General features: G+C 56.9%; 58 protein-coding genes (1 of these 58 running past the window's edge). 41 read left to right on the top strand and 17 right to left on the bottom strand.

What is annotated here, in order from left to right:
- Positions 1 to 526: 526 nt before the first annotated feature.
- The 3 genes from PG871_RS15625 to PG871_RS15615 all read right to left on the bottom strand — a co-directional run bounded on the left by PG871_RS15625 (position 527) and on the right by PG871_RS15615 (position 3904).
- The gene (locus PG871_RS15625) at positions 527 to 1843 is read right to left on the bottom strand and encodes a metal-dependent hydrolase family protein (RefSeq protein ID WP_270730842.1); all 1317 of its coding nucleotides are present in this window, start codon (positions 1841 to 1843) and stop codon (positions 527 to 529) included.
- Between the two features lie 646 nt (positions 1844 to 2489).
- On the bottom strand, positions 2490 to 2855 hold the full coding sequence (locus PG871_RS15620) for a DoxX family protein (protein WP_270730841.1): 366 nt from the start codon (positions 2853 to 2855) through the stop codon (positions 2490 to 2492).
- Positions 2852 to 3904, bottom strand: a complete 1053-nt coding sequence (locus PG871_RS15615) for an AraC family transcriptional regulator (protein WP_270730839.1) — start codon at positions 3902 to 3904, stop codon at positions 2852 to 2854. The genes PG871_RS15620 and PG871_RS15615 overlap by 4 nt, the downstream gene beginning before the upstream one ends.
- A 178-nt stretch (positions 3905 to 4082) precedes the next feature.
- Between PG871_RS15615 and PG871_RS15610 the strand changes: the two genes are divergently transcribed.
- The 3 genes from PG871_RS15610 to PG871_RS15600 all read left to right on the top strand — a co-directional run bounded on the left by PG871_RS15610 (position 4083) and on the right by PG871_RS15600 (position 6627).
- On the top strand, positions 4083 to 5504 hold the full coding sequence (locus PG871_RS15610) for an amidohydrolase family protein (RefSeq protein ID WP_270730837.1): 1422 nt from the start codon (positions 4083 to 4085) through the stop codon (positions 5502 to 5504).
- A gap of 317 nt (positions 5505 to 5821) precedes the next feature.
- Positions 5822 to 6454, top strand: coding sequence for a tyrosine-type recombinase/integrase (locus tag PG871_RS15605; protein ID WP_108889310.1), 633 nt, complete (start codon positions 5822 to 5824; stop codon positions 6452 to 6454).
- Between the two features lie 44 nt (positions 6455 to 6498).
- Entirely contained in the window at positions 6499 to 6627 is a 129-nt protein-coding gene (locus PG871_RS15600; RefSeq protein WP_270730834.1) for a hypothetical protein, read from the top strand.
- 101 nt (positions 6628 to 6728) lie between these two features.
- On the opposite strand, the gene PG871_RS15595 is transcribed toward PG871_RS15600, so the two are convergent.
- From PG871_RS15595 to PG871_RS15575, 5 genes are all read right to left on the bottom strand, one after another.
- Positions 6729 to 7406, bottom strand: coding sequence for a hypothetical protein (locus PG871_RS15595; RefSeq protein WP_270730833.1), 678 nt, complete (start codon positions 7404 to 7406; stop codon positions 6729 to 6731).
- Positions 7385 to 8062, bottom strand: coding sequence for a hypothetical protein (locus tag PG871_RS15590; protein ID WP_270730832.1), 678 nt, complete (start codon positions 8060 to 8062; stop codon positions 7385 to 7387). The genes PG871_RS15595 and PG871_RS15590 overlap by 22 nt, the downstream gene beginning before the upstream one ends.
- Positions 8063 to 8755: 693 nt before the next feature.
- Positions 8756 to 9811, bottom strand: a complete 1056-nt coding sequence (locus PG871_RS15585; protein ID WP_270730830.1) for a YeeE/YedE family protein — start codon at positions 9809 to 9811, stop codon at positions 8756 to 8758.
- Positions 9812 to 9852: 41 nt separating this feature from the next.
- Complete coding sequence (locus tag PG871_RS15580; RefSeq protein WP_270730929.1) at positions 9853 to 10146, bottom strand: ArsR/SmtB family transcription factor; 294 nt, start codon at positions 10144 to 10146, stop codon at positions 9853 to 9855.
- Between the two features lie 87 nt (positions 10147 to 10233).
- Complete coding sequence (locus tag PG871_RS15575) at positions 10234 to 10620, bottom strand: hypothetical protein (RefSeq protein ID WP_443020501.1); 387 nt, start codon at positions 10618 to 10620, stop codon at positions 10234 to 10236.
- Between the two features lie 74 nt (positions 10621 to 10694).
- Between PG871_RS15575 and PG871_RS15570 the strand changes: the two genes are divergently transcribed.
- The 12 genes from PG871_RS15570 (at position 10695) to PG871_RS15515 (ending at position 20953) form a co-directional block, all read left to right on the top strand.
- Positions 10695 to 11435: a cytochrome c biogenesis CcdA family protein gene (locus PG871_RS15570; protein ID WP_270730829.1), complete on the top strand. Its 741-nt coding sequence runs from the start codon at positions 10695 to 10697 to the stop codon at positions 11433 to 11435.
- 25 nt (positions 11436 to 11460) lie between these two features.
- Positions 11461 to 12021: a thioredoxin family protein gene (locus PG871_RS15565; RefSeq protein ID WP_270730927.1), complete on the top strand. Its 561-nt coding sequence runs from the start codon at positions 11461 to 11463 to the stop codon at positions 12019 to 12021.
- 169 nt (positions 12022 to 12190) lie between these two features.
- Positions 12191 to 12664: a sulfur oxidation c-type cytochrome SoxX gene (gene soxX / locus PG871_RS15560; protein ID WP_270730828.1), complete on the top strand. Its 474-nt coding sequence runs from the start codon at positions 12191 to 12193 to the stop codon at positions 12662 to 12664.
- A 24-nt stretch (positions 12665 to 12688) separates the two neighbouring features.
- On the top strand, positions 12689 to 13111 hold the full coding sequence (gene soxY / locus PG871_RS15555) for a thiosulfate oxidation carrier protein SoxY (protein ID WP_270730826.1): 423 nt from the start codon (positions 12689 to 12691) through the stop codon (positions 13109 to 13111).
- Between the two features lie 22 nt (positions 13112 to 13133).
- Positions 13134 to 13463, top strand: coding sequence for a thiosulfate oxidation carrier complex protein SoxZ (gene soxZ, locus PG871_RS15550; protein ID WP_054001584.1), 330 nt, complete (start codon positions 13134 to 13136; stop codon positions 13461 to 13463).
- Between the two features lie 74 nt (positions 13464 to 13537).
- A complete protein-coding gene (gene soxA, locus PG871_RS15545; protein WP_270730926.1) occupies positions 13538 to 14344 on the top strand; it encodes a sulfur oxidation c-type cytochrome SoxA in 807 nt (268 codons plus the stop codon).
- A gap of 80 nt (positions 14345 to 14424) precedes the next feature.
- Positions 14425 to 16122, top strand: a complete 1698-nt coding sequence (gene soxB, locus PG871_RS15540; protein WP_270730824.1) for a thiosulfohydrolase SoxB — start codon at positions 14425 to 14427, stop codon at positions 16120 to 16122.
- A 20-nt stretch (positions 16123 to 16142) separates the two neighbouring features.
- Positions 16143 to 17420 (top strand): sulfite dehydrogenase, encoded by a 1278-nt coding sequence (gene soxC, locus PG871_RS15535; RefSeq protein ID WP_270730823.1) that lies wholly within the window; start codon positions 16143 to 16145, stop codon positions 17418 to 17420.
- A complete protein-coding gene (locus PG871_RS15530; protein ID WP_270730821.1) occupies positions 17404 to 18438 on the top strand; it encodes a c-type cytochrome in 1035 nt (344 codons plus the stop codon). The genes soxC and PG871_RS15530 overlap by 17 nt, the downstream gene beginning before the upstream one ends.
- Position 18439: 1 nt before the next feature.
- Positions 18440 to 19153: a c-type cytochrome gene (locus tag PG871_RS15525; RefSeq protein ID WP_270730820.1), complete on the top strand. Its 714-nt coding sequence runs from the start codon at positions 18440 to 18442 to the stop codon at positions 19151 to 19153.
- A gap of 29 nt (positions 19154 to 19182) precedes the next feature.
- Positions 19183 to 20439, top strand: a complete 1257-nt coding sequence (locus tag PG871_RS15520) for an NAD(P)/FAD-dependent oxidoreductase (protein ID WP_270730818.1) — start codon at positions 19183 to 19185, stop codon at positions 20437 to 20439.
- Positions 20440 to 20521: 82 nt separating this feature from the next.
- A complete protein-coding gene (locus PG871_RS15515) occupies positions 20522 to 20953 on the top strand; it encodes a DUF302 domain-containing protein (protein ID WP_270730817.1) in 432 nt (143 codons plus the stop codon).
- 78 nt (positions 20954 to 21031) lie between these two features.
- On the opposite strand, the gene PG871_RS15510 is transcribed toward PG871_RS15515, so the two are convergent.
- Genes PG871_RS15510 through PG871_RS15500 form a run of 3 tightly spaced genes read right to left on the bottom strand, consistent with a single transcriptional unit; the run spans position 21032 to position 23970 of the window.
- A complete protein-coding gene (locus PG871_RS15510) occupies positions 21032 to 22072 on the bottom strand; it encodes a YeeE/YedE family protein (protein ID WP_270730816.1) in 1041 nt (346 codons plus the stop codon).
- A 24-nt stretch (positions 22073 to 22096) separates the two neighbouring features.
- Entirely contained in the window at positions 22097 to 23056 is a 960-nt protein-coding gene (locus PG871_RS15505) for an MBL fold metallo-hydrolase (RefSeq protein ID WP_270730815.1), read from the bottom strand.
- The gene (locus PG871_RS15500) at positions 23053 to 23970 is read right to left on the bottom strand and encodes an MBL fold metallo-hydrolase (RefSeq protein ID WP_270730814.1); all 918 of its coding nucleotides are present in this window, start codon (positions 23968 to 23970) and stop codon (positions 23053 to 23055) included. The genes PG871_RS15505 and PG871_RS15500 overlap by 4 nt, the downstream gene beginning before the upstream one ends.
- A 305-nt stretch (positions 23971 to 24275) precedes the next feature.
- Between PG871_RS15500 and tig the strand changes: the two genes are divergently transcribed.
- Both tig and PG871_RS15490 read left to right on the top strand, forming a co-directional pair.
- Positions 24276 to 25610 carry a trigger factor gene (gene tig, locus PG871_RS15495; RefSeq protein ID WP_270730813.1) on the top strand — a complete coding sequence of 445 codons (1335 nt, stop codon included), beginning with the start codon at positions 24276 to 24278 and terminating at the stop codon, positions 25608 to 25610.
- 153 nt (positions 25611 to 25763) lie between these two features.
- Entirely contained in the window at positions 25764 to 26180 is a 417-nt protein-coding gene (locus PG871_RS15490) for a DUF1330 domain-containing protein (RefSeq protein WP_270730812.1), read from the top strand.
- Between the two features lie 39 nt (positions 26181 to 26219).
- On the opposite strand, the gene PG871_RS15485 is transcribed toward PG871_RS15490, so the two are convergent.
- From PG871_RS15485 to rpsF, 6 genes are all read right to left on the bottom strand, one after another.
- Positions 26220 to 27452, bottom strand: a complete 1233-nt coding sequence (locus tag PG871_RS15485) for an HlyD family secretion protein (protein ID WP_270730810.1) — start codon at positions 27450 to 27452, stop codon at positions 26220 to 26222.
- A gap of 3 nt (positions 27453 to 27455) precedes the next feature.
- Positions 27456 to 27935 carry a hypothetical protein gene (locus PG871_RS15480; protein WP_270730808.1) on the bottom strand — a complete coding sequence of 160 codons (480 nt, stop codon included), beginning with the start codon at positions 27933 to 27935 and terminating at the stop codon, positions 27456 to 27458.
- A gap of 108 nt (positions 27936 to 28043) precedes the next feature.
- Entirely contained in the window at positions 28044 to 28508 is a 465-nt protein-coding gene (locus PG871_RS15475) for a lytic transglycosylase domain-containing protein (RefSeq protein WP_270730806.1), read from the bottom strand.
- Between the two features lie 114 nt (positions 28509 to 28622).
- Positions 28623 to 29249 carry a 50S ribosomal protein L9 gene (gene rplI / locus PG871_RS15470; RefSeq protein ID WP_270730805.1) on the bottom strand — a complete coding sequence of 209 codons (627 nt, stop codon included), beginning with the start codon at positions 29247 to 29249 and terminating at the stop codon, positions 28623 to 28625.
- 13 nt (positions 29250 to 29262) lie between these two features.
- Complete coding sequence (gene rpsR / locus PG871_RS15465; protein ID WP_008328567.1) at positions 29263 to 29490, bottom strand: 30S ribosomal protein S18; 228 nt, start codon at positions 29488 to 29490, stop codon at positions 29263 to 29265.
- Between the two features lie 25 nt (positions 29491 to 29515).
- Positions 29516 to 29872, bottom strand: a complete 357-nt coding sequence (gene rpsF, locus PG871_RS15460; protein WP_270730925.1) for a 30S ribosomal protein S6 — start codon at positions 29870 to 29872, stop codon at positions 29516 to 29518.
- 282 nt (positions 29873 to 30154) lie between these two features.
- Here rpsF and PG871_RS15455 point away from each other — a divergent pair, with 282 nt between their 5' ends.
- The 24 genes from PG871_RS15455 to PG871_RS15340 all read left to right on the top strand — a co-directional run.
- Complete coding sequence (locus PG871_RS15455) at positions 30155 to 30649, top strand: hypothetical protein (RefSeq protein ID WP_270730792.1); 495 nt, start codon at positions 30155 to 30157, stop codon at positions 30647 to 30649.
- A gap of 172 nt (positions 30650 to 30821) precedes the next feature.
- On the top strand, positions 30822 to 31763 hold the full coding sequence (gene fabD, locus PG871_RS15450; RefSeq protein ID WP_270730790.1) for an ACP S-malonyltransferase: 942 nt from the start codon (positions 30822 to 30824) through the stop codon (positions 31761 to 31763).
- Positions 31764 to 31780: 17 nt separating this feature from the next.
- Positions 31781 to 32518, top strand: a complete 738-nt coding sequence (gene fabG, locus PG871_RS15445) for a 3-oxoacyl-[acyl-carrier-protein] reductase (RefSeq protein WP_270730788.1) — start codon at positions 31781 to 31783, stop codon at positions 32516 to 32518.
- Between the two features lie 225 nt (positions 32519 to 32743).
- Positions 32744 to 32977, top strand: coding sequence for an acyl carrier protein (locus tag PG871_RS15440; protein WP_054001569.1), 234 nt, complete (start codon positions 32744 to 32746; stop codon positions 32975 to 32977).
- A 214-nt stretch (positions 32978 to 33191) separates the two neighbouring features.
- Positions 33192 to 33503 carry a hypothetical protein gene (locus tag PG871_RS15435; RefSeq protein ID WP_270730786.1) on the top strand — a complete coding sequence of 104 codons (312 nt, stop codon included), beginning with the start codon at positions 33192 to 33194 and terminating at the stop codon, positions 33501 to 33503.
- A gap of 188 nt (positions 33504 to 33691) precedes the next feature.
- On the top strand, positions 33692 to 34183 hold the full coding sequence (locus PG871_RS15430; protein ID WP_270730784.1) for a hypothetical protein: 492 nt from the start codon (positions 33692 to 33694) through the stop codon (positions 34181 to 34183).
- A gap of 418 nt (positions 34184 to 34601) precedes the next feature.
- Positions 34602 to 35861 (top strand): beta-ketoacyl-ACP synthase II, encoded by a 1260-nt coding sequence (gene fabF / locus PG871_RS15425; RefSeq protein WP_270730783.1) that lies wholly within the window; start codon positions 34602 to 34604, stop codon positions 35859 to 35861.
- Entirely contained in the window at positions 35861 to 37012 is a 1152-nt protein-coding gene (gene mltG, locus PG871_RS15420) for an endolytic transglycosylase MltG (protein ID WP_270730782.1), read from the top strand. The genes fabF and mltG overlap by 1 nt, the downstream gene beginning before the upstream one ends.
- Positions 37013 to 37496: 484 nt before the next feature.
- Positions 37497 to 38819 (top strand): DNA-packaging protein, encoded by a 1323-nt coding sequence (locus PG871_RS15415; protein ID WP_443020506.1) that lies wholly within the window; start codon positions 37497 to 37499, stop codon positions 38817 to 38819.
- Between the two features lie 154 nt (positions 38820 to 38973).
- The gene (locus tag PG871_RS15410; protein ID WP_270730780.1) at positions 38974 to 40152 is read left to right on the top strand and encodes a phage portal protein; all 1179 of its coding nucleotides are present in this window, start codon (positions 38974 to 38976) and stop codon (positions 40150 to 40152) included.
- Positions 40145 to 40372: a GTA head formation protein, RCAP_rcc01685 family gene (locus PG871_RS15405; RefSeq protein WP_270730778.1), complete on the top strand. Its 228-nt coding sequence runs from the start codon at positions 40145 to 40147 to the stop codon at positions 40370 to 40372. Before PG871_RS15410 ends, PG871_RS15405 begins: the two co-directional genes overlap by 8 nt.
- Before the next feature lie 22 nt (positions 40373 to 40394).
- The gene (locus PG871_RS15400) at positions 40395 to 40946 is read left to right on the top strand and encodes an HK97 family phage prohead protease (RefSeq protein WP_270730777.1); all 552 of its coding nucleotides are present in this window, start codon (positions 40395 to 40397) and stop codon (positions 40944 to 40946) included.
- A gap of 31 nt (positions 40947 to 40977) precedes the next feature.
- Positions 40978 to 42159, top strand: coding sequence for a phage major capsid protein (locus PG871_RS15395; RefSeq protein ID WP_270730776.1), 1182 nt, complete (start codon positions 40978 to 40980; stop codon positions 42157 to 42159).
- Positions 42160 to 42297: 138 nt separating this feature from the next.
- Entirely contained in the window at positions 42298 to 42897 is a 600-nt protein-coding gene (locus tag PG871_RS15390) for a head-tail connector protein (protein WP_270730775.1), read from the top strand.
- Positions 42894 to 43238 carry a head-tail adaptor protein gene (locus PG871_RS15385; protein WP_270730774.1) on the top strand — a complete coding sequence of 115 codons (345 nt, stop codon included), beginning with the start codon at positions 42894 to 42896 and terminating at the stop codon, positions 43236 to 43238. The genes PG871_RS15390 and PG871_RS15385 overlap by 4 nt, the downstream gene beginning before the upstream one ends.
- Positions 43235 to 43651 carry a DUF3168 domain-containing protein gene (locus PG871_RS15380; RefSeq protein ID WP_270730773.1) on the top strand — a complete coding sequence of 139 codons (417 nt, stop codon included), beginning with the start codon at positions 43235 to 43237 and terminating at the stop codon, positions 43649 to 43651. The genes PG871_RS15385 and PG871_RS15380 overlap by 4 nt, the downstream gene beginning before the upstream one ends.
- A gap of 16 nt (positions 43652 to 43667) precedes the next feature.
- Entirely contained in the window at positions 43668 to 44081 is a 414-nt protein-coding gene (locus tag PG871_RS15375; RefSeq protein ID WP_270730772.1) for a phage major tail protein, TP901-1 family, read from the top strand.
- Position 44082: 1 nt separating this feature from the next.
- Positions 44083 to 44409: a gene transfer agent family protein gene (locus tag PG871_RS15370; protein WP_270730771.1), complete on the top strand. Its 327-nt coding sequence runs from the start codon at positions 44083 to 44085 to the stop codon at positions 44407 to 44409.
- Positions 44406 to 44615, top strand: a complete 210-nt coding sequence (locus tag PG871_RS15365) for a phage tail assembly chaperone (RefSeq protein WP_270730769.1) — start codon at positions 44406 to 44408, stop codon at positions 44613 to 44615. The genes PG871_RS15370 and PG871_RS15365 overlap by 4 nt, the downstream gene beginning before the upstream one ends.
- Positions 44608 to 45261, top strand: a complete 654-nt coding sequence (locus PG871_RS15360) for a phage tail tape measure protein (RefSeq protein ID WP_270730768.1) — start codon at positions 44608 to 44610, stop codon at positions 45259 to 45261. The genes PG871_RS15365 and PG871_RS15360 overlap by 8 nt, the downstream gene beginning before the upstream one ends.
- Positions 45262 to 45272: 11 nt before the next feature.
- On the top strand, positions 45273 to 45905 hold the full coding sequence (locus PG871_RS15355; RefSeq protein WP_270730766.1) for a DUF2460 domain-containing protein: 633 nt from the start codon (positions 45273 to 45275) through the stop codon (positions 45903 to 45905).
- Complete coding sequence (locus tag PG871_RS15350; RefSeq protein ID WP_270730764.1) at positions 45905 to 46792, top strand: DUF2163 domain-containing protein; 888 nt, start codon at positions 45905 to 45907, stop codon at positions 46790 to 46792. Before PG871_RS15355 ends, PG871_RS15350 begins: the two co-directional genes overlap by 1 nt.
- On the top strand, positions 46792 to 47241 hold the full coding sequence (locus PG871_RS15345; RefSeq protein ID WP_270730922.1) for an NlpC/P60 family protein: 450 nt from the start codon (positions 46792 to 46794) through the stop codon (positions 47239 to 47241). Before PG871_RS15350 ends, PG871_RS15345 begins: the two co-directional genes overlap by 1 nt.
- Positions 47241 to 47811, top strand: partial view of a baseplate multidomain protein megatron gene (locus tag PG871_RS15340; protein WP_270730763.1) — the 5' portion only. Its footprint extends 3359 nt past the window's final position; the window shows 571 of its 3930 coding nt (coding positions 1–571); the start codon lies at positions 47241 to 47243; the stop codon falls past the right edge of the window. Before PG871_RS15345 ends, PG871_RS15340 begins: the two co-directional genes overlap by 1 nt.

Genomic DNA, 47811 nt, shown 5'->3' with positions numbered 1-47811 from the left:
GTGCAAAGCCTGTGACCGGATCGTCCGGTCGCGAAGAGCGGCCTCCTCGCGGAGCAGTTCGTAAAAATCCGGGCGGAGAGTGACGTATCGCGGCATGGAAAACCTTTCCGTTCAAATGCGCTGCAATGTAGAGCGCATAAGAAGGGAAGGGGATAAAGCGCAAAGAGGACCGCGAAGGAAATCACGCACAATGGCCGCTCGTAGCCCGAAGTGACGGATGCGAAGGGAGGCTGGCTCTAGTTGCCGCACATGCACAAATCGCGTCTCGACTTCCCGGATGCGGACATTCAAGCTGTCAAATGCGGCTTTTGCCCTCAATGTCGGCAAAGAGTCCGGAACAAAAACTGCACACATGGACGGCAACCACTTTTTTATAACGCGAACGCAACAGATCCAAGCACCACGAAACACAATCAACTCAAAATGAACGAAACTAAGTTGAGAACTACCCGTCGGCGCAAGCTGGTCCAAATCCGATCTTGCGCACTTTAGTGATTTGGGAGGTTGGTTGCAGCGGGTTTTCGGCCTAGTTCAACACGTCTTTGTAAACTACCCCGTTTTTCATAATCAGCATGATGTTGCTTGCGTCAGTTACCGCTGACAGATCTGCTAGCGGGTTGCCTTCTACGATCAACAGGTCCGCATACGCACCCTCCACGATCCGGCCAATCGGTCCCTCTGGGTAGGGGTTCTTGTCTCCGCTCATCGCCAAAAGGCTTGTTGCGTTGCCGGTTGCCTGTTTGAGAATTTCGACTGGCTCAAACCATTCCAGTAGCCGTTCTAGCTGTTCGACTTGATCGGATGCGTCCGGGACGTTGAAAAGATCCGTACCCCAGGTCACGTTCAGGTCCGGCATCTCGCTCACCATCTTATACATGTTTGCGGTGCCTTGGCACACGACGTTCAGTTTCGCGTTCGAGAAAGCGTCAAGTTGCGGTTCGTTACACACGGTGAATGGCTGTGTGCTCAGGTGCACGCCTTCTGCGGCCATGCGTTCGAGAGTTTCCCGGTCAAGCAACTGACCGTGACCAACGTCTTTTATTCCCGCGTCGATCGCCCGATTGATTGCGGTCGGGGTGTAGGCGTGCATCGTCACATAGGTGCCAAAATCCGTAGCCGCATCCGCCGCTGCCTTCATCTCTTCAAAGGTGAACTGAGTAGACAGAAGTGGATCAGTCGGCGATGCGTAGCCGCCGCCCGCGGCGATTTTGATTTGCGATGCGCCCAACCGCAGGTTTTCGCGTGCCGCGGCAAGAACTTGCGGCACACCATCGACTGTGTAAACCCACCCCAGTCGATCTGGTGTCGGTTCAATATTGCTGAATGCGCGATGGGTTTCGGCCTTCGTGCGGAAATCAAAATGACCAGACGTTTGAGACAGGAAGCGCCCTGATGGATAAATCCTTGGACCTGGGACGATGTCCTCGTCGATCGCCTTTTTCAGGCCGAAGATGTTTCCCCCCATGTCACGGCCGGTTGTGACGCCACGCATAAGCATCTCTTCGGCATCGCGTACAGCACGGACGAGAGGATACGTGGGCTCACCAAACAATAGATCAGGAATAGAGACAGTGACCATCGACAAGTGAACATGATTATCGACCAACCCCGGCATAAGGGTACCGCCCTGGCCATCGATTACCGTCGCGCCATCCGCCTGAATTTCATCGGTCGAAACCCGAGAAATAATATGGCCATCAATCAGCACGTTTGCGTTTTCAAGCCTTGCAGCACTGACACCATCGAACAGATGAATATTGGTTATCAGGATTGCTTGGGTGTCGTTCTGAGCTGCCGCCGCAGAACCAATAAGGCAAAAAGCAGTCGTCCATAGAAATTTCATCTAATATTCCTCCAGCAATACTGTCTTAAAAAGAGTGTGAACGCCCTTATGGCCGTTTTCAACCTATTTGCGTTGGCAGCGGATCAGCAACATTGACAGCTGTCGACACCGCGACCCCAGTGAGCGGGCAATGCGGTTCTCTCAGTGGGGTTGATCTCGATACGACGCATTTGTCTGGCGGTCGATGGTGTCGGCCAACGACCGGTTGGCCATCTCGTCCAGAAAGTCGGCGGGTTTCAGGAGGCCGCTGAGTTTGGAAGCCAGTGCATCTTGCCGGTTTGCGCAATACCATCAGATTTATCGCTTGGGTCGTAATGTGTCCCGGCAATGGCTGCATAGTCCCGCTTTGCTGCCCTCCAACCCCAAGATTTCACCGCACCTGTCATCAATGACCGCTTCTCACGTGGCATCGCAGCAATCGTGGGCTGTGTTCCCAGGCCGGAAGACGGACTTTGCAAAGCTCACTATCTGCGCAGAGCCGCCGTTGGCTCGGCCTTCGGAGATTTTCATGCGCACTTTGGAGAGCGCATTTGTTCCCGGAGGTCAGCTCCCAGCCCAAAGCTGACATGGCCGATCTGCACGCCGGTCGGACGCCCGCCATTCGCCGCACGTGAAACAAATGGCGGCTTGCGGTTTGGAGTACCAGTTAGAGCAGCGCCAAGATTAGTCCTTTACTGCTCCACAAAATGATAGCGGAGAGCGTACCGGTTACCATTGCTGGCACACCCTGTTTCCAGGTGTCGAAAATCAAATGGCACCCGACGGCGCCCACCGAAGTCGCCAGCAGCGCCATTGCCCCAAGTGGAGCGAGGAGTGTCCCCGAAAGCCAGATTGCAAGTGCGCCAAATAACTCAACAATGCCGACCAATCGCATAATGGTTCGGTTCAGGCCGTAGCTTTTGAACATCTCGAGCTGGATCTGGAAAATCTTGTCCTGCCAGCCGAATATCTTGATCGAACTTGCAAACAGAAAGAATGCGGTCAGCAAGATCTTGATGATCACAATCATCATAAATTTTCCTTTGATTTGGTCGATAGCTTGTAAGCACGGGGAGATCGCCCGGTACGTTTGCGGAACGCCCTGCTGAACGCGGTTGCGTCAGAATAGCCTAGGCTTAGCGCAATGTTCTGGACTGTAGCGTTGGAGTTGGCCAAGGCGTCCTTGGCTGCCTCCATTTTCAAGTCTGTAAGAATGTCGACAATGGTCGTATCAAATTTGGCTAACCTGCGGGTCAGTGCAGATCTTGAAAACCCGCACAGCTCAGCCGCTTTATCCACATTCAGGTCGGCTTCACAAATATGCTTCCTGAGAATTACCTGAATGGCCTCGACAAATCCTCGTGGTGCCAGCATATCAAGTTGCGCGCCGACCAAATCATCCGTGGGTTCGGATGAAACCTCTTCATTCAGCGGCATCGTGAGCCACGCAGAAGGAAACCGGATGGAAAAGCCGCGGTCGTTGCTCCTTATCGCCCGGATCCCGTGAAACTCATGCGGTAGAACAATCGGATCGCACATTCTGACCAATACAGAAGACGGATCCCAACGGAAATCCAGCGCTGCATGGAGGAATGTGATCCAAATCCCTATCATAAATCCATCGCAGTGGGCCGGTGACGCTGATGGGGCAAACCTACGTTTAGCGCTGAAATAGGCTGTGGAATCTTCAATGAACAGGCTTTGCGACACTGAGGTCGTCTCGTTGGACACGGCTTGCGTGAAGCGAGAGAAAAACCCACCAATTGTCGTTGCTTCTTTGAGGGGGCCGCCGAACGGCAGGAATTCAGTCAGGTTTATGTTACGTCCAACTGACGCGCAAAAACTCTGGTCTTTTCGCAGCTTGGCCGCCGCCGCGAACGCGCGATAAACAACATCATTTCGAATATAGAATGTTGGATCCTTGACCAGTGCTTGGGAAAGATCAAAAACCGACAAAAAAGCGTCAGTGTCTTCGCCACGGGCCTTCAGTGCTTGAACGACCGGACCCAATACAGTTGCCCGAACCATCGCCACGTCCTTATGAACATGATCTGTTGCCAATGGAATGCCCTCTTTTATCATGTACGAGTCACTATAGGCGACCCGACAGAATAGTGATGAAGTTAGTTTGCCAAACCTGACATTTTGGCGCGCTATTCGTGACCTGCTGCGATGAAATGTCAGGTAATTCAGTCAAACTTCAGGCATCCTGCACAGGCTAGTGTATCAATTTCGGTTTCGGCCTTTTTAGGGGAATACAATGAAAATCCTGTCAAAAAACATGTTTAGGATCGCAGCATTTACGACTGCTGTGGCTCTTTCGTCCAGTGCGGCATTCGCTCAAGACGCGCCAGCGCAGACGCTATTCACAAATGTAAATGTCTTTGATGGGGTGAATGAAACGCTGATTGACGACGCAAATATTCTGGTCGAAGGCAACCTGATCAAGACCGTGTCAACGGACGCCATTGATGCACCGGATGCCACGGTTATCGACGGTGGTGGTCGCACATTGATGCCGGGACTTATAGAGAGTCACGTGCATCTGAATATGCAACATATGGTGGGTGGTTACGATACATTTGAGGACCGTGACTGGCAAGAAGTCGGGGCAATGGCAGCATTTACGGCTCAAAGCATCTTGATGGATGGCTTCACAACCGTGCGGGACGTCGGTGCATTGCAGGTTGGAATTCGCCGTGCGATTGACGGCGGTTTTGCAATTGGCCCTCGGATTTACCACGCTGGCGCGGTGATCAGCCAAACTTCCGGACATGGTGACTGGAGACTGAAGGGGCAAAACACGCTCGAAAGCCGAAACACCGGCAAAGTCGCGCAGCTTGGTCTGGCATATGTCGTTGATGGATACGATGCGTCGTTGAGCGCGGCAAGACAGAACCTTGCGAACGGGGCAGTGTTGAACAAGATGATGATGAGCGGCGGCGTCTTCTCGTCCAAGGACGGCTTGCATACGATTCAGGGCACTGACGAGGAGGTAACAGCGGTCGTCCGCGCCTCAAACGATTGGGGCACCTACGCGACGGCGCATGTGAACAACCCACTCGATATTCAACGCGGCTTGCGCCTCGGCCTGGGTGAGATAATGCATGGCCAGTTTCTCGATGAGGAAACAGCAGCTATGATGGTCGAAGCAGGCGTGTTCTATAATCCGCAACTCTCGGTTTCTTCTCCAGAAGCAATCGAGCGCACGTTTGGTCCAGAGCCTTCCGTGAACAAAGCCAAGTCAATGCTTGTTGCTCAGGGTATGGCTCGGATACCAGATATTCTTTTGAAGTTTCCCAAACTTTTGGAAAAGACCACCTTTGGCGTAGATACCGTCACGGTTACGCCAGCGAACGCGATCCGCAACCGCGATCACGAGATTTGGTTTTGGGCCGACAAGTTTGGTACTTTGCAGACGCTGAAATCCATGACCTCCATCGGCGGCGATCTCGCCGCTCTCACGGGCGGCCAGAATCCATATCCGGCCGGCTCCCTCGGTGTGATCGCGGAAGGCGCATATGCTGACATCTTGTTGATCGATGGTAATCCGCTGGAAGACATCACTTTGATTGGTGGCAGCAAAGAATTGTTTGAAGCACCGGACCGCAAACCCGGAGAGATCCCGGCGATGGATCTGATCATGAAGAACGGCGTGATCTATAAGAACACGCTGAATTAGTTGGTAAGGTGCTGGGCCAGCCGTCCTGCATCTGTATAGGCAAAGAGCAGCAGCCGCGTCTTTTAAATCTTAATGATGCGGCTGCTTTAGAAACCAACCAGCCATTCGCCGCAAGAATCTTGAGGGTCCCGTATGGGCCTTTCGCCAGACTTTGCAAACTCCGCTTCCTGCGCTTTGCTGTCATTGGGGCATCATGCAGCATCGGTAAGTGTGGGCTCGGAGCGGATCTCGGAGGCCGTACAGCATCCTGTGATATGGTGGCCAGGTCAACGTCGGGTTGTCGCCGTGGGAGGGAGTGGCGGATCGGAGGATCCACCATGCAAACACCAAACTTACCCGCCATTCGAGCATGTCGCCCTGCCTGGAACAAAGGCCGCATTGTCGGGCAGAAACGCCCACTTTTGCCCAAGCATGTCTGGGCAATCCGTGTGCGCTTGGAAATCGCTGAAAATCACCGCGACCTCGCTTTGTTCAATCTTGCCATCGACAGCAAACTTAGGGGGTGCGATCTGGTCAAACTGATGGTGGCGGACGTTTACGCCGCAGGTCAGGTCAAGGAGCGGGCTTCAATCATTCAAAGCAAGACACGGAAACCTGTCCGGTTCGAGATTACCGAGGGGACGCGGAAATCGCTTTTGAGATGGATGGAGGAACCACTAATGGTCGGCTCCGAATTCCTTTGGCCAGGGCGCTTCCATGAACGGCTACACATTTCGACACGGCAATATGCGCGGCTGGTGCGAGATTGGGTGAAATCAATCGGGCTGGAGCCGAGTGCGTACGGAACCCATTCGATGCGGCGGACGAAAGTTGCTCAGATCTACAGGAAGACCGGCAATCTGCGTGCTGTTCAGCTCCTGCTTGGACACACCAAGATGGACAGTACAGTCAGATACCTCGGTGTTGAACTGGAAGACGCTTTGGCGATTGCCGAGGCGATAGAAATCTAAATCTAAGGGCCGTCTTCACAGACGGCCCTGAGCGTACTTCCACCATGTCGTCAATCGCTGCGGCGCAGCTTTCGCATTGCGGCCATTCGTCGGTGGCGCACCATTTCCATCAGGGCAATGACGGCAGCGCGGACAAACTAGGCATTCGCTGCGGCGTAGTGCTCGAAGGCTGATTGAACGGTTGCTCTGAGGAGCTGGTGGTTATCGTCTTGGCCCAGATCGGTGGCGACAAAGTACTCTGGTTGGGAGACGTTTCAATGTCTGCGCTGACTAGTCAGCGGGTCAATTTGCGCTGAGCTGTCTTCGCGATTTCGGTCAGCAGTTGTTTGTACGCACGAGGGATCGTTGCAGAGCGAACTACATTGCTAACAACACTTACCTTTTTCATGAGTTCTCCAGTTTCGGAGTCCATGAGATAAACTCGACACGCAATTGATGAGGGTTCCAGGTACTCGTCGCACTCGTCACTTACTAGTCGGCAGTGCCTGACAATTTCATCTCCGAGCGAGAATGTAGTTATTACAACTTTTGCATCGACAGAAACACGTCGGTCCTTGGTTGCATCAATCAAAACAGATGACAGGATGCCCTCCAATTCGCGGATGACGCGTCTTTCCGTAAGCCCGAACTTGGCGGGATCGACGATGTGGATGTACTCATTTCCCGTAAAACTGTCTTTGATTACCCATTCGTCCTTTGCGGCAAACTCGACTTTAATAGATCGAATTGCGTAACTCTTTGCGGAAGCCGGTTGAGCGGCGAGAGTTAGACTGACGCAGAACAATGTGGAAGCGACAAGTTGCAGAGCGCTTTGAAGCACTGCCCGCATTTTCCACCGAGGTCGGTTGCCTCCTTCAGAAATTCTCAGGTGTTCCACATGATCTCCCTCCTCTCCACGTCGCTGCAGTTCTCTGTGAACAGCAACGCGCTTCAGGTAGCGGGTGGTATCCAAAGCGTGACTTGTGACGAACCGGATGAAGTGTTCTGAACCACGGCGGCACCACCCTTAACCTGAATTGCCACCCAAACTTTGTCTGTCTTTGTGAAGTCGGCCCATTCATGAAGCCGGTAAGTACAATCGACTCCAAAAGGACCTGCAGATGCGTCAGTGGAGTAAAAGTCCCCTGTACACTGCACTGTGTCGCTGGCACTTAACTTCAGGTCCGCGGAAAATAGGCTCGAACCTAGCTGCGCAGCAGAGACGATGGAAACTGCGCCTGTTTGACCTGTATTGCATTTGATGCGAGTGCTTCCAACGCAAGTCAGTGCTGAAGAGGAAATACGTACGGTTTTGCGTGGTTTGGTCGACGGATCAAAAGGTTCAGCCAAAGTGTTTCCCGAAGGCCCTATAACCTTCAAGGGTTGATCGACTTTTGGAAGGGATTTTGAAAGATAGTCGACGGCAATTATTGCTCCAACAACTGGCGCGGCTGGAATTGCCGCCAACTCACAAGCCGAAAGCAGAGTGACGCCAAGAAGAGCAATTGCCCCTGATTTCATTAGTTTCTCCTGAACCCAAGCTCGAAAAACGACGTGGTCGCTTATTTCGTCCGGCTTGGTAGAATGCGATACATAGCCTTGATTATAAGATTGACTGACCTGTGTCATTTGAAAAGTCAGGTATACCTTGCCGCGTTTCCGGGATTTGTTTCAGTTAAATAAGGGCTTCATGATACGTCCTCTTCGGGCTCGATGCCGACTTGCGGCGGTGCAGAGCCGAGCCCGGAAATTGCACCGATTGAATGGCGGCTTTGATGATTGCGGCCAGGTTGGCTCGCGGCTGCGGCGAATGACCGGTTACCGCCCATACTGGCGGATGACCGGTGGTTAACTTTCGGTGGTATCAAGCTCCCGCAACCATTGCAGTCGAACAGGCCAATTTCGGGTGCCTTTGGTTTTAGAGCTGCCAAGTCACCAAACCTGCCAACTCTCCGTCATGACTGATATCGATGCACCCAAGTTTATCAGGGACAAGACGGAACGTTTCCGCGAGTGAGCGGATAACGTTACAGGACGGGCGAAGCCTATAACCATGCTCGGTCTATAGGCCCATTGATCCAAGTCACGATAACCGAACTGCGATCCCTGATCCAAGCCAAGGGGGCTGGGATAAGTGTTTCACACTTTCACTCTTTGTTTCCTTTATGTCCTGTGAACTCAGGAAGCTAAGTGATTGTTTTCATGTCTTCATCATGTGATTTAGGTTCTGGCGCCGCGAGGCGTGGGGGTTCGAGTCCCTTCACCCGCACCATTTTCTCACAAAAAAGAAAACGCCGCGGCCGCACGAGTTGACCAGTTGGTCTATTCCGCGAAATGCAGGCCGGCGATCAGATGGCGCAGGCCTAGTGCGGCGCCGGCCATGATAGCGATGAAGGTGACTGGGGCGCTGAAAGAAAGCACCGAGAAGGCAGACAGACCCTGACCGACGCTGCACCCCATGGTGAGAATAGCGCCGGGACCCATCAAGGCTGCGCCGAACATTTGGCGTTTGAGCTCGCGGGGATCATCGCAGGCTTCCCAGCGGAAGTGACCTTTGCGGATGGAGCCGAGGAAAGCGCCAAGCACCACGCCAACCACCGAGCCGACGCTGAAGGAGAGCATGTTTCCGGAGGCGGTCATGGCGTAGTAGATGGTGTCGCCAATCGGGGCGGCAAAAGAGTGCGATTCCACCGGCTCATTGCCAAATCCGACGTTGGCCACCCAATAGGTCCCGACCCAACCGGACACGATCACAGTGCCAACGGCGACGCCCCATAGGATCATCATCGGCGAGGTCAGCATGCGTTTTGACGCAAGCGAGACTGCAAGAATGCCACCGCCTGCCAAAAGGCCGGTGAGCAAAGGCGAGACGCCAAGTTTTGTTTTGAGGAGATAGGCAAAGCCTTGCGGAGTTGCTGCGCCTTCCTCAACCGGGAAAAGCCAGATGCGGGCATGGGCCAGAGGGCCGGACATTACCACATAGGCCGACAGACCCAGCACAATCACGATAACAAAGGCGCGGATGTCGCCGCCGCCCAAACGGGCCAACGCGCCGTAGCCGCAGTTGCCCGACAACGCCATGCCATAGCCAAACATCAGCCCGCCGACGATGGTGGCAAAAGGGTTCCAGACACGATCCAGATATGCGGCCTCACTGGAGGCCATAGCGCCAGAGTGCATCGCAATATGCGTGCCAATGATGGCGACGCCAATAGCGACGCCCCACATGCGCATGCGTCTGTCATCTGAGGAATAGAGCAGATCTTCGATGGCGCCGAGTGTGCAGAAACGACCAATGCGGGCCGCCAATCCAAGCAGCATGCCTCCGAGCAATCCAAGCAGCGCGACCGCGTTGGCCTCGCCCAAAATATCCAGCATGCGGGCTCCTCCCCAGGTCCGGATGCAAAAGGGAGCGGACCTCAGTCGTCTTTGCAGAAGAGGTCGTAGACAACCTCTATGATTTGCCGAGGACGGTCATCGGTCAAGCTATAGTAGATGGTTTTGCCGTCCCGACGGGGTTTTACCAGCCCTTCAAGACGCAGGCGCGAAAGTTGCTGGGACACGGCCGCTTGTCGTGCGGCCAGCAAATCCTCGAGTTCGGTGACCGATTTTTCTCCCGACGCCAGCTGGCACAGGATCATCAAACGGCCCTCGTGGCTGATTGCCTTGAGGAAGTTGGACGCCAGCTGTGCGTTAGACATCATTTTGGCCATGTCCTCGGGGCAGGTGTTTTCGTCAAACACCGGCAGGCGCGAGGGCGTGGGGTCTTGGATGGAGGTCTGTAGCGGTTCAGTCATCTGTCATGTCCCGGAGTGGCGGGGTTGCGAATTTGAATCAATGTCGGCGCGTTCCAGCAATTTAGCAAGCAATCCCCAAAAAAAATCCTCTCCGGGGTAGCCCTCGATGCGACCAACTTCCTGATCGTCGACGATCAGAATGAAGGTTGGCGTATAGTGTACGCGTCCGGAGAACTCCACCTTGGGTTTGTCGGTGTGTAGGTCATAGCGCACCAACGGTGCAGCGCGGCCTTCGTCGGTTTTGGGATAAATAGGACCGATCTCGGCGTTCCACTGCGCGCAATACATACAGCCTTTCTCCTCGGCCATGAGAAGATAGGTGTCGGCAAACGCCGCAGACGGCAAGAGAAGCACCACGCCTATAAGCAGTGCTTTTATGGAACGCAGCACGCAACTCTCCCTGTTGACCTGAATTCACGAACAATCATAATCTAATATTTGAATTTATCAAGATTGGGCCTGCGATGTTCGACGTCACGTTTTTGGGAGCGCTTGTGGCAGGGCTGTTGTCCTTTGCGTCGCCCTGCATTCTGCCAATTGTGCCGTTCTACCTGAGTTATCTGGCCGGAGTGAGCATGTCGGAGATCTCGGGCAGCGCGCAAATCACGCCGCAGGTGCGGCGGCGCGCGGTGCTGACAGCGATCTGTTTTGCGTTGGGCGTGATCACTGTGTTTATGGGATTGGGCGCGACGGCGACAGTGTTTGGCCAGATGGTGCGCGAATATTTTGATGTGCTGCGCTGGCTGGCGGCGGCCTTGATCATCGTGATGGGGCTGCATTTTCTGGGCGTGGTGCGGATCGGCTTTCTGTACCGGCAGTTTCGCATGGAGGCCGGCAACACCTCGAACGTGAGTTATCTGGGGGGCTATGTGATTGGGCTAGCCTTTGCCTTTGGGTGGACACCCTGTGTGGGGCCGGTATTGGCGGCGATCCTGTTCACGGCGGCGGGGCAGGACAGTGCTGCGCAGGGCGCGGGTTTGTTGTTTGCCTATGGCGTCGGCATGACGTTGCCGTTTGTGGTGGCCGCGCTGTTTGTCGGGCCCTTCATGCGCTGGATGGCGCGGTTCCGGCGGCATTTGGGCACGGTTGAAAAGATTATGGGCGTGTTTTTGATTCTGTTTGGCGTGTTGATTGCCACCAATTCGGTGAACGTTATCGCGCAATGGATGCTGGAAACCGTGCCTTGGTTTGGTGGACTTGGGTGAGGGAGATTTTGACATGACACGTTTGATGAAACGGATTGCGACCGCTGTGGTAGCGGTGGTGCTGGCAGTGCCGGTTTTGGCGGCTGAATTGGGTGACGATGGTTTGCACAAGGCGGATTGGATGCGCGACACATTCAAGGATCTGCGCGAAGACCTTGAAGAGGCCAACGCAGAGGGCAAACGTATGTTGTTGGTGATCGAGCAGCGCGGCTGCGTCTATTGCAAGAAGATGCACGAAGAGGTGTTTGTGGTGCCAAAGGTCGCAGACCTTTTGCGCGAAAAGTATTTTGTGGTTCAGATCAACATGTTTGGCGATGTGGAGGTTACGGATTTTGACGGCGTTACCATGCCGGAAAAGGACATGGTCAAACGCTGGGGGGCCTTGTTCACGCCCAACATGATTTTCTTGCCGGAAGAGGTGGCCGAAGATGTCACGGCACCACAGGCTGCTGTAGCCAATATGCCCGGGGCCTTTGGCAAGTGGACAACGCTGAACCTGCTGAGTTGGGTGGTGGAAAGGGGCTATGACAGCGAGGAGCCGTTTCAGAAGTACCACGCCCGCAAATTTGCCGAACAGGGCGGTTAAGTTTCTGCGGGGCAGAAAAAGGTTGCGCTTGCAGCAATAATCTTGCGCTGAATTCGCTTCATGTGAACAAATATAAAAATTCACGTAATTGAATTTGTTGTTGCGTTCTTGCGATTGTGTGCCGTAGTCTACTGAGTGACACCGGAAGGAATCGTCTTGAGGAGGGCGCATGAAACGTGCATTTGGAGGAGCTGCGGTATTGGCTGTCTGTGCGGCAATGACGCAGGCAAGCGAGACCAAACCGACAGAAGTTGTGTTTGAGGATGGCGCAGTCGCGCAGTCTCTGACTGGCGTGGCTGGCGACGTGGCCAGCGGCGAAAAGATCATGAACAAAGGCGCCGGCAACTGCATCGCCTGTCACGAGGTGTCGGCGTTGAATATGTTGCCGTTCCACGGCGAGGTTGGCCCGATGCTGGATGGCGTCGCGGATCGCTGGACAGAGGCGGAGCTGCGCGGGATCGTGGCAAACGCCAAGATGATGTTTGACGAAACCGTCATGCCATCTTTTTACAAGACCGAAGGCTTTATTCGGCTGGGCAACGCATATAGCGGCAAAGCCCACGAGGGAGACGTAGAACCACTCTTGTCTGCACAGCAGATCGAGGATGTGGTCGCTTACCTGATGACGCTCAAAGAAGAGTGATTTCTAAGACTTGAGGAGAGAACAATGCAACTGACACGGCGAGACTTGCTTGTCATGGGATCGGTCGGCATGGGCTTGACCGCACTGGGTGTTAGCCCGGCGATGGCGTCCCTGACCGATGATGAAATTGCCAAGATCACTGAAGGTGCAGAAGTCGGCACGGGTGATCTGGTGGTGACAGCCCCTGAAATTGCGGAGAACGGCAACACTGTTCCGATCGAAGTCAGCGCGCCGGGTGCTGCGATGGTTGTGATTTTTGCTGATGGCAACCCGACGCCTGCGGTGGCGACCGTGAATTTCGGTCCGCTGAACCCGACGCGGGCGGCATCGACCCGTATCCGGCTGGCGAAAACCCAGAATGTTGTAGCGCTTGCCCAGATGGAAGACGGCTCCTTCCAGAAAGCAATGGCCAACGTAAAAGTGACCATCGGCGGCTGCGGCGGCTGATCCAGAGACAAGGAGAGATATCATGGCATCTGGAGTAAAACCCCGCGTTAAGGTCCCGAAAACAGCAGCAGCTGGCGACGAGATCACCATCAAGACGCTTATCAGCCACAAAATGGAAAGCGGCCAGCGCAAAGACGGCGACGGCAATCTGATCCCGCGGTCGATCATCAACCGTTTCGTGGTCGATTTTAACGGTCAGAACGTAATCGACGTTACGCTGGAACCGGCGATTTCGACAAACCCCTATTTCCAGTTTGACGCGACTGTGCCGGAAAGCGGCGAGTTCAAGTTCACTTGGTATGACGATGACGGCGACGTCTACGAAACCGCCAAACAGATCGCTGTCAGCTGATCTTGGGGAAAAAGGGAGGAGATCACGTGAAGCGAGCAAAAACATATGCCGGCACATTGACGGTTGTGGCTGCGATGGCTGCCACGACTGCATTCGCGGACGCCGATGACGACCAGCTGGTTGTGAACGGCGAAATCGAGATGGTAACTGAGGCGGCGGCGCCAGAGCATCTGGAATACGTCGACACTGTGTATTCCGGCTGGCGGTTCCGGTCCGATGAAACCCAAGCGTTTCAGATGGATGACTTTGACAACCCGGCAATGATCTTTGTCGAGAAGGCAAGTGAAGACTGGAACAAGCCGGAAGGCACCGAAGGCAAGGCTTGTGCGAGCTGCCATGAGGACGTGGAAAACCTCAAGGGCGTGCGCGCGGTCTATCCCAAGTGGAACGAAAGCGCAGGCGAAGTGCGTACGTTGGAGATGCAAATCAACGACTGCCGCGAAAACCAGATGGGTGCTGAGCCTTTGAAATACACCGGAGGCGACATGGCCGCGATGGTGGGTTTGCTGTCTTCGGTCAGCCGGGGCATGCCGATCAGTGTGGCGATCGACGGTCCGGCCCAAGAGACATGGGAGCAGGGTAAAGAGATCTACTATACCCGCTATGGTCAGCTGGAATTGTCCTGCGCGAATTGCCACGAGGACAACTATGGCAACATGATCCGAGCCGATCACTTGAGCCAAGGCCAGATCAACGGTTTCCCGACTTACCGTCTGAAAAACACCAAGCTGAATTCTGTACATGCCCGTTTTAAGGGATGCGTGCGGGACACACGGGCGCATACATTCAAGCCCGGTTCGCCAGAATTCATCGCGCTGGAACTCTATGTTGCCTCCCGCGGCAACGGGTTGAGCGTTGAGGGCCCGTCGGTCCGCAACTAAGATTTGAGAGGCCCGGAGCGTCGGGCCTCTTTTTTACGATCCACACATTCACATATTCGAATATAAGGAAAATCAGTCTGATGATCTCGCGTCGTGACTTTCTGCAAGTAGGGATGGCGGCTTCGGCTTTGGTCGGCGCATCCGGTTTTGGCAATTGGGCCCGTTTGGCGGCACAGCAGGCGTTGACGCAAGATCAGCTGTTGGAGTTTCAGACCTACGGCAATGTCTCATTGATCCACATCACCGACATTCACGCGCAGATGAAGCCGATCTATTTCCGCGAACCTTCGGTCAATATCGGGGTGGGCGGCAACAAAGGCGCGGTTCCGCACATCACCGGCGCTGACTTCCGCAAAGCTTATGGCATTGAGGAAAACTCCCCCTCGCATTACGCGCTCAGCGCTGGTGATTTCTCTTCTCTTGCGCAGGGTTATGGCCGTGTCGGCGGGTTGGACCGCGTTGCGACGGTGATCAACGCCATTCGGGCCGACCGTCCTGATGCGCTACTGCTAGACGGCGGTGACACGTGGCATGGCAGCTATACTTGTTATCAGACGCAGGGCCAGGACATGGTCAATGTGATGAACGCGCTGAAGCCTGATGCGATGACGTTTCACTGGGAGTTCACGCTGGGCAGCGACCGCGTCAACGAAATTGTGGAAAACCTGCCGTTCGCGGCCCTGGGTCAGAACATTTTTGACAGCGAGTGGGATGAGCCTGCTGAGCTGTTCCCGCCCTACACATTCTTTGAGCGCGGTGGCGCCAAGATCGCGGTGATCGGGCAGGCCTTCCCGTATATGCCGATAGCCAACCCCGGCTGGATGTTCCCCGAATACAGCTTCGGTATTCGCGATGAGCACATGCAGAAGATGGTTGATGAGGTGAAAGCCAAGGGCGCGGATTGCGTTGTCGTGCTGTCTCACAACGGTTTCGATGTGGACAAGAAAATGGCCACGGTGGTGAAAGGGATCGACGTAATCCTGTCGGGTCACACCCATGATGCGCTGCCGGAACCGGTGGTGTCGGGCTCGACCATTGTTGTGCCGTCGGGATCCAACGGCAAATTCGTGAGCCGCATCGATCTGGATGTGCGCGACGGCCGGATGATGGGTTATCGCCACAAGTTGATCCCGATTTTCTCGGATGTGATCACGCCGGATGCCGAGGTGTCCAAGCTGATTGACGTGCAGCGCGCACCTTATGAGGCGGAGATGGCCGAGGTGATCGGCAAGACGGACTCGCTTTTGTATCGTCGCGGAAATTTCAATGGCAGCTGGGATGATCTGATCTGTGATGCGCTGATTTCGGAGCGCGATGCAGAGATCGCAATGAGCCCCGGCGTGCGGTGGGGGCCAAGCCTGATCCCGGGTCAGGACATCACCCGCGAGGACATCTGGAACGTCACCTCGATGACGTATGGTGAGGCCTATCGCTCGGAAATGACTGGTGAATTCATCAAGGTCATTTTGGAGGACGTTGCCGACAACATCTTTAATCCGGACCCTTATTACCAGCAGGGTGGCGACATGGTGCGCACCGGTGGTCTGGGCTATCGCATCGACATCAACAAGCCGCAGGGCGAGCGGATCAGCAATATGACCTTGCTGAAAACCGGTGAGCTGATTGATCCCGCGAAGTCTTACGTCGTGGCTGGGTGGGCCAGTGTCAACGAAGGCACCGAGGGTCCGCAGATCTGGGATGTCGTGGAAAATCACATTCGCAAACAGGGCACCGTCACGGTGCAGGAGAACAACAGCGTCGACGTGGTCGGTGTTTAAGGCAAGAGGGTAAAGTCACGATGGCTGATGAGTTGAATAACACGTCGCGCCGCGCCTTCCTGAAAGGGGGCGCCGCCGCGGTGGTAGGAACGGCAGCGGGAGCTGCAAGTGCGGGCACACCAGACCCGCTGATCACGGAAGTGCAGGATTGGGCGTCGTTCACCGGCGAGGGCGTCGATGAAACGCCTTATGGCCTGCCGATTGAGTTTGAGAGTGACGTGGTGCGGCGCAATGTGCCGTGGCTGACGGCGGATCCGATTTCGTCGATCAACTTTACGCCCATTCACGCGCTGGATGGTACGATCACGCCGCAGGGCTGTGCGTTTGAGCGCCATCACTCCGGCGCAATCGAGCTGAAGAAAGACGATTACCGTTTGATGATCAACGGTTTGGTCGATCAGCCGCTGGTGTTCACCTATGAGGATCTTGAGCGGTTCCCGCGCGAGAACCACGTCTATTTTTGCGAATGTGCAGCGAACACCGGCATGGAATGGGCGGGTGCCCAGTTGAATGGTGTGCAGTTCACGCATGGCATGATCCACAACATGGAATATTCCGGCATCTCGCTGCGGGCGCTGCTGAACGAGGCGGGTCTGGGCGCTGCTGGCGATCTGGCGGACAAGTGGGTCTATGTCGAGGGCGCGGATGCAAGTTCCAACGGGCGTTCTATTCCGATGGAAAAGGCGCTGGACGATGTGCTTGTGGCGTTCAAGGCAAACGGCGAGGCCTTGCGTAAAGAGCACGGCTATCCGGTGCGCCTGGTTGTTCCTGGTTGGGAAGGCAACATGTGGATCAAGTGGCTGCGTCGCATCGAGGTGACGGACGCTGCCGTAGAAAGCCGCGAAGAGACCAGCAAATACACAGATGTCATGGAAGACGGCACCGCACGCAAATGGACGTGGGAGATGGACGCCAAGTCGGTCATCACCTCACCAAGCCCTCAAATGCCGATCAAGCACGGCCACGGGCCGCTGGTGATTTCGGGTCTGGCATGGTCCGGCCATGGGCGCATCACACGTGTGGATGTCTCCAAGGATGGCGGCAAATCTTGGGAAACCGCGCGATTGGGCACCACCCAAGGCGACAGCAAGGCGCTGACGCGGTTCTATCTCGACACTGATTGGCAGGGCGAGGACTGGTTGTTGCAGGCGCGCGCCATGGACGAGACGGGCTATGTGCAGCCGACCAAAGACCAGCTGCGCGAAGTGCGAGGCGAGAACTCGATCTATCACAACAACTGTATTCAGACTTGGTACCTGAACGCCAAAGGGGAGGCGGAAAATGTCGAAGTTTCTTAAGGTTTCTGCCGCTGTTTTGATGATGGCAAGCCCGGCTGTTGCGGGCGATTCACTGGGTCTTGGGCGGCCTGCGTTGCCCGAAGAGATCGCGGCGTGGGACATTGATGTGCTGCCCGATGGTCGGGGATTGCCAGAAGGCCGTGGGGATGCATTCACTGGTGAGGAAGTCTTTGCCGAGAAATGCGCATCCTGCCACGGTGATTTTGCCGAAGGTGTAGATAACTGGCCGGTTCTGGCCGGTGGGTTTGATACCTTGGCGGACAAAGATCCGGTCAAGACGGTCGGCAGTTACTGGCCGTATCTGTCGACAGTTTGGGACTATGTGAACCGCTCTATGCCATTTGGCGCGGCACAGACGCTGACGGAGGATGAGGTATACGCCATTGTGGCCTATATCCTGTATTCCAACGATCTGGTGGATGACGATTTCGAGCTGAGCCACGAGAATTTCGCGGAGTTTGAAATGCACAATCAAGGTGGTTTCATTCAGGATGACCGCGCAGCTTTGGAGTATCCGATGTGGCGGGTTGAGCCGTGCATGACGGATTGTAAGGAAAGCGTCGAGATCACCATGCGCGCGTCCATTCTGGATGTAACTCCTGATGAAGGCGCGGCAGAAGGCGAAGAGCAAACTGCAGCAGTTGTGGAAGAGGTGGTTGAAGAAGAAGCTCCTGTTGAGGCCGTGACGGCGCTGGATCCCGAGTTGGTCAAGAAAGGCGAGAAGGTCTTTAAGAAGTGCAAGGCCTGCCATCAGGTGGGCGCGAAGGCCAAGAACAAGACTGGTCCGGTACTCAATGGCATCATGGGGCGTGGCTTTGCGTCGATTGACGGCTTCAAATACTCCAAGGTGTTTAAAGCTGCCGCGGATGAAGGCCGTATGTGGGACGAAGCCGAGATGGCCGCGTTCCTGACCAAGCCCAAGGCCTATCTGAAAGGCACCAAGATGAGCTTTGCCGGTCTCAAGAAAGAGGCCGACGTGGCCGCGATCATCGAATACCTCAAGAGCGTAGACGACTGATATGGTCCGCGTGACACAGATCCTCGGGGCCGCCCTCGTTGCCGGTTTGGCGACGCTGGGCGGTGCCGCGTTTGCGCAGGGCGGCAACGTCGACGCGGGTGCCAAGGTGTTCAAAAAATGCAAGGGCTGTCATCAGGTTGGCAAGGGGGCAGAGCATCGGATTGGGCCGCATTTGAACGGTTTGTTCGGGCGCAAGGCCGCCACCTATGAGGAGTTCAACTATTCCAAAGGTTTCCAGCGCATCGGCGGCGGCGGGCTTGTATGGCACGCGGAGTCACTGGATGCGTTTCTGGAAAATCCGCGAGCGATGGTCAGTCGCACACGCATGAGTTTTCCTGGGCTGAAAAAGGCCGAGGATCGTGCAAATTTGATCGCCTACCTGCGTCAGTTTTCAGACAATCCGGCGGATATTCCGGAAGCTGACCCAACGGCGCAAGGGGTCGATCATGACCTCGATCCGGCCATTCTGGCGCTTAAGGGCGATCCTGAATACGGCCAATACCTGAGCGGCGAATGTACCACCTGCCACCAGTCCGCGGGCGGGGACGACGGCATTCCGTCCATCGTGCTCTGGCCGGAAGAAGACTTCGTGCTGGCGATGCATGCCTACAAATCCAAACACCGCATTCACCCTGTGATGCAGATGATTGCGGGACGGCTTGGCGATGAGGAGATCGCCGCACTGGCCGCGTATTTCGCGACCTTGGAAGAATGAACATTAGGACCAAAACGGGAGGAAACAAAATGACTTTGAACAGACGGACTTTTCTGGGGGCTGCCGCTGCGGCTGCGTCCCTGTCGGCGCCGATGGTTCGCGCGATGGGCAAACCGCGGGTTGTGGTTGTCGGCGGTGGTGCCGGCGGTGCAACAGCGGCGCGCTATATTGCCAAAGACAGCAAAGGCGCGATTGACGTCACTCTGATCGAGCCGACGCGCAAATATTACACCTGCTTCTTTTCCAACCTCTATCTGGGTGGCTTTAAAAACATCGAAGACATCGGCCACACATACGGCGGGCTTGCCGCTGGTGGCGTGAATGTCGTGCATGATTGGGCAGTTGGCGTGGACCGCGACGCCAAGACGGTGTCGCTGGCTGGTGGCGCGACGTTGCCTTACGACAAGCTGATCCTGAGCCCCGGTATCGACTTTGTCGAAGGCGCGGTGGAAGGCTGGGATCTGTCGGCACAGAACGCGATGCCACATGCCTATAAGGCGGGGTCGCAGTCCGAGTTGCTTAAAGCACAGCTGATGGCGATGCCTGAAGGCGGCGTGTTTGCCATGGTGGCACCGCCCAACCCGTTCCGTTGCCCTCCGGGGCCATATGAACGGGTGTCGATGGTTGCGCACTTCCTGAAGCAGAACAATCCAACCGCGAAAATCATCGTGGCGGATCCGAAGCCGAAGTTTTCCAAAATGGCGCTGTTCCAGGAAGGTTGGGCCAACCACTATGAGGGTATGGTCGACTGGATTGGTGACGACTTTGGCGGCGGCAACGTGTCGGTTGATCCGAACGCGATGACCGTGACCATTGATGGCGAGGAAACAAAGGTAGACGTCTGTAACGTGATCCCGGCCATGAAAGCAGGCCGTATCGCGGAGCTGGCGGGTGTGACCGATGGCAACTGGGCTCCGGTGAATGCGGCGGATATGTCGACCAAGGCGGACGGCGACGTCTATGTGCTTGGTGATGCGAGCGCGCAGGGTGACATGCCCAAATCCGGTTTCTCGGCCAACAGCCAAGCAAAGGTTTGTGCCAATGCGGTGCGCGGTGCATTGACCGGATCCAAAGTGTTCCCGGCCAAGTTCTCCAACACCTGCTGGTCGCTGATTGCGCCGGATGATGGTGTGAAAGTCGGGGCAACATACGAGGCGACCGCCGACAAAATCGCCAAAGTGGATGGGTTTATATCCCAGACCGGCGAGACTGCCGATGTGCGCAAGACCACCTATATGGAAAGCGAAGGCTGGTATAGCGGCATCACCGCGGACATGCTTGGCTAAGTTAGGTTTCGCCCTGTCCGGTTTTGTATCGGGCAGGGCACAAAGCGCGCGAACATTGGACAACGAGAAAAGGAAACTAAAGATGATGAAATCTTTGATCTATGCGGTGCCATTTGTTTGTGCGTCTGCGCTTGCCGCGGATGAAGCGATCACGGTGGCTTTTGATGGCAGCTTTGACGATGCAACGTTTGCTGTTGAAAGCGCAATTGTTGGCCGGGGTCTTGTGATTGACTATGTCAGCCACGTTGGCGAGATGCTTAACCGGACTGGCGCCGACGTCGGAAGCGACAAGGAAATCTTTGTCGCGGCGGATATCTTTTTGTTTTGCTCGGCCGTGGTGTCGCGTGAAGTAATGGAAGCGGATCCGATGAATATCGCGCATTGTCCCTATGGGATCTTTGTGACCGAGGACAGCGATGGGGTTAAGATCGGTCACCGTGATTATCCCGACGGGGTGATGCAGAAAGTCGAGGATCTGTTGTCGGAGATCGTAGCTGAGGCCAACGGCAGCTAAATCGGTTTGATATCGCTGATTGGGCCCGGTTTTTCTGCCGGGCCTTTTTTGTTGGCGGAGACCAATTGGCGGGACCGTTTACGGAGTGCGCAGCATCCATTGGGTTCCGAGCGCGCCGAGCCACATGCAGAAGATCGCGACCCACGCCGTGAGGGCCAGAATGGCGCCGCCTGTGACGCCAGCGCCGACGGCACAGCCGCCAGCCAGCATGCTGCCAAACCCCATCAGGATGCCGCCAAGGATATAGCGTTCCATTGGGACGTCTTTTTCGAACCGCTGTATTCGCAACTCTCCTTGAACGAGCGCGGCGAGAAACGCGCCGACAAACACGCCGGGCACAAGGCCGATTCCGAAGTCAGGCTCGACAAACGGTTGGTTGATGAAGGCCATGAGAGTGTCGGTGGAGGGCCCCGTGAAGGTCACAGATTGAATGGCCACAACCTCAAACGACGCCGACGCAAGCGAATAGGTCAGTAACCAGCCAAGGCTTATGGCGAGGCCGACGAGGGCGGCGGCGGCAAGTTCGGAGAGTTTGATGTGATGGCGCCACCCGTGCAGGAAAGCGGCGCCGAGAACCAACGCCGCGACCGCCACGATCGTAACACGGTTCACACCAAATATATCGAGCAGGTGACGTGTCGGGCCGCCTGGCACTGTCCAGAGCGAGAACAGCGTTTCGCGCAAGGGGGAAAGGCCGCCACGCAGGGCGGCTTGGGCCGTTAGGGTCAGGACAAGGCCGGTAGTCAGCGCGCGCAGGTTGCCGGAGGCGGACAGGATCAGTAGGCGGCTGGCGCAGCCACGGGCCAGGACCATGCCCGCCCCAAACAGCAAACCGCCAATGATGGCACCGGACAGGCTGCCGGTGGCTGCAAGTTGGCGGGCCTCGGATACATCAAGCAGGTCCAACAATATTGCCGCTTGCACCAGAACGAGCGCGGAGGAAAAGGTGATCAGCCAGATCGCCATGCGGTCAGCAAAGCGGCCTTGGGCGACTTCTGCGGTGGCGGCGCGCAAGCAGAACCGCGAATGATACGCGGCTGCGCCAAACAGCAGCCCGACAACAGCGCCAATGGCCAGCATCAAAGTGCCTTCGCCAAAGCGGTCAATCAAAATTTCCATGGGCCGTCCTCTTTTGCGCCGGCTTTATTCGAATTCCATCTGCTCATAAACTCGGCCCGCGTTTTTGGTCGCGAGTTCTTCGAAGGTGTCGAGCAGGGCATAAGGTGACTGGTCCACGTAATAGGCGTCTGCAAGATCGCCGCCAGCGTCCAGATGTTCGCCGACTTTGCCACGCAAGTAGACCAGATAGTCGCGCGTGTACCGTCGCACCTGCGCCATGTTGGTGGGGTGCCCGTGACCGGGGATAACGTAGGTCGCGTTCAAAGGTTCAAATGCGGTGTCCCAAGTCTCGATCCAGTCGGCGGTCATTGTGTCGTCAAAGATTGGCAACATGCGTTCGTGAAACGCCATGTCGCCAGCGATCACCAGGCTTTGGTCGGGCAGCCAGACAGAAATGTCGCCGGGGCTGTGCGCAGGGCCGAGGTGCAGCACTTCGATGCGGAAACCACCCATTTCAAGGATTTTTCTGTCGGTGAAGGTCTCGGTCGGCAGCACGATGGTTGTGCCGTCGGCCTTGTCGCGGTTGTAGCGTTTCATGCCCTCAAGGATTTGCGGGCCGTACTCCGCAATCTCATGCGCCGCGTCTTCGTGCGCGAGGATGGGCACGCCTTGTTCCGCCCAATAGGCGTTGCCAAGGATCGCGTGGCCTTGGCCGTTTTCGTTGATCACCAGCTTGACCGGTTGCTTTGTCACGGCCTGAATTTCCTGATGCAGCGCTTGTGCCAGCACATAAGCCGCGCCGCCGTTGACCACCACGACGCCGTCGCCGGTGACGATGAAGCTGAGGTTGTTGTTGTGGCCGGTATTTTCGTAGGTCGGCGGGGCGGTGGCACCGATGGCGGACCAGACGTGCGGGATGACTTCCACGGGCTTTGAGTAGAGCGGTGAGCCGGGATATTTGTCGGCAATATCTTCGCTGGCGGTGGCCGTTAACGGCAGCAGCGCTGTCAGCGCGATAGTGACAAGACCAAGAGTGCGGGTCATGTGGCGTCTCCGATAAAGCGGTAGATGTTTGCGGATTTGTCGACGCGGCCCATGCCCGATCCCGGGAAGTGGAAGCCGACAACCGATAGATCATCGGCCAAGATGCGATCAAACAAGGCGAGGCGGGTTTGGATGCCCATGTCCGCGTCTTGATCAGAGCTGGTGGGCCATTCCGGATGGTGGAATGCCAGATGATGGTTCACGATCGCATCGCCGATAATCAGCGCGGCTTCTGAGCCTGAGCGGATTTCAAAGCTCATGTGGCCCGGTGTGTGTCCGTGGGTGGCGAGGGCGGCTATGCCGCTGACAACTTCGTCACCGTCGTTAAACCGCTCAAACTGGTCTTCCATCATCTGAAGGCGGCGGCGGGCGCCAGCCGCGAAAGTCACGCGCGCATCGCCGATGGTGTTGACTGTTTCGGGGTTCCACCAATAGTCCCATTCTTTGCGGCCGATGAAATGGGCGGCGTTGGCAAACAGCGGTTCGTCAAAGTCGTCCAGCAGCCCCCAGATGTGATCAGGGTGGGCATGCGTAAGCAGTACGTGGGTTACGTCTTCGGGAGAAATGCCCGCAGCCGCCAAGTTGTCGGTCAGCTGTCCTGCCGTTGGCATGAAATCCGGTCCGGCGCCGACGTCAAACAGAACAGTGTTTTCGCCATCGCGGTAAATCGAAGTGTTGCAGTTGGGCGTGACCGCGTTGCCGGTGATGCCGTGCAGTTTGAGGATGTCTGTGGCTTCGGTGGCAGGGACGCCACCGATCACCATGTTGGTGGGCAACATCAGGCGTCCGTCGCTGACGGTGATTAGGCTGCCTTTGCCGATAGACGTCTTTGAAAGCGACAAAGTCGGGACCGCTCCTATAATCGAGACGCTCGCCGCTTGTTTCAAAAAGTGCCGACGTGTTGAACCAGCCATAGTCCACCTCCCATGGATACGTATTTACAAATAGGAATATGTGATTTTGTGCGTATACGAAAGGTATTTCCACGGAGTGCTTCGAACTAACGCACGCAAAACTGTTGGGGGGCTGGTGGCTTTGATCAGCAATTTTGCGGCCCTGGGAAACCCAGATGGGTCGGCGGTGTGCATTACCCGCCAAGTGGGCTGCTTTTTGCTGCCTTTGCCCTTGCGCCGGATGGCGTGGGCAACTAGAAGAGGCCAGATTTTTTTGACCGTGCGCGGGGGCGAGTCCCGCGCACCGCTACTTATGGGGTATCCTGATGCAGGTCACCGAGACGCTGAACGAAGGTCTGAAGCGCGGCTACAACATCGTTGTGACTGCAGCGGAGCTGGAAGACAAAGTAAACGAAAAGCTGGTTGAAGCGCAGCCGGAAATCGAAATGAAAGGTTTCCGCAAAGGCAAAGTGCCTATGCCGCTTTTGCGTAAGCAATACGGTGAGCGTCTGCTTGGTGAAGCGATGCAGGATGCTGTTGACGGTGCGATGAACCAGCACTTTGAAGACAGCGGCGATCGCCCTGCGATGCAGCCAAAAGTCGAAATGAAAAACGGCGAAGAGTGGAAGCCGGGCACCGACGTAGAAGTCGAAATGTCCTATGAAGCTCTGCCAGAAATTCCAGAAGTTGAGCTGAAAGGCATCAAGCTGGAGAAACTGGTTGTTAAAGCGGAAGACGCGGCCGTTGACGAAGCGCTGGCCAATCTGGCCGAGACCGCGCAGGATTTCAAATCCCGCAAAAAAGGCAGCAAAGCGAAAGACGGCGATCAGGTTGTCATGGACTTTGTGGGCCGCATCGATGGAGAAGCATTTGACGGCGGCGCAGGCGACGACTTCCCGCTGGTTCTGGGTTCCAACCAGTTCATCCCCGGCTTTGAAGAACAGCTGGTGGGCGTGAAGGCCGAAGAAGAAAAAGACGTGACCGTCAACTTCCCTGACGACTACGGCGCCGAAAACCTGGCTGGTAAAGAGGCTGTGTTCTCTTGCACCATCAAAGAGGTGAAGCAGCCGGTTGCCGCGGAAATCAACGACGAGCTGGCGACCAAATTTGGTGCGGATGACCTTGCAGGTCTGAAGGAGCAGGTTTCCGAGCGTCTGGAAGCAGAATACGCCGGTGCCGCGCGCGCCGTGACCAAACGCGGTCTGCTTGATGCGCTGGACAAGCTGGTATCGTTTGATCTGCCACCGTCGCTGGTTGAAGCCGAAGCCGGCCAGATTGCACATCAGCTGTGGCACGAAGAAAACCCGGACGTGGAAGGCCACGACCACCCGGAAATCGAACCAACCGATGAGCACAACGCACTGGCCGAGCGCCGCGTGCGTTTGGGTCTGCTGCTGGCAGAACTGGGTCAGAAAGCCGAAGTCGAAGTGACCGACGCGGAAATGACACAAGCGATCATGAACCAGGCACGTCAGTACCCGGGTCAGGAACGTCAGTTCTTTGAATTTGTGCAGCAGAATGCTCAGATGCAGCAGCAGATGCGCGCACCGATCTTTGAAGACAAGGTTGTGGACTACGTTCTTGAGTTGGCAGAAGTCACCGAGAAAGAAGTCGACAAGGACGCATTGCAGAAAGCAGTGGAAGCCCTGGACGATGAATAAGTCTCCTACGCTGCAAAGAAATTGCGAAAGGCCGCTCCCGATCGGGGGCGGCCTTTTTTTTTGGCGTGGTGCCGTTGGGGCGCGACGGGGCGTTTGGTTTGACGCTGTGGGTCGTTGGCGGGCACCGTGAAGTCAAACAGGAGGAGCCACCCGATGGGGCACACAGGATTTGACCGTGAAACATTTGAGGCTTTCAAGGAGATGGATCGCGAGGGGCCGATCCATATGTTGAACCTTGTGAAGCTGCGCGAGACCGCTGAGTACGAAGATGGGCGTGCTTTGAGCGGCAAGGAAGCTTATGCCGCCTATGGTCAGGAAAGCGCGCCTGTGTTTCAGCGTTTGGGCGGCAAAATCGTCTGGCGCGGCGCGCAGGAGATGGTGGTGATCGGGCCAAGCGAGGAGAGCTGGGATTTGTGCTTTATCGCGGAATATCCAAACCCGCAGGCCTTTGTTGCGATGCTGAGCGACCCAGAATATCGCGCGGCAATGCCGCATCGGCAGGCGGCGGTCGCGGACAGTCGGCTGATCCGAATGGCGCCAATCCCTGTGGGTGGCAATTTCGGAGAATGAACAAACCGGCGCCGGATGTGGCGCCGGTACTTTTTGAGGTCAGTGGCCGCTGAGTACCAGTGTCTGAACCGGCATCATGAGCGTTTGCAGGCGCAGGATTGCCGCGTGCACAAGACCGACTGCATCGACAGCATGCAACGCTAGTTTTTGCGTCGAGGACAAGGCTGGGTCGTCCAGCTTGTCGTGGTTGTTGGTATAGGCGTTGGCCACGCATTTTGATCCGGGTGGGATCAGCTCGGTCTGGTCAGGATACAAAGGTTCCAGGATGGCGATGATCGAGCCGGGTTTGGCATTGTTGGCGGGATCCAACAGCTGTTCCTGAGCGCGGAATTGACCTGCGGGGATCACATCCTGAATTTGCGTGACCACCATTGGGTAGATCTTGAAAGGGCGCGACATGCAGCTGATTTCTGCAAGCATACCTTCATACAAAACTGGCCCTGTGAGCTGACCGAAGGCTGCTTGAAAACGGTTTTCGCCGGAATCAGCCGGAACGAGCACACCGGCTGGACGCACAAACGGGTTCACGAGATCACCCGGAAAGAGGGCAAACTGTTCCATGTGCCCGTCAACACTGGCGTAGACGGTGGTCTTGGCGATGGCCGTGTCAGCCTCAGCCAGACGGGCAACCGCGCTGGCACGTTGGGCCGGAAGCTGAATTTCAATCTTGTTCTTCACGGCCTTCAAGCCCGCTTCGGCGGCTTCAACGGCGGCTTCGCGCTGGTCCATGACGTTTTGCAGGCGTTCAACGTCCCGTTCCGACACTGCGGATGAGCCGCGTTCAAACAGCGTGTTTGTGCGGTCGAACTCGTCCTCGGTCTGCTCTAGCGCCGCTTCGGCCTGATCGATGATGGCCTCGGCGTTTTCCAACTCAGCGCCGGACACGGCGATGGTCGCGTCGATTTCTGCAATGCTGGCGCGGGCAGTTGCGGCCGCGGCTTCGGGTTTGTCGGCGTTGAGTTTGAAAAGCTTGTCGCCGGCTTTTACGAAGTCGCCATTGCGCACGTAGACCGTTTCGACGCGCCCAAGTGCCTCAGGCATGACCGTGATGGCGCGGAAATAGCTGATGACGCTGGTTGTGGACGGGTGGAAATAGAAAATCAGGGTGATGAGACTGACGGTGAGGATCAGGCAAGAAGTAATGCCCCAGCGCAATTCGTACCACACGGTGAAAAGAGTCAGGTCGGTGCCCCAACGTTTGCCCTGTGCCATGCGGCGGTAGAGGTAGTCGGGCAGAATGGTCAGGAGCGAGCAGAGAAAGAATTCAATCATCAATCAGCCCTCCTTGCCTGAATCAGGCGACGCGGTGTCCTGAGGCTCTGGAGGTGTTTCCGTTGGCGCTACGGTCGGCGTGTCGGCGGTGCCATTGCCGGTGTTTTGCATTGTAAATGGCGGCAGAGGCGAATCTGTGGCGCGCTCTAGAGCGTTCGAGATGCGTTGGAGTGGTGTCAGGAAGTCAGGCAAGTTGATCGCGGCCAGTAGCAGGGCAAGAATCCAAAAAGTGTTGTTGTGGGTGAACAGCGCCAACAATGCGAGAATGCTGATAATTTGGATTTGGGTGCTGCCAACGCCATGGGCCATTTGTTCGGGCAAAGCGTGCAACCGCAGATAAAACACACCGGCACCAAGCACCAGCAATACAACAAAGACCGCCATCGCGATCAAGAAGGGATCTGATCCGTCTGCATTCGGCATCCACGAAGGAATGAAATGTGGTGCCATAGGGTGGACAGCTGCGTCTCCGGTGGTGGCCATGTGAGCCTCCGATAAGGGATTGTCAGTGTCAGTCTATGGACAAGGTTGCGGTGTCACAAGGATTTAGAGGGACCCAAGCTGTCGCGATGTGGTCCTTGTGCGGGCGGGTTATTGAAGGAGCCCGGTTTCCTTGAGTAGCCCTGCGCGTTTGGCCTCGGGGTAGTACCCTTTGGCATAAAGGAAGACCGCGCGGTCATGGTTTCCTTCGGCCACCAGAAGCGCGCCGCGCAGGTATTTGACAGCGTATGTCAGGTTGGTTTCCGCATCCAAAAGGCCCGTGCGATTGCCAACGTAGCCCATGCCGCGTGCGGTGGGCAGTTGGATCTGCATCAACCCGATATTGGGGCCGTTGGTGGCCGCGGGATTGTGGGTGCTTTCACGGATAACCACACGGTGCACAAGGTCGCGCGGCACCTCATAGTAATCAGCATATTTATTGATCAGCGCGCGCAGTTCAGGTGTTTCGTTTGGGTAAAGCGGTGGATCGAGCGGCGCGGGCTCGGGTGCAGAACAAGCCGCGAGCGGCAAGGCAGCAGAGAGTAGAAGGAAACGGCGACGAGGCAGGGTGCGCATGAGCGGTCCTTGGCAAAGGGAGGTTCACACCCACTGTGCCTGATGTTGCGCAAAAGAAAAGGCCGCGCCCGAGAAACGGGCACGGCCTGCGATTTATTGCTCAGAAAGAGGAGATTACTTCTCTTCTTCTTCCGCTGGTGCTTCTTCGGCAGGAGCGTCTTCGATCAGATCGTCGTCGTCCGAAGCGGCAGCGCCGATATCGTCAAACAGTTCTGCAATTTCGAATTCTGCTTCTGCTTCTGCTTCGGCGGCCAGTTCCTGAATGGATTTGCCGGACGCCTGCAGCTCAGCTTCTTCTTCAGAGCGCGCGACGTTGAGGTGAATGGTCACGTCAACTTCGGGGTGCAGCAGAACGTGAACGTCGTGCAGACCCAGGTCTTTGATCGGCTGAGCCAGAACAACCTGTTTCTTGTCAACCGAGAAGCCTTCTTCGGTGGCGGCTTCGGCAGCGTCACGTGGCGTGACGGAACCATAGAGTGCACCAGCATCGGAGGCGGAGCGAATCACGATGAACTGCTGTCCGTCGAGTTTCTCTGCCAGCGCAGCGGCTTCGGCTTTGGTTTCCAAGTTGCGTGCTTCGAGCTGGGCCTTGCGGTCCTCAAAGGATGCGATGTTCGCAGCCGATGCGGTCAGGGCTTTGCCTTGTGGCAGCAGGAAGTTGCGTGCGTAGCCGGACTTGACGTCAACGACGTCGCCCATCTGGCCGAGCTTGGCAACACGTTCGAGAAGGATAACTTGCATTGGTCAGGTCTCCTTACTTCACTGCGTAGGGCAGCAGGGCGAGGAAGCGGGCGCGTTTGATTGCACGAGCCAGTTCACGCTGTTTCTTTGCCGAAACTGCGGTGATGCGCGAAGGCACAATCTTGCCACGCTCAGAGATGTAGCGTTGCAGCAGTTTGGTGTCTTTGTAGTCGATCTTCGGCGCATTGTCGCCCGAGAAGGGGCAGACCTTACGACGGCGGAAAAACGGTTTTGCAGCCATGACTTAGTGTCCTTTCTTCAAGCGATCAGGAGCGGCGTTCGCGGCGGTCGCCACGTTCGTCACGTTTCTGCATCTGGACCGAAGGGCCCTCGGGATGTTCGTCGACCTTGATGGTCAAAACGCGCATCACGTCATCGTGCAGACGCATCAGGCGTTCCATTTCCTGAACGGCCGGCGCAGGTGCGTCGGTTTTCAAGAAGGCGTAGTGGCCCTTGCGGTTTTTGTTGATCTTGTAGGCCATCGTTTTGACGCCCCAGTACTCGGACTCAACAACGGAACCGCCGTTGTCTGTCAGTACAGTGCTGAAGTGTTCGACGAGGCTTTCTGCTTGCGTGTTGGACAGGTCCTGACGCGAGATGAAAACATGCTCATAAAGCGGCATGTGCTCTCCATTCATTTTCAGGCGCATTTCAAAGAGCGGGGCAATTAAGTCCTTCGCACCCCACCCACGAGAGACTGCGCGGTTCAGATATTAGCGAAGGAAGGCGCTGTATAGCCGAAACTGGCGCAGGCGCAACCCTGATTGTGCCTTGTTTTCTTGGGCGCAGGTCGCGTCCGGATTTCTGCTTCGGCACGGTGATTTCGCGAAGATGCCCCAATCTCGCCCGAATTGTTAAGCACGGTGTGATCAAAGCGGTATCCCAAAAGAAGCGGGAGTTCTAAAATGATTGCCCTGTCCAGTTTTATGGAAGAAGCCAGATCTCGTGTGGCCACGGTAGAAGGCAAAGGCCAGTCCCTTGGTATTAAGGCGGCGTCTGTATTCTTCGGGTTCGCATTTATCTGGGCCGGCGTCGGGCTTTGGCTGGTGCCTGGGCTGGAAATGACCTCGTATGTCATGTTGGCCAAAATGGGTCTGTCGATCCTGTTGGTAACTGCCGGTGTCGGCATGACGCAAATCGCCACGGACAAACCACGCAAAGAGCTGCATTTTGATGCGCGCAACCGACAACTGCTGGTTCTGGAGAGCCTGCCTCGCGAACGGATGCAAGTGGTTCAGACCATCAACTATGAGGAAATCTCCCGCGTGGATGTGTCTGACTCGCTGCTTGAAGTGAGCGGCGAAAGTGGCAGTGTTTTGGTGGCTCTGGATATTGATGGTGAACATGCGCGATTGGATGCGGTGGCGCAGCTGCGCAGTCAGGCGATTTTTCCCTGCTGAGACGGCCTTCTTGAAATCTTGAACGACGGCGTGAGGCTTCTCGCGCCGTTTTTGTTTGGGGCGGACACATCAAAAAGGATTGGTGCAGCGTGTGGCGGTTGGATGCAATCCCGTTGCGCCAAGCGTTGCGGCGCGGTATTCCCCAACGAAAGATAACGTGAGGAGGCTATCTATGAGCCGCGCATTTGTATTTCCGGGGCAGGGTGCTCAGACCATTGGAATGGGTCAGGCGTTGGCTGCGGCCTATCCACAAGCCAAAGCCGTGTTTGACGAAGTGGACGACGCTTTGGGCGAAAGCCTGAGCGGGTTGATCTGGGAAGGTGAACAAGATGTGCTGACGCTGACGCAGAACGCGCAGCCCGCGCTGATGGCGACGTCCTTGGCGGCGATGAAGGCGTTGGAAGCTGAAGGTGTGAGCATTGATGTGGCCTCCTGTGTGGCCGGGCATTCGCTTGGTGAGTATTCGGCTTTGGCCGCCGCAGGTGCGTTGAGCATCGCAGACACCGCGCGTTTGTTGCGGACTCGTGGGGAAGCTATGCAAGCGGCCGTGCCAGTGGGGGAAGGCGCGATGGCGGCCATTCTCGGATTGGACTTTGCGGCTGTGCAAGACGTTGCCGAAGCTGCGGCGCAGGGAGAAGTGTGTCAGGCTGCCAACGACAACGACCCCACACAGGTAGTGGTGTCTGGCGCCAAGGCCGCGGTTGAGCGTGCGGCGGAGATTGCCAAGGAAAAAGGCGCACGACGTGCGGTGATGCTGCCGGTCAGCGCACCGTTTCACTGTGCACTTATGCAGCCAGCGGCGGATGTAATGGCGGAAGCTTTGGCGGGTGTAGAAATCAAGGCACCCGCGGTACCGGTGATTGCAAACGTACGCGCAGCGGCCGTCAGTGATCCGTCAGAGATCCGCGCATTGCTGGTGGAGCAGGTGACGGGCTCTGTGCGCTGGCGCGAATCGGTGGTGAACATGGCCGCAGACGGCGTGAGCGAGTTCTGGGAAATTGGCGCTGGCAAAGCGTTGTCGGGTATGATCCGCAAGATTGACCGGGCAAACGGTGTGCGCGCAATCGGCACGCCGGATGATGTAAAAGCCGCTCTCGAAGCGTTGAACGGTTAAGCAATAGGGACATTGAAATGTTTGATCTAACTGGAAAAACCGCGCTGGTGACTGGCGCATCGGGCGGCATTGGTGGTGCAATTGCCACGGCGCTGCATGGCGCGGGTGCAACCGTTGGCCTGTCTGGCACCCGTGTGGAGCCGCTTGAGGCGCTGGCGGCGGAACTCGGTGAACGTGCGCATGTGTTGCCATGTAACCTGAGTGATGGCGCGGCTGTGGATGCCCTGCCAAAGCAGGCGATTGAGGCCATGGGCAGCGTCGACATTCTGGTGAATAACGCCGGTATCACACGCGACCAGATTTTCATGCGTATGTCTGATGATGAATGGCAGAGCGTGATCGACGTGAACCTGACCAGTGCCATGCGCCTGTGCCGTGGCGTGATGCGTCCAATGATGAAGGCGCGTTGGGGTCGGATCATCAACATCAGCTCGATTGTCGGTGCTACCGGCAACCCGGGTCAGGTGAATTATGCAGCCTCAAAGGCGGGTATGGTCGGGATGACCAAATCCATTGCTTATGAGGTCGCCAGCCGTGGAATCACGGCAAACGCGATCGCGCCGGGGTTCATTGCAACCGCAATGACCGACAAGCTGACCGACGATCAGAAGGACAAGATCAATACGCAGATTCCGGCCAGCCGCATGGGGTCTGCCGAAGAAATCGCAGCCGCAGTGCTTTATCTTGCAAGTCCTGAGGCGGGTTACGTGACGGGTTCGACCTTGCATGTGAACGGTGGCATGGCCATGTTGTGACCATCGGCGGCTTCTTTCGGGGGCCGCTGTTGTCGTCGGGGAAAGCGTTTGCCTTGTTTGGCGGATGTGTTATAGGCGGCACAGAATTTCTCCGGGTGCCTGTGTGGCAGTCGGAGACTTACCGGTAAGCCGGACCAAAACCGCCCCATTGGGGCATCTTTCAATCCTGCCACGCCGGTGGGGGAGCAACTGGGCCGCTTGGCCCGACACTAATGAGGAATTGACATGAGCGACGTCGCAGACCGCGTTAAAAAGATCGTTGTAGAGCACCTGGGTGTGGAAGAAGACAAAGTTGTTGAAGCGGCTTCCTTCATCGACGATCTGGGCGCAGACAGCCTGGACACTGTGGAACTGGTAATGGCCTTCGAAGAAGAGTTCGGCATCGAGATCCCAGACGACGCTGCTGAAACCATCCAGACTTTCGGCGACGCTGTGAAGTTCATCACCGAAGCTTCCTAAGCTCGGGAAACGGTTTTTGCCGTTTAAGGCCCTCGCCATTGGCGGGGGCCTTTTTCTATGGGCGATCGGCGCCCCATGTGGGCGAACGCTTTTGGAACGCGCGCGTTTTTGAGGTAGTTTGGACCTGTCACGTTTTCTTCGCGTTGGACAGGGGGAAGCCTCATGAAAGAGCAAAAGCATTTCCTGTTCGGAGCTGGCCAGTCGGATGCATGATTTGTCCGATGAAACCAAACAGCTTGGTTCGCGGATAGGGCACATGAAAAAGCTGCGCAGTCAAGACCAGAAGAAGTTCAAGAAAATCGAGGCGAATTATGCCGACTTGAAGGCATCCTATAGGGCGGAGAAGAACAAGGAGGTGAAGAAGTCGCTGCAAGCGGCGCGCGATGCTGCCAAGAGCGACGTCCCCGCCGCGAAAAAGAAATTGAAGCTCCAGAACAACGAGATCGAATACCACGAAGACGAAATTCGCAGGAACGATCGGTCGTTCAACAAGATGGCCAAAGAGTATGATCGGCGCTGCGCCTGAGATTGAAGGCACGTGAGGGTGGCAAGGCACGACCCATTAGGTATTTGACAGAACGCTTTTGACGCGCGACCAGCGTCAAGTCTGACTGATCTTTTGTTGCGCTGATCGGGGCGGGATTTGGAGAAAACCCGTTGCCACTGTATGCTGGGCCACTTTCGAAAAAAATCCATAGTTTAGGGGGGCGTGCAATGACCTTTTTCAATACCCGCAGGGGTGGCATCCGTGCGATGCTGAACGTATTTTTAGCGCTGAGTTTGATGACCTCAGTTGCCATGGCTGAAGGGCCGGAGCCTCAGGATCTAAGGGCAACAGGCAGCGCGCGTTCGGGCGACTGCGAGGGTCTTAAAAGGGAACAAAAGAATTGGGTCAATTTCCGGAGGTCACATGAAAAAGGGCTGGCAGACTACAAAAAGCAAGAGCGTGTGCAGCAGCAGAAACACAAAAAAATCGATGCCAAATATGAAAATGCCAAGGCCGCCTACAGGGGTGAGAAGGACAAAGCCAAGAAACAGGCCCTGAAGACGGCATTCAAAGATGCGGAAAAGCAACTAAAGACGTCTCGGGCGCTGCTGCGCGGTTCCGCCGAAAGCATCGATGTAACGGAAAAATACCTACGGACCGCCGATCGCGAGATGAAGAAGCTGGAAAAAGAGCAGAAACGTCGCTGTGAGAAAAAGTAGAGGTGTTTCTCACTGGCGCCGCCTGATGGCGTAAAGCGCGGCTTGGGTCGCTGATTGGCGCAGCATCGAAGCCTGTCGGAGCTGGGGGCGGAAATAGTTCGCCGTCGCGGGGGCTGAAACCATCCAGACCGTTGGCGAGGCGGTGACCTTTTTCACCGAAGTTTCCTAAGCTCCGAATGTTTGGAACGCGCTCTGAGTTGAGCCGGTTCCTGATGCAAAATTTGAAACGCCCGTCTCGCTCAAAGCGCGGCGGGCGTTTCCCTTTTTGGATCAGACGCGCCAGAGAAAATCCGCAAATAGCGTTGAAAGCCGAAGGCGTGGCCCCCAAATGGGCGCAAGGTTTCGCGACCCGTGGTCTTGCTCAAGGCGATGGTAACGCGGTAAGAGCAAGAAAAGACTTCTGAGGAAGGGCATAATTATGCGTCGTGTTGTTGTCACCGGGCTTGGGCTCGTCACTCCTTTGGCTTCCGGAGTGGAAGAAAGCTGGACCCGTATTCTTGACGGTCAGTCCGGAGCTGGAACCATCACCCGGTTTGATCCCGAGCGTGTGACCACGAAATACGCCTGTGAAGTGCCGTATGGTGACGGCACAGACGGAACATTCAATCCGGACGATTGGATGCTGCCCAAAGAGCGTCGCAAGGTCGACGATTTCATTCTCTATGGTCTGGCAGCTTCTAAAATGGCTGTTCAGGACTCCGGATGGATGCCGGAAGACACGGAATCGCTTGAACGCACTGGGGTCATGATTGGCTCTGGTATTGGCGGTTTACAGTCGATTGAAAAAACTACGCTGATGATGGCTGAAAAAGGCCCGCGTCGCGTATCGCCTTTCTTTATTCCAGGCGCGCTGATCAACTTGATTTCAGGGCAGGTCAGCATTGAATACGGCTTCAAAGGTCCCAACCACTCTGTTGTGACTGCGTGTTCCACTGGTGCGCACGCCATTGGTGATGCTGCGCGTTTGATTGCCAGCGATGATGCGGATGTGATGGTTGCAGGTGGTGGCGAAGCCGCGATCTGTGAGATCGGCATTGCCGGCTTTAACGCCTGTAAGGCGCTGTCGACCAAGTTTGCTGACACACCTGAGAAAGCCAGCCGTCCCTATGACGCCGACCGCGATGGGTTTGTCATGGGCGAAGGCGCGGGGATTGTTGTGCTGGAAGAATATGAACACGCCAAGGCGCGCGGCGCGAAGATTTACGCCGAAGTGCTGGGCTATGGCCTGTCGGGCGACGCTTATCACATCACCGCACCTGCCGAGACCGGCGAAGGCGGCGAGCGCTCCATGCGGGCAGCTTTGAAAAAAGCGGGTCTGGAACCCAAGGACATTGACTATATTAACGCGCACGGCACCTCGACCATGGCCGACACTATCGAGTTGGGCGCGGTTGAACGCCTGTTGGGCGATCACGCAGGCAATGTGACCATGTCCTCGACCAAATCGATGACGGGTCACCTGCTCGGGGCCGCAGGCGCGATTGAGGCGATTTTCTCGATCCTCGCAATCCGCGATCAAGTTGCCCCGCCGACCATCAATCTGGATGAGCAGGCTGTGGACACAAAGATCGATCTCGCACCCAATCAAAAGCGTGAGCGCGAAATTAACATCGCGCTGTCCAACAGCTTTGGCTTTGGCGGCACCAATGCGTCGGTGATCTTTGGAAAGGTTGACTGATGTGGCGTCATATCGCCTCTAACGCGGTCACGTTGCTGGTTGTGGCCCTTTTCCTTTTGGGCGGCCTGATCCTTGTGGCACAGACCACTTATCGCGCTGAAGGTCCGCTGACCGAGGCGATGTGTTTGCGGGTGCAGCCCGGATCAAACATGAGTCGCGTCTCGGCTGACCTTGAAAAAAACGAGGCCATTGCAAATGGGGCTTTGTTTCGGATCGGTGCGGATTATGCCGGTAAAGCTGACAAGCTGAAGGCCGGTAGTTTTCTGGTGCCTGAGCAGGCCTCGATGGAAGAGATCGTAGACATTGTTACGCGGGGCGGGGCGAGCACATGTGGGACCGAAGTGGTCTATCGCGTGGGGGTCACCCGTCAGCAAGTACAAGTGCGCGAGCTGGATCCGGCGACCGGTCGATTTGTCGAAGTCGCAGAGTTTAACCCATCTGAGGACGAGACCCCTGTGGCGTTCACATCCGTGCGCGAACAAGCGGACACGCGCTATCGCATCGCGGTGGCCGAAGGCGTGACCAGCTGGCAGGTGATGGATGCGCTTAACAACATCGACTTGTTGAGCGGCGAGATCACGCAACCTGCCGAGGGTAGCCTCGCGCCCGACAGCTATGAAGTGCGCCAAGGTGATACCCGTGAGAGTGTGATTGTCCGCATGGCCGACGCCCAGACCGTGTTGTTGAACGCTGCATGGGAATCGCGGTCTGACGTTGTTCCGCTGAATTCGCCGGAAGAAATGCTGATCCTTGCGTCGATCATAGAAAAAGAGACAGGTGTGCCGGAAGAACGGCGTCAGGTGGCAAGCGTGTTTGCCAATCGTCTGGATCGCGGCATGCGGCTTCAGACTGACCCGACTGTGATTTACGGCGTCACCAAGGGCGTTGGCGTGTTGGGGCGTGGGTTGCGCCAAAGCGAGTTGCGCGGGCCGACGCCGTGGAACACGTATGTCATCGAAGGTCTGCCGCCCACGCCGATTGCCAACCCTGGACGGGCCAGTCTGGAAGCCGCGGCCAATCCCGATGAGACGCCGTACATCTTCTTTGTGGCGGACGGGACCGGCGGACATGCGTTTGCTGAAACTCTTTCAGAGCACAACGCAAACGTTGCCGAGTGGAGAAAAATCGAGGCAGAACGCGCCAACGAATAAGGTGTTGCTTTGTGCTGGCGGCCAGCGATCTACGCAGTAACCTGCTCAAAATTTGAATGTTTTAGACGTGTCATGGTTTGATCCATGATGCAGGAAACCACGACAAGCGGCTTCGGATCATCCGGAGCCGCTTTTTTCGTGTTTCTTGTGCGGAGGGGACGCCACGCATGAGAGGTATGAACCCATATGACCCCCACATACACGCCAAAAACCGATTTGGCGCTGGACCCTGAGATCGCAGCCGTCAAAGACGCGCTGCGATCCGCAACTGACGACCTCATTGGGATGTGCACCCAGCTTCAGTCTGTGGGTGCGACTCTGCCGGGCAACGCCGGGCAGATTTTGAACGAAGTGCGCCAGTGCATTCGCATGGCAATTGAAGCGGAGAGTGACATTGAAAAACGCAACCTCAGAACCGGTGCGGGCCGTGGCGGACCAGACCTCGACTTCGAACGCGCAAGATCTTCGATCCGGTGCCGCTTGGATCGCCTCAGAGACTGCCGAGACTCAAGCCGAGTTCCTGGACGACCTGAGTGAAGACGAGTTGTTGGCGCTGCCGTTCCTGTTTGATTTCTGGGCGTTGCCCCATCAATTGCCGCCAGAAGGTGCGTGGAAGAGTTGGGTGATCCTTGGAGGGCGCGGAGCGGGCAAAACCAGAGCAGGCGCGGAATGGGTGCGCAGCAAGGTTGAGGGCGCAGGTCCACTGGATGCTGGCGCAGCGCGACGGGTGGCCCTTGTTGGGGAGACCATTGACCAAGTCCGTGAGGTGATGGTGTTTGGCGAGAGTGGGATTTTGGCCTGTTCTCCGCCGGATCGGCGTCCGGTATGGGAGGCTGGTCGCAAGCGGCTTGTTTGGCCGAACGGCGCGGTGGCGCAGGCGTTTTCTGCGCATGACCCCGAAGGGTTGCGCGGGCCGCAGTTTGACGCGGCTTGGGTGGATGAATTGGCAAAGTGGCGCAATGGACAAGCGACGTGGGATCAGTTGCAGTTTGGGTTGCGGCTAGGGGAACATCCACAGCAATGCGTGACGACCACTCCGCGCAATGTCGGGGTGTTGAAAGCGTTGCTAAAGGCGCCAAGCACAGTGACGTCGTCGGCGCCGACCGAGGCCAACCGGGCCAATCTAGCCCAGAGTTTTCTTGAAGAGGTACGGGCGCGCTATGAGGGCACGCGGCTGGGGCGACAGGAACTTGACGGGCATCTTTTGGAAGACAGAGAGGGCGCGTTGTGGCGGCGGGAGTCATTGGATGCAGGCCGATTGGCGGAGGTCCCTGAGTTGGACCGTATTGTTGTAGCCGTGGATCCACCGGTCACCGGTCACGCGGGCTCGGATGCGTGCGGCATTGTGGTGGCGGGCGTGATCGCCAAGGGACCTGTGCAAAACTGGCGGGCGGTGGTGCTGGATGATGCAACCGTTCGGGCGGCCACGCCGGATGCCTGGGCACGGGTCGCGCTGGCGGCGATGGAGGCTTGGGGTGCAGAGCGGTTGGTGGCGGAGGTCAATCAAGGCGGGGATTTGGTGCAATCCGTCATAAACCAAATTGACCCGTTGGTTCCGTTCAAAGCCGTGCGGGCCACGCGCGGAAAGGTGGCGCGGGCGGAGCCTGTGGCGGCGCTTTATGAGCAGGGGCGGGTCGCGCATCTGCGGGATCTGGACGACTTGGAAGATCAGATGTGCGCGATGACGGCGCAAGGGTTTGACGGCAAAGGCAGTCCAGATCGGGTGGACGCGCTGGTTTGGGCTTTGACAGAATTGGTGATTGAACCGGCTGCGAGCTGGCGCCGCCCAAGGATGCGAGCGCTTTGATTTCTAAAAACAAGGCGCAACGGGGACCGTGCGCCGGGATGGGCACAATTTAAGAAAAAGGTTGGATAACTGTTCTTGTCCAAAGCGGACACAGGATTTGAGACCACAAAGAGCGATTGGCTCGGCAGGCGATTTCAGGCGGGAGCGGCACGGGATGTTATTGGATTTTCTACGGCGCGAGACGGCGACGGCACCAGACACAAAGGCCAGCGCAACGGGGCCAGTTATGGCGTGGCACGGCGCGGGTCGTGTCGCTTGGAGCCCTCGCGACACGGTGTCGTTGACGCGTTCAGGGTTCGCAGGAAACCCTGTCGGATTTCGGTCGGTCAAGCTGATTGCCGAAGCGGCTGCGGCATTGCCTCTGGTGCTGCAGAATGCCAGCGAGAGGTTTGAGGCACACCCCTTATTGGCGTTGATACGCTCGCCGAATATGGCACAAGGCCGCGCCGAACTTTTTGAGGCGCTCTACAGTCAGCTTCTGTTGTCGGGCAATGGCTATGTTGAGGCGGTTGGCGGAGCTGAAGGCGCGCCGTTGGAGTTGCATGTGCTGCGGTCGGACCGCATGAACGTAGTGCCCGGCGCAGATGGCTGGCCAGTGGGTTATGAATATGCCGTTGGCGCGCGCAAACACCGGTTTGATGTGGGCGAGCGTTCGCTGATCTGCCACATCAAGGCGTTTCATCCGCAAGACGATCATTATGGATTTTCTCCGCTGCAGGCTGCGGCGATGGCGATTGACGTGCACAACAGCGCGTCGCGGTGGTCCAAGGCGCTTCTCGACAATGCGGCGCGCCCTAGCGGTGCGATTGTATATCGCGGAGCCGAGGGGCAGGGCAGCCTGAGCGCGGATCAATACGACCGGTTGATTGGCGAAATGGAAAGCCACCATCAGGGCGCGCGCAATGCGGGGCGTCCGATGTTGTTGGAAGGCGGATTGGATTGGAAGCCAATGGGGTTTTCCCCAAGCGACATGGAGTTTCAAAAGACCAAGGAAACTGCGGCGCGGGAAATTGCCTTGGCGTTTGGGGTGCCACCGATGCTGCTGGGTATTCAAGGGGACGCGACTTATGCGAATTACCAAGAGGCGCATCGGGCCTTTTTCCGGCTTACGGTGTTGCCGCTGGCAACGCGTGTGGCGGCGACCGTTGGGGATTGGCTGGCGGGATATGTCGGTGAAGAGGTCACCCTGAAACCAGATCTGGACCAAGTGCCGGCGCTTGCCGGGGAGCGGGATGCGCAATGGGCGCGCGTGGCAGAGGCAGATTTTCTCAGCGAGGCAGAAAAACGGGCGCTGTTGGGCTTGCCGCCGTTGCAGGGCGATGCGGATGAGTGAACATCGGGTTGGGTTTGAGGCGTTTGATTGTGCGCCAGGACTGCGCCTTGAGGCGCATGAGCGGGTCGCGAAGTTGCAGTTTGATAGCCTGAACAGGCGGTTGGACAAGATTGAGACTGCGATTGAGCGGTTGGAGAGGCGGCTTTGGCTGACGGTTTACGGCGTGGTGGCCGTGATCCTCGCGCAAGCGTTTCAATCGGTATTGGGGGTGACGCCCTGATCGGGCGGAGAAGGGAAATAGCATGGCGAAAGACATGGAATTGGAGCGCAAGTTCGCGCGGTTTGGCGATGGGTTGTCGGTGGCAGATGGCACAAAAATTGAGGGCTATGCGTCGCTTTTTGGCACGAGCGATCGGGGCGGGGATGTGGTGCGCAAAGGCGCCTATGCAGCATCCCTTGAGGCGCTGAAGCGTTCGGGCCGGTCTGTGAAAATGTTGTGGCAGCATGACCCTGCGCAGCCAATCGGGATTTGGGACGAGGTGCGCGAAGACGCGCGTGGTTTGTGGGTCAAAGGACGGCTCTTGACGGATGTGGTCAAAGGGCGCGAGGCGGCGGCTCTGATCGAAGCCGGGGCGATTGACGGCTTATCCATCGGGTATCGCACTGTGCGCGCCACAAAAGGCGATAAGGGCGAAAGGCTCTTGCAGGAACTGGACCTTTGGGAGGTGTCGCTGGTGACCTTCCCGATGTTGCCCAGTGCGCGGGTGGCGGCGAAGGAGGAAACTCCGACGGACGACTTGCGAGATCTGGCCGTGGTCTTTGATGACGCGCGCCGAGAACTGACGCCAAACTAGGGCGTCGCTAACCAAAGACGGGAACAAGCTGATGAGCAAGACCGAGAGCATTTCTCGGACCGGGGAAGGTGTGTCCCCAGTGGCCGAGATGAAATCCGCGGTGGCGGGTTTTGTAAGCGAACTCAAGAGTTTCAAAGAGAATCTTGAAGAGAAAATGAGCAAACAGAAAGAGCGAATGACCATGCTTGAACGCAAAACAGTACAGGCCGCGCGACCACATTTGGCAGCGGCAACCGATTTTGATGCCCCACACAAGAAGGCTTTCGATGCGTATCTGCGCAGCGGCGAGGATGATGGGCTGCGCGGGCTGGAATTGGAAGGCAAAGCCATGTCCAGCGCCGTTAACAGCGACGGTGGGTATTTGGTGGACCCGCAGACATCGGAGACCATCAAATCGGTGTTGAACACCACGGCCTCAATCCGTGCGATTGCCAATGTCGTCAATGTTGAGGCGACCTCGTTTGATGTTTTGATCGATAGCAGCGAAATGGGTGCAGGTTGGGCAGATGAAGCTACTCCGACCGCCGAGACAGGCACGCCGACGATCGAGCGCATTTCCATTCCGTTGCATGAACTTTCCGCTTTGCCAAAGGCGTCGCAACGCCTGTTGGACGACAGCGCATTTGACATCGAGGCCTGGCTGGCGGGACGTATTGCAGACAAGTTTGCCCGTGCCGAGGCTGCGGCCTTTATCAATGGCGACGGTGTGGACAAGCCGATGGGCATCATGACCCATCCGTCGGTGGATGACGCGAGTTGGTCTTGGGGCAACATTGGCTATGTGGCGACTGGCGTAGATGGCGATTTTGGCGGCGGTGACGCGATTATCGATCTGGTCTATGCGGTGGGTGCGCAATATCGGGCCAACGCCAGTTTTGTGATGAATTCCAAAACTGCGGGCGCGGTGCGCAAGCTTAAGGACGCAGATGGTCGTTTCTTGTGGTCGGATGGCTTGGCGGCTGGTGAACCAGCGCGTTTGCTTGGCTATCCGGTGCTGATTTCTGAAGACATGCCTGACATTGCCAGCGGGGCGGATGCGATTGCCTTTGGTGATTTTGCAGCTGGGTACACGGTGGCAGAGCGTCCTGATCTGCGTGTGTTGCGTGATCCGTTCAGCGCCAAGCCGCACGTGATGTTTTACGCCACCAAACGTATCGGCGGTGATGTCAGTGACTTTGCGGCGATCAAGCTTTTGCGCTTTGCATTGAGCTGATGATCGGTCGGATCAGGCGGGTCTTTCCGCCTGATCCGCGCGCGTCAGGTGCCTGTACGGTGTCTGGCGGATCCCTTGCGTTCAAGCAACGTGAGGTCGCGTGCCAAACTTGAGTAACGAGATTTTCGGAGTGTTTCCATGATGTTGGTCGAAGAGACTTCGGTGCCGGTTGCGGCGCTCCCTGTTGCGGAATTCCGCGAACATCTGCGGCTTGGCACTGGGTTTGCCGAGGATGGATTGCAGGACACAGTGCTGGAGAGTTTTTTGCGCGCGGCAATGTCCGCTGTAGAGGCCCGCACCGGTAAGGTGCTTTTAAGCCGCGCGTTTTTTTGGACCCTTGAGGCCTGGCGCAGCGCGCAAACACAGACCTTACCGGTTGCTCCCGTGACAGAGCTGACGCAGGTCACGTTGACCAATCGTGCAGGTGAGGAAGTGGTGGTGGCCTCCTCCAGCTATCGCTTAATTGCGGACACGCAGGCGCCTCAAATGCGCAGCACGTCTGCCTGCCTGCCGCAGATCCCTGAGGGTGGCACAGCGACGGTGCGGTTTGAGGCCGGTTATGGCGCGGCGTGGACGGATGTTCCCGTCGATTTGCAGCAGGCCATTTTGATGTTGGCCGCGCATTATTATGAGTATCGACATGACACAGCGTTGCAGGGCGGCTGCATGCCGTTTGGCGTTTCCAGCCTGATTGAACGCTATCGTCCGGTACGGCTTGGCGCGGTGGCGGGTCAATGAGTGCGCTGACGGTAACACTGTCGCGCCAACTTGTGTTGGAAGCCCCGGTGCAGGCACCTGATGGAGCGGGTGGATTTGCCCGACATTGGCAGGCGCTTGGCACGCTTTGGGCAGAAGCGACTGCGTTGACAGGACGTGAGCGCGATGGCGGCGATGTGTCTATGGCTACGTCGCGTTTTCGCATCACGGTGCGTGGCGCGCCGATGGGATCGAGCAAACGCCCCGCGCCGGGACAGAGGTTTCGGGATGGCACACGAGTGTTCACCATCCAAACGGTCAGCGAGCGTGACATTCAAGGACGATACCTGAAGTGCCTTGCGGTTGAGGAGGTTGTGACATGAGTTATGGCGCGGCGCAGGCATTGCAACAGGCCATCTTTGAGAGATTGAGCACTGATGTGGGCGTTATCGCAGAGGTGGGAACAGCCGTCTATGACGCCGTGCCGCAGGGCAATTTGCCGAACCTTTACGTGAGTTTGGGACAGGAAACGGCGTTGGATAGGTCTGACAAGGACAGCGCCGGTATTGAGCATCGGTTTGTGATCTCCGTGATCGCAGATCAAGCGGGATATGCGGGCGCCAAATCGGCGGCGGGCGCTATTTGCGACGCCTTGGTGGATGCCGATCTTGCGCTTAGCCGAGGGCGGCTCGTTTACCTCAATTTTGATCGCGCAGTGGCGCGCAAAGACACAAGCGCAAACCTGCGCCGGATCGATCTGCGGTTTCGGGCGCGGATCGAAGACATGCAACCTTAAAAGACGGAGACGGACAATGGGTGCTCAGAACGGCAAGGATCTTTTGATCAAGGTGGATTTGACCGGTGACGGTCAGTTTGAGACTGTGGCAGGACTGCGCGCCACACGGATTAGCTTTAACGCAGAAACCGTCGATGTGACGTCGCTTGAAAGCCAAGGCGGGTGGCGGGAATTGCTAAGCGGTGCAGGAGTGAAAGCCGCTTCGATCAGCGGATCGGGTGTGTTTAAGGACGCCAGCACAGATGAGCGCGCCCGCCAGATATTCTTTGACGGGGAGACTCCTGATTTTCAGGTGATCATTCCGGATTTTGGCACTGTGGAAGGGCCATTTCAGATCGCTGCGATCGAATATGCGGGCAGCCACAATGGCGAGGCAACCTATGAGTTGTCGTTGTCATCCGCTGGCGTGCTGACATTTGTGGCAGCCTGAGATGGCCAATCCCTGGGCCGGAGAAGTGGCGATCGAATTGGATGGTGCGCGTCATGTGATGAAGCTGACATTGGGCGCACTTGCGGAGCTGGAACACCAGCTGGGTGCCGACAGTTTGGTGGCTTTGGTTGAGCGGTTTGAGGCGCGAGGCTTTTCGGCACGCGATGTGAGCGCGTTGATCCTGGCGGGGCTTCGTGGCGGTGGCTGGCAAGGCACAGCGGGCGATCTGGCCAATGCAGAAATCGGTGGTGGGCCACTAGAGGCGGCACGGGCGGCAGCGGTGCTGTTGGCGCGGGCGTTTAGTCTGCCCGGTGAAGGCGGCACATGAGCGGATTTGATTGGGGAAGTTTGTTGGGCTGCGCCATGCGGCAATGCCGGCTGTGCCCTGAGGAGTTTTGGGCGCTTACGCCGGTTGAGTTTGGCGTTTTGGTGGGCGCCAACGGGTCGGGGGCCGCGCTGAGCCGAGACCGGTTTCAGGCATTGATGACGGCGTTTCCGGATAAAACAGACATGGAGGGATCGGGCGATGGATGAGATCGACGGACTTGAGATGCAAATCGAGGCTTTGGAAGTAACACTGGGCGACGCGAGCGCGGTTGTGTCGGGATTTGACGGCGAACTGCAACAAATGCGGGCGTCTTTGGCGGCGACGGGTACAGACGTGGCCGCGCTGGATAAAGGCATTAGCCGAGGGTTGCGCAAGGCGTTTGACGGTTTGGTGTTTGACGGGAAAAACCTGTCTGACGCGTTGGAAACGCTAGCGAAAACCATGATTGACGCCACCTATCGGGCTGCGATGAAACCGGTGACGGATCAAGTGGGTGGGCTGATTTCTGGCGCTGTGGGCGGCTTGTTGGGCGGAATTTTCCCGTTTGCCGACGGGGCCAGTTTCTCGCAAGGGCGGGTGCAGCCATTTGCGAACGGCGGTGTGGTGTCCGGCCCCGTTGCTTTTCCAATGCGGGGCGGTCTTGGCCTGATGGGCGAAGCCGGTCCCGAAGCGATCATGCCACTTGCGCGCGGCAGTGATGGCAAGCTTGGCGTGCGAAGTGGGGCAGGCGGTGGATCTGTGAGCGTTGTTATGAACATCACCACGCCTGATGCAGACGGGTTCCGACGTTCTCAGGGTCAGATCGCCACACAGATGAGCCGCGCCTTGGGGCGTGCTCAGCGCAACAGATAGGAGATGAGGCCATGGGATTTCACGAGGTACGATTTCCGGCCAATCTGAGCTTTGGCTCGGTCGGTGGACCAGAGCGGCGCACAGAGATTGTGACGCTGGTCAACGGGTTTGAGGAACGCAATTCTCCCTGGGCACACTCTCGCCGGCGTTATGACGCGGGTGTAGGGATGCGGTCTCTGGATGATGTGGAGGCGTTGATTGCGTTTTTTGAAGCGCGCCACGGAAAATTGCATGGGTTTCGCTGGAAAGACTGGTCTGACCATCGCAGTTGTGTTGCATCTGCCGATATCGATTACCGAGATCAGGTGATTGCGATTGGAGACGATGTCACCGCCCAGTTTCAATTGATGAAGACCTATCGCTCCGGCGATCACAGCTATGCCCGCCCGATTTTAAAGCCGGTGGCGGGGTCGGTAAAGATTGGCATCGCCGGAGACGAATTGCGCGAGAGCCTGGATTTCGACGTCGACGTGAGCAGTGGAATTGTCACGTTTGATCATCCGCCAAATGCGGATCGGGAAATCACCGCCGGATACGAGTTCGACGTGCCGGTTCGATTTGACACGGACCATATTCAAACCAGTGTGGCGAGTTTCAAGGCCGGGGACGTGCCAAGCGTGCCTGTGGTGGAGGTGCGGGTCTGATGGCGTTTCATGACGGGTTGAATGCGCATCTTCAAAGCGGCACCACCACTGTGGCGCGCGCTTGGCAGATTACACGAAAAGACGGAGTGACTTTCGGGTTCACCGATCATGATTGCGATCTTACCTTTGGAGGCGTGGCATTTCGCGCAGCCACGGGCCTCAGCGCGACGGCAATCGAGCAGGGCACCGGACTTTCAGTGGACAATCTTGAGACCGTAGGTGTGCTAAATGATGCCGCGGTACGTGAAAAGGACATCGATGCGGGGCGATTTGACAGTGCGCAGGTAACGGCCTGGCTGGTGAACTGGGCACATGTGTCTGAACGGCAAGTGTTGTTTCGCGGCTCTATTGGGGAGATTCGGCGCGGCGGAGGGGCCTTTACTGCCGAGCTTCGGGGGGTGAGTGAGGCGCTCAATATTCCGCATGGGCGCATCTATCAGAAGCCTTGTTCAGCCGTGTTGGGGGATGGACGGTGCAAATTCGACGTGACCGCGCTTGGGTTTACCGCAGACCGAGAAATTGTTGAGGTCGAAGATGGCCGCATTTTTAGGTGGGCTGATTTTGATGGATTTGAACCGGGATGGTTTACGCGCGGGCGCTTGATTGTTCGCGACGGTGCAGCTGCTGATCTTAACGGGTTGATCAAAGTTGACCGTTTTCTTGAAGGTGGGCGTCGCGAGGTCGAGTTGTGGGAACCTCTGCGTGCCGAGATTAAACCCGGGGATCTGGTGCGGCTGATCTCAGGATGTGACAAGCGATTTGACACCTGCCGTTTCAAATTTGGCAACATACTGAATTTTCAGGGGTTTCCTGATATTCCCGGAGAGGACTGGATCACCAGCTATCCCACTTCGGAAGCTGACACTACCGGCGGAAGTCTGCGATGATGGGCGAACAAGGGCCGCGCGTGGCGCAGATCGCGCGCCAATGGATCGGGACGCCGTATTTGCATCAGGCAAGCCTACAGGGCGCGGGCGCGGATTGTCTTGGGCTGATACGTGGGATTTGGCGCACGCTGTATGAACAGGAGCCCGAAAGACCCCCGGCCTACAGTCGAGATTGGTCGGAACCTTCGGGCAATGAGGCTTTGTGGCGCGCGGCCCGTCGACATCTGATTGCAAAAGAAAAATCTGCGGCATGGGACGTAGGTGACGTTTTGCTTTTCCGCATGTGTTCGGGAGCCGTGGCAAAGCATTTGGGCATTTTGGTGCAGCTGGGCCCGAATGCCGCATTTGTGCATGCCTACAGCGGTCATGGTGTTGTTGAGAGCGCGCTTGGCACGGCGTGGCGACGAAGGGTTGTCGCGCGGTTTGAGTTTCCAAAGGAGAGTGGCTGATGGCAACGGTGATCTTGGCGGCCGCAGGGGCGGCAATTGGTGGCTCTTTGGGCGGCACGCTGGCGGGGATATCCTCGGTAGCAATCGGCCGGCTTGCTGGTGCCACCGCTGGACGTTTGATCGACCAGCGCCTTATGGGGGCCGGGTCAGATGTGGTGGAGTCCGGAAAAGTCGAACGCTTTCGGTTGACCGGCTCCGCCGAAGGCGCCGCAATTCGGCGGATATATGGGCGCATGCGTGTTTCGGGGCAGGTGATCTGGGCCACGCAATTCATGGAGCATGTGACCGTCACAGGCGGCGGCAAGGGCGCGCCGGTGACACCCAAGACGCGCGATCACAGCTATTTTGTGTCGCTGGCGATTGCGCTTTGTGAGGGGGAAATTGCGCGCGTTGGCCGAATCTGGGCCGATGGTGTGGAAATTTCGCCTGAGGACCTGAATATGCGTGTCCACCATGGCACGCAGGATCAGTTGCCAGATGCCAAAATAGAGGCAGTTGAGGGCGCGGGTGCGGTGCCAGCGTATCGTGGCACGGCCTATGTTGTACTTGAAGATTTGGATTTGTCTGCCT

Source organism: Shimia sp. Alg240-R146, from assembly GCF_947331465.1.
GTDB lineage: Bacteria > Pseudomonadota > Alphaproteobacteria > Rhodobacterales > Rhodobacteraceae > Shimia.
This window is presented reverse-complemented; position numbering and strand designations above follow the sequence as displayed.

Excerpts from the sequence above, each read along its gene's own strand:
- rpsR (WP_008328567.1), bottom strand. The coding sequence starts at position 29,490 with ATGGCTGCAAAACCGTTTTTCCGCCGTCGTAAGGTCTGCCCCTTCTCG.
- PG871_RS15530 (WP_270730821.1), top strand. The coding sequence starts at position 17,404 with ATGTCGAAGTTTCTTAAGGTTTCTGCCGCTGTTTTGATGATGGCAAGC.
- PG871_RS15625 (WP_270730842.1), bottom strand. The coding sequence starts at position 1,843 with ATGAAATTTCTATGGACGACTGCTTTTTGCCTTATTGGTTCTGCGGCG.
- PG871_RS15620 (WP_270730841.1), bottom strand. The coding sequence starts at position 2,855 with ATGATGATTGTGATCATCAAGATCTTGCTGACCGCATTCTTTCTGTTT.
- PG871_RS15385 (WP_270730774.1), top strand. The coding sequence starts at position 42,894 with ATGAGTGCGCTGACGGTAACACTGTCGCGCCAACTTGTGTTGGAAGCC.
- rplI (WP_270730805.1), bottom strand. The coding sequence starts at position 29,249 with ATGCAAGTTATCCTTCTCGAACGTGTTGCCAAGCTCGGCCAGATGGGC.
- PG871_RS15570 (WP_270730829.1), top strand. The coding sequence starts at position 10,695 with ATGTTCGACGTCACGTTTTTGGGAGCGCTTGTGGCAGGGCTGTTGTCC.
- PG871_RS15615 (WP_270730839.1), bottom strand. The coding sequence starts at position 3,904 with ATGATAAAAGAGGGCATTCCATTGGCAACAGATCATGTTCATAAGGAC.
- PG871_RS15515 (WP_270730817.1), top strand. The coding sequence starts at position 20,522 with ATGATGAAATCTTTGATCTATGCGGTGCCATTTGTTTGTGCGTCTGCG.
- PG871_RS15355 (WP_270730766.1), top strand. The coding sequence starts at position 45,273 with ATGGGATTTCACGAGGTACGATTTCCGGCCAATCTGAGCTTTGGCTCG.
- PG871_RS15430 (WP_270730784.1), top strand. The coding sequence starts at position 33,692 with ATGACCTTTTTCAATACCCGCAGGGGTGGCATCCGTGCGATGCTGAAC.
- PG871_RS15480 (WP_270730808.1), bottom strand. The coding sequence starts at position 27,935 with ATGGCCACCACCGGAGACGCAGCTGTCCACCCTATGGCACCACATTTC.
- PG871_RS15525 (WP_270730820.1), top strand. The coding sequence starts at position 18,440 with ATGGTCCGCGTGACACAGATCCTCGGGGCCGCCCTCGTTGCCGGTTTG.
- PG871_RS15500 (WP_270730814.1), bottom strand. The coding sequence starts at position 23,970 with ATGGCTGGTTCAACACGTCGGCACTTTTTGAAACAAGCGGCGAGCGTC.
- soxB (WP_270730824.1), top strand. The coding sequence starts at position 14,425 with ATGATCTCGCGTCGTGACTTTCTGCAAGTAGGGATGGCGGCTTCGGCT.
- PG871_RS15390 (WP_270730775.1), top strand. The coding sequence starts at position 42,298 with ATGATGTTGGTCGAAGAGACTTCGGTGCCGGTTGCGGCGCTCCCTGTT.
- soxZ (WP_054001584.1), top strand. The coding sequence starts at position 13,134 with ATGGCATCTGGAGTAAAACCCCGCGTTAAGGTCCCGAAAACAGCAGCA.
- fabD (WP_270730790.1), top strand. The coding sequence starts at position 30,822 with ATGAGCCGCGCATTTGTATTTCCGGGGCAGGGTGCTCAGACCATTGGA.
- PG871_RS15395 (WP_270730776.1), top strand. The coding sequence starts at position 40,978 with ATGAGCAAGACCGAGAGCATTTCTCGGACCGGGGAAGGTGTGTCCCCA.
- PG871_RS15485 (WP_270730810.1), bottom strand. The coding sequence starts at position 27,452 with ATGATTGAATTCTTTCTCTGCTCGCTCCTGACCATTCTGCCCGACTAC.
- PG871_RS15520 (WP_270730818.1), top strand. The coding sequence starts at position 19,183 with ATGACTTTGAACAGACGGACTTTTCTGGGGGCTGCCGCTGCGGCTGCG.
- PG871_RS15505 (WP_270730815.1), bottom strand. The coding sequence starts at position 23,056 with ATGACCCGCACTCTTGGTCTTGTCACTATCGCGCTGACAGCGCTGCTG.
- soxA (WP_270730926.1), top strand. The coding sequence starts at position 13,538 with ATGGCTGCCACGACTGCATTCGCGGACGCCGATGACGACCAGCTGGTT.
- PG871_RS15350 (WP_270730764.1), top strand. The coding sequence starts at position 45,905 with ATGGCGTTTCATGACGGGTTGAATGCGCATCTTCAAAGCGGCACCACC.
- PG871_RS15455 (WP_270730792.1), top strand. The coding sequence starts at position 30,155 with ATGATTGCCCTGTCCAGTTTTATGGAAGAAGCCAGATCTCGTGTGGCC.
- fabG (WP_270730788.1), top strand. The coding sequence starts at position 31,781 with ATGTTTGATCTAACTGGAAAAACCGCGCTGGTGACTGGCGCATCGGGC.
- PG871_RS15585 (WP_270730830.1), bottom strand. The coding sequence starts at position 9,811 with ATGCTGGATATTTTGGGCGAGGCCAACGCGGTCGCGCTGCTTGGATTG.
- PG871_RS15580 (WP_270730929.1), bottom strand. The coding sequence starts at position 10,146 with ATGGCCAAAATGATGTCTAACGCACAGCTGGCGTCCAACTTCCTCAAG.
- PG871_RS15490 (WP_270730812.1), top strand. The coding sequence starts at position 25,764 with ATGGGGCACACAGGATTTGACCGTGAAACATTTGAGGCTTTCAAGGAG.
- PG871_RS15600 (WP_270730834.1), top strand. The coding sequence starts at position 6,499 with ATGTCGTCAATCGCTGCGGCGCAGCTTTCGCATTGCGGCCATTCGTCG.
- PG871_RS15400 (WP_270730777.1), top strand. The coding sequence starts at position 40,395 with ATGGCGAAAGACATGGAATTGGAGCGCAAGTTCGCGCGGTTTGGCGAT.
- soxY (WP_270730826.1), top strand. The coding sequence starts at position 12,689 with ATGCAACTGACACGGCGAGACTTGCTTGTCATGGGATCGGTCGGCATG.
- PG871_RS15405 (WP_270730778.1), top strand. The coding sequence starts at position 40,145 with ATGAGTGAACATCGGGTTGGGTTTGAGGCGTTTGATTGTGCGCCAGGA.
- PG871_RS15375 (WP_270730772.1), top strand. The coding sequence starts at position 43,668 with ATGGGTGCTCAGAACGGCAAGGATCTTTTGATCAAGGTGGATTTGACC.
- tig (WP_270730813.1), top strand. The coding sequence starts at position 24,276 with ATGCAGGTCACCGAGACGCTGAACGAAGGTCTGAAGCGCGGCTACAAC.
- PG871_RS15370 (WP_270730771.1), top strand. The coding sequence starts at position 44,083 with ATGGCCAATCCCTGGGCCGGAGAAGTGGCGATCGAATTGGATGGTGCG.
- PG871_RS15610 (WP_270730837.1), top strand. The coding sequence starts at position 4,083 with ATGAAAATCCTGTCAAAAAACATGTTTAGGATCGCAGCATTTACGACT.
- rpsF (WP_270730925.1), bottom strand. The coding sequence starts at position 29,872 with ATGCCGCTTTATGAGCATGTTTTCATCTCGCGTCAGGACCTGTCCAAC.
- mltG (WP_270730782.1), top strand. The coding sequence starts at position 35,861 with ATGTGGCGTCATATCGCCTCTAACGCGGTCACGTTGCTGGTTGTGGCC.
- PG871_RS15410 (WP_270730780.1), top strand. The coding sequence starts at position 38,974 with ATGTTATTGGATTTTCTACGGCGCGAGACGGCGACGGCACCAGACACA.
- fabF (WP_270730783.1), top strand. The coding sequence starts at position 34,602 with ATGCGTCGTGTTGTTGTCACCGGGCTTGGGCTCGTCACTCCTTTGGCT.
- PG871_RS15345 (WP_270730922.1), top strand. The coding sequence starts at position 46,792 with ATGGGCGAACAAGGGCCGCGCGTGGCGCAGATCGCGCGCCAATGGATC.
- soxC (WP_270730823.1), top strand. The coding sequence starts at position 16,143 with ATGGCTGATGAGTTGAATAACACGTCGCGCCGCGCCTTCCTGAAAGGG.
- soxX (WP_270730828.1), top strand. The coding sequence starts at position 12,191 with ATGAAACGTGCATTTGGAGGAGCTGCGGTATTGGCTGTCTGTGCGGCA.
- PG871_RS15475 (WP_270730806.1), bottom strand. The coding sequence starts at position 28,508 with ATGCGCACCCTGCCTCGTCGCCGTTTCCTTCTACTCTCTGCTGCCTTG.
- PG871_RS15590 (WP_270730832.1), bottom strand. The coding sequence starts at position 8,062 with ATGACACAGGTCAGTCAATCTTATAATCAAGGCTATGTATCGCATTCT.
- PG871_RS15365 (WP_270730769.1), top strand. The coding sequence starts at position 44,406 with ATGAGCGGATTTGATTGGGGAAGTTTGTTGGGCTGCGCCATGCGGCAA.
- PG871_RS15605 (WP_108889310.1), top strand. The coding sequence starts at position 5,822 with ATGCAAACACCAAACTTACCCGCCATTCGAGCATGTCGCCCTGCCTGG.
- PG871_RS15380 (WP_270730773.1), top strand. The coding sequence starts at position 43,235 with ATGAGTTATGGCGCGGCGCAGGCATTGCAACAGGCCATCTTTGAGAGA.
- PG871_RS15360 (WP_270730768.1), top strand. The coding sequence starts at position 44,608 with ATGGATGAGATCGACGGACTTGAGATGCAAATCGAGGCTTTGGAAGTA.
- PG871_RS15565 (WP_270730927.1), top strand. The coding sequence starts at position 11,461 with ATGAAACGGATTGCGACCGCTGTGGTAGCGGTGGTGCTGGCAGTGCCG.
- PG871_RS15440 (WP_054001569.1), top strand. The coding sequence starts at position 32,744 with ATGAGCGACGTCGCAGACCGCGTTAAAAAGATCGTTGTAGAGCACCTG.
- PG871_RS15510 (WP_270730816.1), bottom strand. The coding sequence starts at position 22,072 with ATGGAAATTTTGATTGACCGCTTTGGCGAAGGCACTTTGATGCTGGCC.